The sequence below is a fragment of the Nocardia sp. NPDC050175 genome (assembly GCF_044459885.1).
Lineage (GTDB): Bacteria > Actinomycetota > Actinomycetes > Mycobacteriales > Mycobacteriaceae > Nocardia.
Genome location: NZ_JBITJI010000009.1, coordinates 109,698 through 165,540 on the forward strand (window position 1 = coordinate 109,698; position 55,843 = coordinate 165,540).

The 55,843-nt window shown below is 66.2% G+C and carries 57 protein-coding genes, 2 tRNA genes and 1 pseudogene; 41 read left to right on the plus strand and 19 right to left on the minus strand.

Features of this window, described 5'->3' with window-relative positions; all coding sequences use genetic code 11:
* The first annotated feature begins 1 nt into the window (after position 1).
* Together rplA and ACIBK2_RS29255 are read left to right on the plus strand one after the other, a co-directional pair.
* Complete coding sequence (gene rplA, locus ACIBK2_RS29250; protein WP_357385565.1) at positions 2-715, plus strand: 50S ribosomal protein L1; 714 nt, start codon at positions 2-4, stop codon at positions 713-715.
* A 144-nt stretch (positions 716-859) separates the two neighbouring features.
* Entirely contained in the window at positions 860-1,390 is a 531-nt protein-coding gene (locus tag ACIBK2_RS29255; RefSeq protein WP_396971693.1) for an NADPH-dependent FMN reductase, read from the plus strand.
* A 56-nt stretch (positions 1,391-1,446) separates the two neighbouring features.
* Here the strand turns inward: ACIBK2_RS29255 and ACIBK2_RS29260 are convergent, their stop codons facing one another.
* Entirely contained in the window at positions 1,447-3,069 is a 1,623-nt protein-coding gene (locus ACIBK2_RS29260; protein ID WP_396971695.1) for an MFS transporter, read from the minus strand.
* Positions 3,070-3,517: 448 nt separating this feature from the next.
* On the opposite strand from ACIBK2_RS29260, the gene rplJ reads away from it, so the two are divergent.
* From rplJ to ACIBK2_RS29335, 15 genes are all read left to right on the plus strand, one after another.
* Positions 3,518-4,072, plus strand: a complete 555-nt coding sequence (rplJ, locus tag ACIBK2_RS29265; protein WP_396971696.1) for a 50S ribosomal protein L10 — start codon at positions 3,518-3,520, stop codon at positions 4,070-4,072.
* 65 nt (positions 4,073-4,137) lie between these two features.
* A complete protein-coding gene (gene rplL, locus ACIBK2_RS29270; protein ID WP_396971698.1) occupies positions 4,138-4,518 on the plus strand; it encodes a 50S ribosomal protein L7/L12 in 381 nt (126 codons plus the stop codon).
* Positions 4,519-4,795: 277 nt separating this feature from the next.
* Positions 4,796-5,872, plus strand: a complete 1,077-nt coding sequence (locus ACIBK2_RS29275) for an ABC transporter ATP-binding protein (protein WP_379291766.1) — start codon at positions 4,796-4,798, stop codon at positions 5,870-5,872.
* An 11-nt stretch (positions 5,873-5,883) separates the two neighbouring features.
* Complete coding sequence (locus ACIBK2_RS29280; protein WP_379291768.1) at positions 5,884-6,678, plus strand: MlaE family ABC transporter permease; 795 nt, start codon at positions 5,884-5,886, stop codon at positions 6,676-6,678.
* Positions 6,679-6,783: 105 nt separating this feature from the next.
* Positions 6,784-7,548, plus strand: coding sequence for an ABC transporter permease (locus tag ACIBK2_RS29285; RefSeq protein WP_223884852.1), 765 nt, complete (start codon positions 6,784-6,786; stop codon positions 7,546-7,548).
* A complete protein-coding gene (locus tag ACIBK2_RS29290) occupies positions 7,545-8,897 on the plus strand; it encodes an MCE family protein (RefSeq protein ID WP_396971700.1) in 1,353 nt (450 codons plus the stop codon). Before ACIBK2_RS29285 ends, ACIBK2_RS29290 begins: the two co-directional genes overlap by 4 nt.
* Positions 8,894-9,970: an MCE family protein gene (locus tag ACIBK2_RS29295; RefSeq protein WP_396971701.1), complete on the plus strand. Its 1,077-nt coding sequence runs from the start codon at positions 8,894-8,896 to the stop codon at positions 9,968-9,970. Before ACIBK2_RS29290 ends, ACIBK2_RS29295 begins: the two co-directional genes overlap by 4 nt.
* Positions 9,970-10,980, plus strand: a complete 1,011-nt coding sequence (locus ACIBK2_RS29300; RefSeq protein WP_396971702.1) for an MCE family protein — start codon at positions 9,970-9,972, stop codon at positions 10,978-10,980. Before ACIBK2_RS29295 ends, ACIBK2_RS29300 begins: the two co-directional genes overlap by 1 nt.
* Before the next feature lies 1 nt (position 10,981).
* Positions 10,982-12,235 (plus strand): MCE family protein, encoded by a 1,254-nt coding sequence (locus ACIBK2_RS29305; RefSeq protein WP_396971704.1) that lies wholly within the window; start codon positions 10,982-10,984, stop codon positions 12,233-12,235.
* Positions 12,232-13,470 carry an MCE family protein gene (locus ACIBK2_RS29310; RefSeq protein ID WP_396971706.1) on the plus strand — a complete coding sequence of 413 codons (1,239 nt, stop codon included), beginning with the start codon at positions 12,232-12,234 and terminating at the stop codon, positions 13,468-13,470. The genes ACIBK2_RS29305 and ACIBK2_RS29310 overlap by 4 nt, the downstream gene beginning before the upstream one ends.
* Positions 13,467-14,708 carry an MCE family protein gene (locus tag ACIBK2_RS29315; protein WP_396971708.1) on the plus strand — a complete coding sequence of 414 codons (1,242 nt, stop codon included), beginning with the start codon at positions 13,467-13,469 and terminating at the stop codon, positions 14,706-14,708. Before ACIBK2_RS29310 ends, ACIBK2_RS29315 begins: the two co-directional genes overlap by 4 nt.
* Positions 14,709-14,737: 29 nt before the next feature.
* Positions 14,738-15,445, plus strand: coding sequence for a hypothetical protein (locus tag ACIBK2_RS29320; protein ID WP_396971709.1), 708 nt, complete (start codon positions 14,738-14,740; stop codon positions 15,443-15,445).
* Positions 15,446-15,456: 11 nt separating this feature from the next.
* Positions 15,457-16,188 carry a hypothetical protein gene (locus tag ACIBK2_RS29325; protein WP_396971711.1) on the plus strand — a complete coding sequence of 244 codons (732 nt, stop codon included), beginning with the start codon at positions 15,457-15,459 and terminating at the stop codon, positions 16,186-16,188.
* A gap of 388 nt (positions 16,189-16,576) precedes the next feature.
* Complete coding sequence (locus ACIBK2_RS29330; protein WP_396971713.1) at positions 16,577-20,083, plus strand: DNA-directed RNA polymerase subunit beta; 3,507 nt, start codon at positions 16,577-16,579, stop codon at positions 20,081-20,083.
* Positions 20,084-20,188: 105 nt separating this feature from the next.
* The gene (locus ACIBK2_RS29335; RefSeq protein WP_396971715.1) at positions 20,189-24,142 is read left to right on the plus strand and encodes a DNA-directed RNA polymerase subunit beta'; all 3,954 of its coding nucleotides are present in this window, start codon (positions 20,189-20,191) and stop codon (positions 24,140-24,142) included.
* A gap of 73 nt (positions 24,143-24,215) precedes the next feature.
* On the opposite strand, the gene ACIBK2_RS29340 is transcribed toward ACIBK2_RS29335, so the two are convergent.
* Positions 24,216-24,632 (minus strand): hypothetical protein, encoded by a 417-nt coding sequence (locus ACIBK2_RS29340; protein ID WP_396971717.1) that lies wholly within the window; start codon positions 24,630-24,632, stop codon positions 24,216-24,218.
* Positions 24,633-24,681: 49 nt separating this feature from the next.
* Positions 24,682-25,008, minus strand: coding sequence for an NUDIX domain-containing protein (locus ACIBK2_RS29345; protein WP_396971719.1), 327 nt, complete (start codon positions 25,006-25,008; stop codon positions 24,682-24,684).
* A 226-nt stretch (positions 25,009-25,234) separates the two neighbouring features.
* Here ACIBK2_RS29345 and ACIBK2_RS29350 point away from each other — a divergent pair, with 226 nt between their 5' ends.
* The 6 genes from ACIBK2_RS29350 (at position 25,235) to ACIBK2_RS29375 (ending at position 28,732) form a co-directional block, all read left to right on the plus strand.
* On the plus strand, positions 25,235-26,269 hold the full coding sequence (locus ACIBK2_RS29350) for an alpha/beta fold hydrolase (protein WP_396971721.1): 1,035 nt from the start codon (positions 25,235-25,237) through the stop codon (positions 26,267-26,269).
* A gap of 9 nt (positions 26,270-26,278) precedes the next feature.
* A complete protein-coding gene (locus tag ACIBK2_RS29355) occupies positions 26,279-26,422 on the plus strand; it encodes a hypothetical protein (protein ID WP_396971722.1) in 144 nt (47 codons plus the stop codon).
* An 80-nt stretch (positions 26,423-26,502) separates the two neighbouring features.
* Positions 26,503-27,567 (plus strand): glycerophosphodiester phosphodiesterase family protein, encoded by a 1,065-nt coding sequence (locus ACIBK2_RS29360; protein ID WP_396971724.1) that lies wholly within the window; start codon positions 26,503-26,505, stop codon positions 27,565-27,567.
* A 250-nt stretch (positions 27,568-27,817) separates the two neighbouring features.
* Positions 27,818-27,893, plus strand: a tRNA-Glu gene (locus tag ACIBK2_RS29365).
* Positions 27,894-27,901: 8 nt separating this feature from the next.
* Positions 27,902-27,975 (plus strand) — tRNA-Glu (locus tag ACIBK2_RS29370).
* A gap of 286 nt (positions 27,976-28,261) precedes the next feature.
* Positions 28,262-28,732, plus strand: a complete 471-nt coding sequence (locus ACIBK2_RS29375; RefSeq protein WP_396971726.1) for a PaaI family thioesterase — start codon at positions 28,262-28,264, stop codon at positions 28,730-28,732.
* A gap of 42 nt (positions 28,733-28,774) precedes the next feature.
* Here the strand turns inward: ACIBK2_RS29375 and ACIBK2_RS29380 are convergent, their stop codons facing one another.
* Entirely contained in the window at positions 28,775-29,785 is a 1,011-nt protein-coding gene (locus ACIBK2_RS29380; RefSeq protein WP_396971728.1) for an aldo/keto reductase, read from the minus strand.
* A gap of 100 nt (positions 29,786-29,885) precedes the next feature.
* On the opposite strand from ACIBK2_RS29380, the gene ACIBK2_RS29385 reads away from it, so the two are divergent.
* Positions 29,886-30,770 (plus strand): helix-turn-helix transcriptional regulator, encoded by an 885-nt coding sequence (locus ACIBK2_RS29385; RefSeq protein ID WP_396971730.1) that lies wholly within the window; start codon positions 29,886-29,888, stop codon positions 30,768-30,770.
* Positions 30,771-30,814: 44 nt separating this feature from the next.
* On the opposite strand, the gene ACIBK2_RS29390 is transcribed toward ACIBK2_RS29385, so the two are convergent.
* Positions 30,815-31,420 (minus strand): SDR family oxidoreductase, encoded by a 606-nt coding sequence (locus tag ACIBK2_RS29390; RefSeq protein ID WP_396971731.1) that lies wholly within the window; start codon positions 31,418-31,420, stop codon positions 30,815-30,817.
* Position 31,421: 1 nt separating this feature from the next.
* On the opposite strand from ACIBK2_RS29390, the gene ACIBK2_RS29395 reads away from it, so the two are divergent.
* A complete protein-coding gene (locus ACIBK2_RS29395) occupies positions 31,422-31,697 on the plus strand; it encodes an ArsR/SmtB family transcription factor (protein ID WP_396971733.1) in 276 nt (91 codons plus the stop codon).
* Here the strand turns inward: ACIBK2_RS29395 and ACIBK2_RS29400 are convergent.
* Positions 31,649-32,281 (minus strand): hypothetical protein, encoded by a 633-nt coding sequence (locus ACIBK2_RS29400; RefSeq protein ID WP_396971735.1) that lies wholly within the window; start codon positions 32,279-32,281, stop codon positions 31,649-31,651. The two genes, ACIBK2_RS29395 and ACIBK2_RS29400, sit on opposite strands and share 49 nt — an antisense overlap.
* A 101-nt stretch (positions 32,282-32,382) precedes the next feature.
* Positions 32,383-32,853 (minus strand): MarR family winged helix-turn-helix transcriptional regulator, encoded by a 471-nt coding sequence (locus ACIBK2_RS29405; protein WP_396971737.1) that lies wholly within the window; start codon positions 32,851-32,853, stop codon positions 32,383-32,385.
* A gap of 83 nt (positions 32,854-32,936) precedes the next feature.
* Here ACIBK2_RS29405 and ACIBK2_RS29410 point away from each other — a divergent pair, with 83 nt between their 5' ends.
* On the plus strand, positions 32,937-33,308 hold the full coding sequence (locus ACIBK2_RS29410; protein ID WP_396971739.1) for a VOC family protein: 372 nt from the start codon (positions 32,937-32,939) through the stop codon (positions 33,306-33,308).
* Here ACIBK2_RS29410 and ACIBK2_RS29415 read toward each other — a convergent pair.
* From ACIBK2_RS29415 to ACIBK2_RS29425, 3 genes and pseudogenes are all read right to left on the minus strand, one after another.
* The gene (locus tag ACIBK2_RS29415; protein WP_396971741.1) at positions 33,305-34,300 is read right to left on the minus strand and encodes a pirin family protein; all 996 of its coding nucleotides are present in this window, start codon (positions 34,298-34,300) and stop codon (positions 33,305-33,307) included. The genes ACIBK2_RS29410 and ACIBK2_RS29415 overlap by 4 nt on opposite strands.
* Entirely contained in the window at positions 34,297-34,608 is a 312-nt protein-coding gene (locus ACIBK2_RS29420) for a GNAT family N-acetyltransferase (RefSeq protein WP_396971986.1), read from the minus strand. The genes ACIBK2_RS29415 and ACIBK2_RS29420 overlap by 4 nt, the downstream gene beginning before the upstream one ends.
* 21 nt (positions 34,609-34,629) lie before the next feature.
* Positions 34,630-35,091: pseudogene (locus tag ACIBK2_RS29425) on the minus strand (carboxymuconolactone decarboxylase family protein); the annotation flags it as partial.
* A 172-nt stretch (positions 35,092-35,263) separates the two neighbouring features.
* Between ACIBK2_RS29425 and ACIBK2_RS29430 the strand changes: the two are divergent.
* Positions 35,264-35,434 carry a hypothetical protein gene (locus ACIBK2_RS29430; RefSeq protein WP_357385924.1) on the plus strand — a complete coding sequence of 57 codons (171 nt, stop codon included), beginning with the start codon at positions 35,264-35,266 and terminating at the stop codon, positions 35,432-35,434.
* A gap of 91 nt (positions 35,435-35,525) precedes the next feature.
* On the opposite strand, the gene ACIBK2_RS29435 is transcribed toward ACIBK2_RS29430, so the two are convergent.
* The 3 genes from ACIBK2_RS29435 to ACIBK2_RS29445 are packed head-to-tail and all read right to left on the minus strand — an operon-like array spanning position 35,526 to position 37,305.
* Entirely contained in the window at positions 35,526-35,816 is a 291-nt protein-coding gene (locus ACIBK2_RS29435) for a putative quinol monooxygenase (RefSeq protein ID WP_396971743.1), read from the minus strand.
* A 29-nt stretch (positions 35,817-35,845) separates the two neighbouring features.
* Positions 35,846-36,853 carry an aldo/keto reductase gene (locus tag ACIBK2_RS29440; protein WP_396971745.1) on the minus strand — a complete coding sequence of 336 codons (1,008 nt, stop codon included), beginning with the start codon at positions 36,851-36,853 and terminating at the stop codon, positions 35,846-35,848.
* On the minus strand, positions 36,850-37,305 hold the full coding sequence (locus ACIBK2_RS29445; RefSeq protein ID WP_396971747.1) for a MerR family transcriptional regulator: 456 nt from the start codon (positions 37,303-37,305) through the stop codon (positions 36,850-36,852). The genes ACIBK2_RS29440 and ACIBK2_RS29445 overlap by 4 nt, the downstream gene beginning before the upstream one ends.
* Positions 37,306-37,465: 160 nt before the next feature.
* Here ACIBK2_RS29445 and ACIBK2_RS29450 point away from each other — a divergent pair, with 160 nt between their 5' ends.
* Positions 37,466-38,044 (plus strand): Uma2 family endonuclease, encoded by a 579-nt coding sequence (locus tag ACIBK2_RS29450; RefSeq protein WP_396971749.1) that lies wholly within the window; start codon positions 37,466-37,468, stop codon positions 38,042-38,044.
* A 73-nt stretch (positions 38,045-38,117) separates the two neighbouring features.
* On the opposite strand, the gene ACIBK2_RS29455 is transcribed toward ACIBK2_RS29450, so the two are convergent.
* The gene (locus ACIBK2_RS29455; protein ID WP_379291821.1) at positions 38,118-38,486 is read right to left on the minus strand and encodes a glyoxalase superfamily protein; all 369 of its coding nucleotides are present in this window, start codon (positions 38,484-38,486) and stop codon (positions 38,118-38,120) included.
* Positions 38,487-38,545: 59 nt separating this feature from the next.
* Here ACIBK2_RS29455 and ACIBK2_RS29460 point away from each other — a divergent pair, with 59 nt between their 5' ends.
* Positions 38,546-38,749: a hypothetical protein gene (locus ACIBK2_RS29460; protein WP_150399729.1), complete on the plus strand. Its 204-nt coding sequence runs from the start codon at positions 38,546-38,548 to the stop codon at positions 38,747-38,749.
* An 8-nt stretch (positions 38,750-38,757) separates the two neighbouring features.
* Here ACIBK2_RS29460 and ACIBK2_RS29465 read toward each other — a convergent pair whose 3' ends face one another.
* Positions 38,758-39,249, minus strand: coding sequence for a SixA phosphatase family protein (locus tag ACIBK2_RS29465; RefSeq protein ID WP_396971751.1), 492 nt, complete (start codon positions 39,247-39,249; stop codon positions 38,758-38,760).
* 158 nt (positions 39,250-39,407) lie between these two features.
* Here ACIBK2_RS29465 and ACIBK2_RS29470 point away from each other — a divergent pair, with 158 nt between their 5' ends.
* The gene (locus ACIBK2_RS29470; RefSeq protein ID WP_396971753.1) at positions 39,408-41,078 is read left to right on the plus strand and encodes an FAD-dependent oxidoreductase; all 1,671 of its coding nucleotides are present in this window, start codon (positions 39,408-39,410) and stop codon (positions 41,076-41,078) included.
* Between the two features lie 65 nt (positions 41,079-41,143).
* Here ACIBK2_RS29470 and ACIBK2_RS29475 read toward each other — a convergent pair whose 3' ends face one another.
* Complete coding sequence (locus ACIBK2_RS29475; RefSeq protein ID WP_396971754.1) at positions 41,144-41,920, minus strand: acyl-[acyl-carrier-protein] thioesterase; 777 nt, start codon at positions 41,918-41,920, stop codon at positions 41,144-41,146.
* A gap of 152 nt (positions 41,921-42,072) precedes the next feature.
* Here ACIBK2_RS29475 and ACIBK2_RS29480 point away from each other — a divergent pair, with 152 nt between their 5' ends.
* The 3 genes from ACIBK2_RS29480 to ACIBK2_RS29490 all read left to right on the plus strand — a co-directional run bounded on the left by ACIBK2_RS29480 (position 42,073) and on the right by ACIBK2_RS29490 (position 44,790).
* Positions 42,073-42,264 carry a hypothetical protein gene (locus tag ACIBK2_RS29480; protein ID WP_357385635.1) on the plus strand — a complete coding sequence of 64 codons (192 nt, stop codon included), beginning with the start codon at positions 42,073-42,075 and terminating at the stop codon, positions 42,262-42,264.
* Positions 42,265-42,490: 226 nt separating this feature from the next.
* Positions 42,491-43,582: a hypothetical protein gene (locus ACIBK2_RS29485; protein WP_396971756.1), complete on the plus strand. Its 1,092-nt coding sequence runs from the start codon at positions 42,491-42,493 to the stop codon at positions 43,580-43,582.
* Complete coding sequence (locus ACIBK2_RS29490) at positions 43,582-44,790, plus strand: hypothetical protein (protein WP_396971758.1); 1,209 nt, start codon at positions 43,582-43,584, stop codon at positions 44,788-44,790. The genes ACIBK2_RS29485 and ACIBK2_RS29490 overlap by 1 nt, the downstream gene beginning before the upstream one ends.
* Positions 44,791-44,793: 3 nt before the next feature.
* On the opposite strand, the gene ACIBK2_RS29495 is transcribed toward ACIBK2_RS29490, so the two are convergent.
* Together ACIBK2_RS29495 and ACIBK2_RS29500 are read right to left on the minus strand one after the other, a co-directional pair.
* Positions 44,794-45,921, minus strand: coding sequence for a transglycosylase SLT domain-containing protein (locus ACIBK2_RS29495; RefSeq protein WP_396971759.1), 1,128 nt, complete (start codon positions 45,919-45,921; stop codon positions 44,794-44,796).
* Positions 45,918-46,244: a type VII secretion target gene (locus ACIBK2_RS29500; protein WP_379291833.1), complete on the minus strand. Its 327-nt coding sequence runs from the start codon at positions 46,242-46,244 to the stop codon at positions 45,918-45,920. Before ACIBK2_RS29500 ends, ACIBK2_RS29495 begins: the two co-directional genes overlap by 4 nt.
* Positions 46,245-46,435: 191 nt before the next feature.
* Between ACIBK2_RS29500 and ACIBK2_RS29505 the strand changes: the two genes are divergently transcribed.
* The 8 genes from ACIBK2_RS29505 (at position 46,436) to ACIBK2_RS29540 (ending at position 54,636) form a co-directional block, all read left to right on the plus strand.
* The gene (locus ACIBK2_RS29505) at positions 46,436-47,410 is read left to right on the plus strand and encodes an NADPH:quinone oxidoreductase family protein (protein ID WP_396971761.1); all 975 of its coding nucleotides are present in this window, start codon (positions 46,436-46,438) and stop codon (positions 47,408-47,410) included.
* An 8-nt stretch (positions 47,411-47,418) separates the two neighbouring features.
* On the plus strand, positions 47,419-48,531 hold the full coding sequence (locus ACIBK2_RS29510) for a winged helix DNA-binding domain-containing protein (RefSeq protein ID WP_396971762.1): 1,113 nt from the start codon (positions 47,419-47,421) through the stop codon (positions 48,529-48,531).
* Between the two features lie 130 nt (positions 48,532-48,661).
* Entirely contained in the window at positions 48,662-49,993 is a 1,332-nt protein-coding gene (locus ACIBK2_RS29515; protein ID WP_396971764.1) for an amidohydrolase family protein, read from the plus strand.
* Positions 49,994-50,094: 101 nt separating this feature from the next.
* Complete coding sequence (locus ACIBK2_RS29520; protein WP_396971766.1) at positions 50,095-50,895, plus strand: ABC transporter ATP-binding protein; 801 nt, start codon at positions 50,095-50,097, stop codon at positions 50,893-50,895.
* The gene (locus ACIBK2_RS29525) at positions 50,895-51,746 is read left to right on the plus strand and encodes an ABC transporter permease (protein ID WP_396971767.1); all 852 of its coding nucleotides are present in this window, start codon (positions 50,895-50,897) and stop codon (positions 51,744-51,746) included. Before ACIBK2_RS29520 ends, ACIBK2_RS29525 begins: the two co-directional genes overlap by 1 nt.
* 20 nt (positions 51,747-51,766) lie before the next feature.
* Entirely contained in the window at positions 51,767-52,933 is a 1,167-nt protein-coding gene (locus ACIBK2_RS29530; protein WP_396971769.1) for a nitrate ABC transporter substrate-binding protein, read from the plus strand.
* A 28-nt stretch (positions 52,934-52,961) separates the two neighbouring features.
* Positions 52,962-53,951 carry an isopenicillin N synthase family dioxygenase gene (locus ACIBK2_RS29535; protein ID WP_396971771.1) on the plus strand — a complete coding sequence of 330 codons (990 nt, stop codon included), beginning with the start codon at positions 52,962-52,964 and terminating at the stop codon, positions 53,949-53,951.
* 31 nt (positions 53,952-53,982) lie between these two features.
* The gene (locus tag ACIBK2_RS29540; protein WP_396971773.1) at positions 53,983-54,636 is read left to right on the plus strand and encodes a GntR family transcriptional regulator; all 654 of its coding nucleotides are present in this window, start codon (positions 53,983-53,985) and stop codon (positions 54,634-54,636) included.
* Positions 54,637-54,682: 46 nt separating this feature from the next.
* Here ACIBK2_RS29540 and ACIBK2_RS29545 read toward each other — a convergent pair whose 3' ends face one another.
* Positions 54,683-55,843: a low temperature requirement protein A gene (locus ACIBK2_RS29545; RefSeq protein ID WP_396971775.1), complete on the minus strand. Its 1,161-nt coding sequence runs from the start codon at positions 55,841-55,843 to the stop codon at positions 54,683-54,685.

The window sequence follows — 55,843 nt, forward strand, 5'->3', positions numbered from 1 at the left end:
CATGGCAAAACGAAGCAAGGCGTATCTCGCCGCGGCCGAGAAGGTCGATCGCGACGCGCTGTACTCCCCGCTCGCCGCCGCGCGGCTGGCCAAGGAGACCGCGACCACCAAGACCGACGCGACCGTCGAGGTCGCCGTCCGTCTCGGCGTCGATCCCCGTAAGGCGGACCAGATGGTTCGTGGCACGGTCAACCTGCCGCACGGCACCGGTAAGACCGCCCGCGTCATCGTGTTCGCAGCCGGCGAGAAGGCCGCCGAGGCCGAGGCCGCCGGTGCGGACGCCGTCGGCGCCGAGGACCTGATCGAGCGGATCCAGGGCGGCTGGCTCGAATTCGACGCCGCGATCGCCACCCCGGACCAGATGGCCAAGGTCGGCCGGATCGCGCGTGTTCTCGGACCGCGTGGCCTGATGCCGAACCCGAAGACGGGCACGGTCACCAACGACGTGACCAAGGCCGTCAACGAGATCAAGGGCGGAAAGATCAACTTCCGCGTCGACAAGCAGGCCAACCTGCACTTCGTCATCGGCAAGGCCTCCTTCGCCGATGCCGCGCTGGTGGAGAACTACGGCGCCGCGCTGGAGGAGATCCTGCGTGTGAAGCCGTCGACCGCCAAGGGCCGCTACGTCAAGAAGGTGACGGTTTCGACGAACACCGGACCGGGCATCCCGGTGGACCCGAACCGCACCCGCAACCTCCTCGATGAGGACGCGTAGCGACTGCTTGCAGGTCGCTCGAAAGGGCCAGCGTCTTAAGTAGCACCTGAGTACATCCGCAAGGGCGGGAACGCGAATCGCGTTCCCGCCCTTGCGCGTTTGCGGGATCGGACTAATTCGGGGCTCGGCATCGTTGGCCCTGATGTGACCGTTGTCCTGCTCATCTCCGGGAGCACGCGCAGTGCCTCGACCAATTCCGCGGCCTTGCGCACGGTCCAGGCGCTCGCCGCCGACGGCGTCGAGGCGCGGTGGTTCGATGGCCTCGCCGACCTGCCCGCCTTCAACCCGGACGACGACGGCACCGGACATCCGTCGGTTCTCGCACTGCGCGAACAGCTTTCGCAGGCCGACGCGGTGCTGTTCTGCACCCCGGAGTACGCGGGCACGCTGCCGGGCAGCCTGAAGAACCTGCTCGACTGGACCGTCGGCAATGCCGATCTCTACGAGAAGCCGACCGCCTGGATCAATGTGGCCGCGCTCGGCCGCGGTGACGGCGCGGCCGCGACCTTGGCGCTCGTCCTCGGCTACGTGGGCGCCGACGTGGACCCCGACACCTGCGCCCGGCTGCCGGTCGGCCGGGACGACGTCGGACCGGACGGCTTGGTCGCTACCGCCGAATTCCGCAGCGGCGCAATCGAAGCACTGAACAACCTGGTCGCCAGAGCAGCCGTCTGAGCATGACGCGGGCCGGGACCCGACTCCGATCCCGGCCTGTCATCGAACGCGGACGGTCAGCTGGTCGAATCCTCTCGGGGTTCCCCGGCTTTGCGCCAGCCGAGCAACACCGACTCACCCTCCGGCACGCCCCATGGCAGGAACATCGCCACCACGATCGCGCACACCACCACCGCGGCCGCCGCGACCAGCGAGGCGGCGTGCGAGCCCTCCAGCGCTGCGGTTTTCATGGCGACGATGAGGTTTTCGCGCTGGCTCTCGAAGAACTGGGGAAGCGGGCGCTTGCGGATCTCCAGCACGCTGAGCGGACTGGACTTCACCAGCCCCTTCTCGTTGTCGTTCATCAGGCTGGCGGGCAGCGCGTCGATGCGCGGGGCGATCCTGGTCGTGTAGTACGAGGCCACGATCGAGCCGAGCACCGCGACGCCGAGGGTGCCGCCGATCTCGCGGGTGGTGTCGTTGACCGCCGACCCGGCGCCCGCCTCGTTGAGCGGCAGCGAGCCCATGATCGATTCGGTGGCCGGTCCCTGCACGATGCCGACGCCGAGCGCCATGAACACCATGGCGGGCAGCACGTCGGTGACATACGGACTGTCCACCGTCACCTGACCACCCAGATACAGCCCGAGTCCGGTACTCAACAAGCCGGTCACAATGACCGGAGTCGGCCCGAATCGCTGTGCGAGCAACGTGGCAATCGGTGCGCCGATCGCCACCGAGAACGCGAAAGGCAGTGAGGCGATACCGAATTCGAGCGGCGTGTATTCACGCACCCCTTGGAAATACTGCGTGATGAGGAATAGAAAGCCGAACATCGAGAAGTAGCAGATCGCAATCGACAAGGCGGGCATCGAGAATCGCCGATTGCGGAACAGCGTCATATCGAGAATCGGTGCGGCAGTGCGCAATTCCCAGACGACGAACGCGATAACCAGCGCGAGGCCGAGCCCGCCGGTGCCAAGGGTCGTCGAGGAGAGCCAGCCGAAGCGCGGCGCCTCGATGATGGACCAGACCACCAGCGTGATGCCCGCGATGGACAGTCCGATGCCGGGCAGATCGAGCTTGCCGACCTGCGAGGAGCGCGATTCGGGCACCCAGAGCAGGGTGGCGGCGAGCGCGACCAGCGCGAGCGGCACGTTGATCCAGAAGACCGAGTGCCAGGTGAAGTGTTCCAGCAGCCAGCCGCCGGAGATCGGGCCGATCGCGATGGCGAACCCGGCCATCGCGGTCCACGCCGCAATGGCAAGGGCCCGTTCGCGTTTGTCGTGGAAGATGTTGATGATCAGCGCGAGCGTCGCGGGGAAGACGGCGGCCGCGAACACGCCCATCGCGGCGCGTGCGGCGATCACGCCGCCCATCGAGCCGGACAGCGCGCCCGCCACCGACATGGCGCCGACGCCGACCAGGCCGACCATCATCACCCGGCGGCGGCCGAGGCGGTCGCCGAGATTGCCGAAGGCGAGCAACAGGCCCGCGAAGGTGAGGGTGTACGCGTCGACGACCCATTGCAGGCCGCTGACGCCGGTGCGCAGCTGCACCCCGATCGAGGGCAGTGCCACGTTCACGATGGTGTTGTCCAGGACGACTAGCAGCTCGGCGAGGCAGATCACGGCCAAGGCGAGAAAGCGCTGGTTACGTCGTTCCAGCAGCACCGGTGGATCGACTATGGAGGTTGCCATAGTTCAGCAGTCAAACAGTAACTGTCACCGTTGGTAACACCTTCAAGCCGCGATCTCGGCCACACCGGCGGGGTGAATGTGACGGATGCCACATGAATTCGGGCGCTGAATGGTCCCAATTCGCCTGAGCCGCACCCCGTTTTGGCAGATGGAGGTGGGTCCGGGTACATTGGACAACAGTTATCGACTAGTTCGATTCCTACCCAATCCGTTCTACCGAAGACCGTTGGTCGTCGAGCCCGCATGGGTTCGGTCGAAGGTCCGGCGACATTGCCGGCGGCCCACGCAGGGAGAACCGAGGCCGTGAGTTATGTGTGCGCCCCGGAACGCCTTGCGTCCGGGGCGTTTGTTTTGCCTGGCCCTTTCGAGCGACCTGCAAGCAGTCGCAAGCGGCGGTCCCCCTGATCGGTAGGCGGTTACATACCGACCATCAGAGAGGAGGCGAAGTATGGCAAAACCCGAGAAGGTTACCGCGGTCGAGGAGATCACCGAGCAGTTCAAGAGCTCGACTGCCACCGTTGTCACGGAATACCGTGGTCTGTCGGTCGGCAAGCTCACCGAACTGCGACGTGCGCTCGGCGCCGAGGCCACGTACTCCGTCGCCAAGAACACCCTGGTCAAGCGCGCTGCTGCTGAGGCTGGCGTGGAAGGCCTCGACGACCTGTTCGTCGGACCGACCGCGATCACCTTCATCAGCGGCGAGCCTGTCACCGCGGCGAAGGCCCTCAAGACCTTCGCGAAGGAAAACAAGGCGCTCATCATCAAGGGCGGCTACATGGACGGCGCACCGCTGTCCGTGTCCGAGGTCGAGAAGATCGCCGACCTGGAGTCCCGCGAGGTCCTGCTGGCCAAGCTGGCCGGTGCGATGAAGGGCAACATGGCGAAGGCCGCCGGTCTGTTCAACGCTCCCGCGTCGCAGGTGGCTCGCCTTGCCGCCGCGCTCGTGGAGAAGAAGCAGGCCGAAGCCGGTGGCGAACCCGCCGCTGCCGCTGACGCTGAATAACCCCATGCGGGTGAATCGCGCGCGGCTCGCCCTCATGGACAACAACTACCGAAAGGAACAACATCATGGCCAACGTTGACGAACTGCTGGAGACCTTCGGCAACATGACCCTGCTCGAGCTGTCGGACTTCGTCAAGAAGTTCGAAGAGAAGTTCGAGGTCACCGCCGCTGCTCCGGTCGCCGTCGCCGGTCCGGCCGGCCCGGGTGCGGCCGCCGAGGCCGTCGAAGAGCAGGACGAGTTCGACGTCATCCTCGAGGGTGCGGGCGACAAGAAGATCCAGGTCATCAAGGTGGTCCGCGAGATCGTCTCCGGCCTGGGCCTGAAGGAAGCCAAGGACCTCGTCGAGGGCGCGCCGAAGGCCATCCTGGAGAAGGTTGCCAAGGATGCTGCCGAGGCCGCCAAGGCGAAGCTGGAAGACGCCGGCGCCAAGGTCTCGGTCAAGTAATTCCCCGGCCGTTCAGAGCGCTTGCGAGAGCGAATGCTCGAGGCCGCATCGCCGACGGGCGGTCCCCACTTTGGGGGCCGCCCGTTTGCTATTTGTGGCGACCTGCGCCAACAATCCGGAAATAGCGAATGAAACGGGGTTACTCTTCAGTCAGGTTGGGGTGTGCCCCGTCTCGCTCTTGGGATACAGTGGCCCGACCCACTGTGACGTGACACACCGCGAGACCGAGCACGCGGTTAGCTGGTGGGCAGCTCGCTGAGAAATTGTGGAGGTTGGCGTGGGCGTCGAGGTCAGAACCGAAGGCATTACCAAGTCCTTCGGATCCCAGCGAATTTGGCAGGATGTCTCCCTGACCTTGCCGACCGGCGAGGTCAGCGCTTTGCTCGGCCCGTCGGGTACCGGCAAGTCAGTCTTTCTGAAGTCGCTGATCGGCCTGCTGCGCCCGGAGCGCGGCTCGATCTACATCGGCGACACCGATATCACCACCTGCTCCAACAAGGAGCTCTACGAGATCCGCAAGCTCTTCGGCGTGCTGTTCCAGGACGGCGCGCTGTTCGGATCGATGAACCTCTTCGACAATGTCGCGTTCCCGCTTCGTGAGCACACGAAGAAGTCGGAATCCGACATTCGCAAGATCGTCATGGAGAAGCTGGAGCTGACCGGTCTGCTCGGGGCCGAAGGCAAGCTGCCCGGTGAGATCTCCGGCGGTATGCGCAAGCGGGCCGGGCTGGCCCGTGCCCTCGTGCTCGACCCGCAGATCATCCTCGTCGACGAGCCGGACTCCGGCCTCGACCCGGTGCGCACCGCCTACATCAGCCAGCTGCTGATCGACATCAACGCGCAGATCGACGCCACCATCCTGATCGTCACGCACAACATCAACCTGGCCCGCACCGTGCCGGACAACATCGGCATGATGTTCCGCCGCCAGCTGGTCATGTTCGGCCCGCGCGAGGTGCTGCTGACCTCCGACGAGCCGGTGGTCAAGCAGTTCCTCAACGGACGCATGCAGGGCCCGATCGGCATGTCCGAGGAGAAGGACGAGGCCCAGATGGCGCGCGAGCAGGCGATGTTCGACGGTGGCCATCACCACGGTGGCGCCGAAGAGATCGAGGGCATCATCCCGCAGATGCAGGCGACCCCCGGCATGCCGGTTCGTCAGGCCGTGCGCCGCCGCAAGGAACGCGTCCGCGAGATCATGCACACGCTGCCGCACGCGGCCCAGACCGCGATTCGTGAATCACTTGATCAGAACGATGAGACGCAGGTGCTCGCGTACAACAACAGCGACCAGGGTGGTTACCAGGGCGGCGCGTACGAGACCACTACTTCACACAACACAACTAACGGGTAACATCTGCGATCGTGAATTCCTCCCTGGCGCGATTGCGGACTCCACTGGAGTCGGGGTTCGGCCAGGCCGGCAACATCTTTGCGCTGTTCGTGGACGTGCTGCGCAAGACGTTTCGCCGGCCGTTCGAGTGGCGGGAGTTCATCGAGCAGTCGTGGTTCATCGCGAGTGTCTCGATCCTGCCAAGCGCACTGGTCGCCATCCCCTTCGGCGCGGTCGTCGCGCTGCAGACCGGCTCGTTGATCAAACAACTCGGTGCCGAATCCTTCACCGGCGCAACAAGTGTGCTCGCCACCGTGCAGCAGGCGGCGCCGATCGTCACGGCGCTGATCATCGCGGGCGCGGCCGGTTCTGCGGTCGCCGCCGACCTCGGCTCGCGCACCATCCGTGAGGAGATCGACGCGCTGGAAGTGCTCGGCGTCGATCCGGTGCACAAGCTGGTGGTGCCGCGCGTGCTCGGCATGACGGTGGTCGCGCTGCTGCTCAACGGCCTGGTCTCGGTGGTCGGCATCGCGGGCGGTTACTTCTTCAACGTGTTGCTGCAGGGCGGCACGCCCGGCGCGTACCTCGCGTCGTTCTCCGCCCTGGCGCAGCTGCCGGACCTGTGGATCGGTGAGTTCAAAGCGCTCGTGTTCGGTCTGATAGCCGGTGTGATCGCTTCGTATAAAGGGTTGCACCCCAAAGGTGGCCCGAAGGGAGTTGGTGAAGCGGTGAACCAGTCCGTGGTGATCACGTTCTTGGTGCTGTTCTTCGTGAACCTCATCCTCACCCTGGTGTACCTGCAGGTCGTCCCGGCCAAGGGCGCCTGACCGGTGGCCACTCAATACCGCAACCCCACTCTCGCCAAATCGCTTCGCCGGGCGGGAAGTATCGCGCGCTCACCGCTGAAGGTGATCGATCGGGCCGGCGAGCAGATGTCGTTCTACACGCGCGCCATCGCCTGGATCCCGCGCACCGCAGTGCATTACCGCAAGGAGGTCATGCGGCTGCTCGCCGAGGTGACCTTCGGCAGCGGCGCGCTCGCGGTGATCGGCGGCACCATCGGCGTCATCGTGTTCATGTCCGGGTCGGTCGGCGTGGTCGTCGGCCTGCAGGGCTTCAAGGCGCTGGACGCGCTCGGCAGCTCCGTGCTCACCGGCTTCCTCACCGCCTACATCAACACCCGCGAAATCGCGCCGCTGGTGGCGGCTTTGGCGCTGTCGGCGACGGTGGGCTGTGGTTTCACCGCACAGCTCGGCGCCATGCGGATCTCCGAGGAGATCGACGCGCTCGAGGTGATGGCGGTGCCCGGCGTGCCGTTCCTGGTGACCACCCGGGTCATCGCCGGATTCCTCGCGGTGATCCCGCTGTACATCGTCGGCCTGCTCGGCACGTTCCTGGCGTCGCGGATGATCAGCATCTGGTTCAACGGGCAATCCAGCGGGTCCTACGACCACTACTTCAGCCTGTTCCTACCACCTGAAGACGTGCTCTATTCGTTCGTCAAGGTGCTGGTGTTCGCGTTCGTGATCATCATGGTGCACTGCTACTACGGCTTCCACGCCACCGGCGGACCGGCCGGTGTCGGCGTCGCCGTCGGTCGCGCGGTGCGTGCCGCGATCGTGCTGGTGAACGTGCTCGATTTCTTCCTCAGCCTTGCCATTTGGGGGACCACCACGACGGTGCGGGTGGCCGGATGACACGCGGGGTGCAGGCCTGGCGGTCGACCGAGAAGCTGCGCATCCGAGTGCTTGGCATCGCGTTCTTCGTGGTGGTCGCGCTGTTTCTCGCGACGACCATCGCGATCTACAACAAGCAGTTCGTGAAGACGGTCGACGTCGACCTGGTCACCGACAGCGTCGGCAACGCGCTTACCAAGAACGCGGACGTGAAGGTGCGCGGCATCACCGTCGGCGACGTGCGGTCGAGCAACTCCGAGAACGGCAAGGTGACACTGCATCTCGCCATCCATCCGGACAAGGCCGATCAGATCCCGTCCAACGCGACGGCCCGGCTGCTGCCCAAGACGTTGTTCGGCGAGCGGTACGTGGACCTGGTGATCCCCGCCGACCGCAGCGCGACCCACCTGACCAACGGCGTGACGCTGCGGCAGGACCAGAGCGGCAACGCGATCGAACTCAGCAAGCTGCTCGACGACCTGATGCCGCTGCTGCAGGCGATTCCGCCGCAGGACCTCGCGTCCACCCTCGGCGCGCTGTCCCAGGCGCTGTCCGGTCAGGGTCTCGCGCTCGGCGAGAGCGTGGACAAGCTGGACAACATCTTCCGTCAGGTCAACGGCGTAATGCCGGACCTGCAGCAGGACCTGCGCAGCTTCGCCGAGGTGGCCGCCACCTACGCCGATGCCGCGCCGCAGTTGGTGAACGCGCTGGACAACCTGCGAACCACCAACGCGACCATCGTGCAACGGCGCTTCGACATAGATTCGCTGTACGCCGTGCTGACGCCGGCCTCCTCGGACACCGCCGATTTCCTGGTTGCCAACCGGGACAACATCATCGACCTGTCCGCCGACTCGCGCCCGCTGCTCGAGCAGCTGGCCACCTACTCGCCCACCTTCCCGTGTGTGATGGCGAACTTCGCTCTGCAGCGGCCGCGTATCGACGAGATCCTCGGCAAGGGCACCAAGAACCCGGGCACCCGGGTGACCATCGAGTTGACCAACCCGCGCGGCAAGTACCTGCCGAACCAGGACGAGCCGCGGTGGCTGGATGACCGTGGGCCGTGGTGTATTCCGGAGAAGCCGCTCGGTGTCGACCCCGGTCAGTACACCGGCGGCGCGAACAACGACGGCTCCTACGCGGTGCCCAGCCGCAATCCCGGCGATCTGGAGACCGGCAAGATGTCGCCGCCGCAGTTCGGCGTCTATCCGGCCAGCAATGTCGCGACGATCGCGGGCTCGCCGCTGGAGCAGCAGTCGCTCGGCGCGATCTACGGTGCCGCCCAGGGTGTTTCGCCCGATCAGGTGCCGGGCTGGGTGACCAGGGCCGGTGCGCCCGCGTTCCGTGGCAGCGAGGTGAGCGTTCGATGAAGCAGACATTGCGCGGCCTCGGCGGCCCGCTCACCAAGCTGATCGTCTTCGTCGTGGTGACGATCTTCGCGACCACCGTGCTCGGCCTGTCCATCGCCAACTACAGCGGCGACGGCACCAAGTTCAAGGCTCGCTTCACCGACGTCACCTCGCTCAATTCGGGGGACGAGGTGCGCGTCGCCGGTGTCCGGATCGGCAAGGTCACCAATATCGCGATCGTCGACAAGCGCCTCGCCGAGGTGAGTTTCGAACTCACCGACCGCAATTGGCTGCCCGCCTCGACCACCGCGAGCATTCGCTACCGCAACCTGGTCGGCCAGCGCTACATCGCGCTCGAGCAGGGCACCGGTGAGCAGGGCCGAAAGCTCAACGCGGGCGGCACCATCCCGTTGGAGCGCACCAACCCCGCGCTCAACCTGACCACCCTGTTCAACGGCTTCCGTCCGCTGTTCCGCACGCTGACCGCCGACGACGTGAACAAGCTCTCCTTCGAGATCATCCAGGTGTTCCAGGGCGAGCAGGGCACCATCCACGACCTGGTAGCCACCACCGCGAGCCTGACCAACAAGATCGCGGACAAGGATGCGGTGATCGGTGAGCTGGTCCGCAACCTGACCGCGGTGCTCGACACGGTCAACCAGCGCGACGACCAGTTCGATCAGCTCATCGTCAATACCGAGGCGCTGGTCAGCGGGCTGTCCGCGGAGCGAGACACCATCGGCCGCTCGGTGACCTCGCTGGGCAACCTGGCCTCGGCCACCGCCGACCTGTTGGTCCCGGTGCGTCCGACGCTGCAGGGCTCGATCGCCGGGCTGAGTCAGCTCACCGGCACCATCAACGAGCGTAAGGACGATATGAACGATGTCCTGCGCAACCTGCCGATCAAGATGGAAAAGCTCGGCCGGGTAGGCAGTTACGGCTCGTGGTTCCAGTTCTATCTGTGCGGTATCGACATCGTTGTCGGGCCGGGTACGGCGGACGCACCGAACCTGAACCTGCCCGCCGGACTGCCGACGATCAACCAGCCGCTGTATACCAATGCCGCGCCGCGCTGCTCCGGGAAGGCCCGCTGATGGACGACCGGATTCTGCTCGGACGCCGCAGCCCCGTCTTCATGGGCGTGCTCGGCCTGGCCATGGTGCTGCTGGTGACGGTGTCGGCGTTCTTCCTGGACCGGTTGCCGATCATCGGGGCGGGCACCAAGTACACCGCCGAATTCTCCGAGGCCGCTGGCCTGAAGAAGGGCAACGAGGTCCGCATCGCGGGCGTGAAGGTCGGTTCGGTCTCCGGCGTGCGCCTCGACGGACCCAAGGTGCTCGTCGACTTCCGCACCCAGGACGCCTGGATCGGCAGCGAGACCACCGCCTCGATCCAGATCAAGACCGTGCTCGGCCAGAAGTACCTGGCGCTGGACCCGAAGGGCTCCCGCGCGGCCGACCCGTCGACCCGGATTCCGTTGTCGCGCACCGTCGCACCGTATGACGTGGTGGACGCCTTCACCGACGCGGCCAAGAACATCGACCAGATCGACACCGCGCAGCTGGCCACCAGCATGCGGGTGCTCTCGGACGCGTTCTCGACCACGCCGCCGGAGCTGCGCGGCTCCATCGACGGCGTCGCCCGCCTGTCGGAGACGCTGGCCAAGCGGGACGAGGAGCTGAAGAAGCTGTTCGCCGCGACCAGGCAGACCACCCAGGTGCTCGCCGACCGCGACGCGGAGTTCGAGCGGCTGCTCGCCAACGGCGGACAGTTGCTCGCCGAGCTCAACATCCGGCAGCAGTCGATCGCGCAGCTGCTGTCCGGGGCCAAGACGGTGTCCGCGGAGCTCACCGCGCTGGTGCACGACAACGAGGCGCAGATCGGACCCGCGTTGAAGAACCTGCGCGGCTCGATCGATCTGCTGAATGCCAACCAGCAGAACATCTCCAAGACCTTGGAGCTGATGGCGCCGTTCTACGGGATCTACGCCAGCGTGCTCGGCACCGGTCGCTGGTTCGACGCGGTGATCGTCAACCTGATCCCGCCCGCGCTGCCGGATGTCCCCGGTGCTCGTCCGCCGATCCGCAACATGGGAGGTAACTGACATGGCGGGCCGGCTGCAGGGACTGCGGAATTCCGGGCGCGGCACCAAGATCGCCATCGCGCTCGTCGCGGTGGTGGCGCTGGTCGCCGCCGGGGTGCTGTGGTGGACCGTCGATCGATTGACCACCACCAAGATCACCGCCTACTTCGATCGTTCGGTCGGCATCTACGAGGGCTCGGACGTGCGGGTGCTCGGTGTTCCGGTCGGCACGGTGGATTCGGTGGAGCCGCAGGGCGATCAGGTCAAGATCGTGATGAGCGTCGATCGCTCCTTCGATGTGCCCGCGGACGCACGCGCCGCGCAGATCACGCCCTCGATCGTGTCCGACCGCTACATCCAGCTGACCCCGGTCTACACCGGCGGCCCGAAAATGCCGCGCACCGCGACCATTCCGCGGGACCGCACGGTGACCCCGGTCGAGGTGGACCAGCTGTACAAGAGCATCACCGAGCTCTCGGATGCGTTGGGCCCCAACGGCGCCAACAAAGACGGCGCGGTGAACGACCTGGTGCGCACGGGGGCCGCGAATCTGGACGGCAACGGCGAGGCGCTGGCCAACAGCCTCACCCAGCTGTCCAAGGCCGCCAAGTACCTGTCCGACGCGCGCGGCGACATCTTCGACACCGTCAAGAACCTGCAGAGCTTCGTCGCCATGCTGGCCAAGAACGACGCGCAGGTGCGCCAGTTCAATACCCAGCTCGCCGACCTGTCCAGCTTCCTGGCCAGCGAGCGCAGCGACCTCGGCGCCGCGCTGAATCTGCTGTCGGTCGCGCTCGGCGACGTCGCCCGGTTCATCGACAACAATCGCGACCTGATCGCGAGCAATGCCGAGGGGCTGGTCACGCTCACCAAGACGCTGTCCGATCAGCGTGACGACCTGGCCGCAGCGCTGCCCGTGCTGCCGTTGGCGCTCAGCAACCTGATCAACATCCACAACGCCGAATCCGGCACCCTCGACATGCGCGCCAACTTCACCGACCTGCAGGACCCGCTCGGTGTCATGTGCAAGCTGATCGACGTGTCCAAGCTGCGGCCGGGTGATCCGCAGTTCGAGGCGCTCGGCAGGCAGATGCGCCCGATCCTGGATCACTGCAAGGAGATCTCCGACCAGATCACCGCCGGGGTGAAGACGCCGACGCTGATCCTGCCGTTCGGCATCCTCAGCGGGGAGAACGAGCAGCGCGCTCCGGTGCCGGGCACTGTGCCGGGCATTCCGTCGGACCGGATTCCGCCGTCGCAGGGAGGTGAGCGGTGAGTAGCCGATTCCGTTCTGTCACACGCGGTCTCGGCGTCGCCGTGGCCGTCGGGCTGGCCGCGGCCCTGGTCACCTCGTGCGCGTCCGACGGCATCTACAGCGTCCCGCTGCCCGGTGGCGCCGATGTCGGTGACCACCCGATGCGCATCGATATCCAGTTCGACGACGTGCTCGACCTGGTGCCGCAGTCCGCGGTGAAGGTCGAGGGCCTGCCGGTGGGCCGGGTCGAGGAGATCAAGATCGGCAAGGACCAGTGGACCGCGACCGTGCGGGCCGTGGTGAACTCCTCGGTCGATCTGCCGACGAACGCGCGCGCCGAGGTGCGCCAGTCGAATCTGCTCGGCGAGAAGTTCATCGAGCTGTCCAAGCCCGCCACCGATCCGGACCCGAAGAAGCTGACCGACGGTTCGACGATCCCGGTCGACCACACCAGGCACGCCACCGAGATCGAGCAGGTGCTCGGCGCAATGTCGTTGCTGCTCAACGGTGGTGGCGTCGCACAGCTGCAGCCGATCGTCACCGAGCTGAACAAGACCATCGGCGGCCGCGAGGATCGGGTGCGTTCGCTGCTCGATCAGGCCAACATCCTGATCAAGGGACTCGACGATCAGGTCGACGACATCACCAGGGCGCTCGACGGTCTCGACCTGCTGAGCAGCCGGGTGAGCAGGCAGACCGACCAGATCGGTAAGATCCTCGACGAGCTGCCGCAGGGTGTGAAGATCCTGGAGGAGCAGCGCCCGCAGCTGGTGGGGCTGCTCAGCCAGCTGGATCGGGTCGGGCAGGCCGGTTTCGACGTGCTCGATCATTCGAAAGACGACCTCATCCGCGATCTGACCTCGCTGCGCCCGACGCTGCAGGAACTCGGCAAGTCGGCACCGGATCTGATCACCTCGTTGCCGTTGATCCCGACCTATCCGTTCCCCGACTCCACCCTGGAGTCCACCTTCGGCGGCTCGGTGAATACCTGGCTGTCGGTGGATCAGCAGATCGGCGTCACGCTGAGCAATCTCGGTGTCGGCAAACCGGATCCGGTGTACGTCCCGCCGCTCGGCCCCGGCGTGCCGGTGAATCCGACCAACCCGTACTACAACGGCAACGGTCCGCGACCGGGTTGGCCGACGGTGTCGATCCTGCCGCTGCCGCCGAACATGGCGCAGCCGCCCGCGCCGGGCGTGCCGCCGAATCCGGTGGGCGCGATTCTGGAGCAACTCGGAGTGGGTGGTACCCGATGAGTAAGTTGGTCCGCTGGCAGCTGATCATGTTCGTGGTCATCGCGGTCGTCGGCGTTGTCTTCGTCGGTGCCAAGTACATTCGGCTCGATCACATGGTCGGCTTCGGTCAATACGACGTGAAGGTGCAGGCGGCGCAGACCGGCGGCATCTACAAGGGCGCCGAGGTGACCTACCGCGGCGTGCCGGTCGGCCGGGTCGGCGAGCTGGAACTCACCGGCGACGGCGTACTGCTGCACCTGGTAGTCGATTCGAGCTCGCCGAAGATCCCCGCGACCGCGAAAGCCGTGGTGGCCAACCGTTCCGCGATCGGCGAGCAATTCGTCGACCTGCAGCCGACCACCGATACCGGGCCCTATCTGCACGACGGTTCGCTGATCACCTCGGCGACCACGCCGGTGCCGGTGGAGCAGCTGGTCGCCAGCGTCGACACCTTCACCCGCTCGGTCGACCTGGCCGCGTTGAACACCACCGTGCGCGAGCTCGGCAAGGCGTTCGACGGCAAGGGCGACGACCTGCAGGTCTTCGTCGATTCGCTGAACAAGTTCACCACCACGTTCAACGAGACGCTGCCGCAGACCATTCAGCTGATCCGGGACAGCAAGGTCGTGCTCGGCACCCAGGCCGAGCAGTCCGGCGCCATCCGCGAGTTCAGCGACGGCCTGGACAAGCTCACCGCCCAGCTGCGCTCCAGCGACCCGGACATTCGTCGGCTGATCGGCACCGGCAACGACGCGGGCCAGCAGATCGACGCGCTGCTGAAGGAGAGCGGCGGCGCGCTCACCCAGGACCTCGGCAACCTGCGCCAGCTGCTGCTGGCCATCTCGCCCAAGTTCTACGCGATCCGTCCGCTGCTGCAGTTCCTGCCGCAGCTGTCGATCGGTGGCTCGTCCACCGCCCCCGGCGACGGCACCACGCACTTCGGTCTCGTGCTGGAAGCCAACAACCCGCCTGCCTGTACCGTCGGCTACGAGGGAACGCAGCGGATCCTCGAGCAGATGAAGGCGCAGAACCCCGACTTCGACGACAACCGCGACGAGTTCCCGTTCAACAAGGACGCGAAGTGCCGTGTGCCGCAAGGTAATCCGTCCGCGGTGCGCGGCGGTGAACGGGCCGACCTCGCCGATCCGAATGTCGTGCAGCCTTGGGATTCGACCCCCAAGACCGACCCGGAGCGGCTGAACCTGAATCCGATCGCCGTGCAGATGGCAACCCTGATGGGAGTTACGCCGAAGCGGTGACCAGGAATGACGACGTTAGGGTGACTGGCGTGACCGCAGATTTGACCAAGCAGCTCGACTCGACCGAGCCGCCGGAATCATCCGACCCCGCCGACGGCGTGGAGTCCAAGGTGGTTGCCGACGCTCCGGCCGCGGCCTCCGACTCGGGTCGCGGAGTCGTCCACGCGGTCGCACTGATCGCGTCCGCAGCCGCACTGGTCGTTGCCCTCGTCGCCGCCGTCTGGTTCGGCACGGGCTGGGTGCGCTCGGCCGTCAGCGACGCCCCGCGCGGCGATGCCCGCGACACCGCGCTCGACGCCGCCCGCCAGGCCGCGCTCAACATGACCTCGATGAACCTCGACGACGTGCCCGGCTCGCTGGCCCTGGCCCGCTCCTCGATGACCGGCACGCTGCTCGAATCGGCCGACAAGAACAAGGACCAGGCCGAGACGCTGGCCAAGCAGACCGGCGTCGGCATGAAGTCCAAGGTGCTCGGCTCCGCGATCACCACGCTGAACAGTGAGAAGGACAAGGCGTCCGCCCTGGTCGTGCTGCAGGTGACCGAGCTGGCCAAGGACAAGCCGCCCGCCGATTACCGCTACACCTGGAACATCGACGTGACCAAGACCGGCGACGTCTGGAAGGCCGAGCAGATCTCCTCGCTCAGCCAGCCGGTGCTGCTCAGCGGCGGCCAGGCCCAGCCCCCGCAGGCGCCGCCCGCCGACCAGCCGCCCGCCGCGCCCAAGCCGGGATCGTAGGAGAACCAGTCATGCCGTCTCGTAAGCCGATCAACCGGGTCACCTCCAAGCGCCGTCCCGCCGGTGAACAGCAGGCCCGGCCCGCCGCGCCGCGCGCTACGCCGGCCCGCAAGCCGCGGGCGACGGGCAGCACCCGGCCCGCGGCGACGCGTCCGGCTCGGGAAGACAAGCGTCCCGAGCAGACAAAGATGGTGGGCGGCCGGAAGCGGGCGTTCCGCGGTTCCGGCAGCTCGAAGGGCAGCTCGAAGTCGGGACGCTCGTTCTGGTCGCTGGTCGCCGCCATGCTGGTCGCCGCGCTGCTGCTCGGCGGATTCGCGGCGGTCGCCGCGTCGCACCCCGGCGTCGACGCATCGAACAAGGCGTTCGTCGACAACAAGGCCACCGAGGAGGTGCGGGCGGCCGCCGATCACGCGCTGAAGACCGTCTACGCCTACGACGTGAAGAACATCGACGGCTACCGCAACACCGCGAGTCAGGTGCTCACCGGCAAGATGCTTGCCGATCTGGACAAGTACGCCGACACCACCATCTCCGCGGTAAAACAGGCCCAGACCAGCGCCGATGCCAAGGCCGATCCGATCGCTGTGACCTTGCTCACCGATGATCGGGCCGAGCTGCTTGTCAACCTGGTCGTCAGTGCCACCAAGAACGGCGCCGCGCAGCAGAGCGTCGCGGGTCCGATCGTGCTGCACATGCAGAAGGTGGGCGATCGCTGGCTGGCCAGCGACATCGTCGATCAGTGATCTTCTAGTGGCCCAGGGGATCTCACCCCGCCCTGGTCGGGCCCGCCTACTTGACGAGTTTCGCCGGAGCCGTCACGCTATTCACAACAGCGGCAGCTGTCACAGTGGCTCCATTACGCCCCGTCGTCCCCGACGCAGCCAGCGATTCGGACACGGCGCGCCAGCCACGTGAATGTGCGCACGGGTGGTAGGTTGACACCCCCGTGACGGTTGGTGTACGGTTGGACGTTGCGCTGGCTGCCTCCTGTCCATACCTCGATTTGCACACGTAAGTTCCACCTTCCGGTGTTACTTCTGTTGTTGCCTGTTCGGGTTTCGTTCGGGTTGTAACCAGCGGAATTCGTAGCAGACAAGCGACGGTCGCGGACCACCACGCGGCGCGCGTGAGGTGCTGGAAGGACGCATCTTGGCAGTCTCCACCCAGACCAAGGCAGTTGCCGGAATCCCCGGAGCCCCATTGCGGGTGTCTTTCGCGAAGATCCGTGAACCCTTGGAGGTGCCCGGACTTCTCGATCTACAGACGGACTCATTTGCATGGTTGATCGGTTCGCCGTCATGGCGTGAAAAGGTCGCCCTTCGCGGCGATGTCGGGCTAGTCGGGGGACTCGAGGAGGTGCTCGAGGAGCTTTCGCCGATCGAGGACTTCTCCGGCTCGATGTCCCTGTCTTTCTCTGACCCTCGGTTCGAAGAGGTCAAGGCCTCCATCGACGAGTGCAAAGACAAGGACATGACCTACGCGGCGCCGTTGTTCGTCACCGCGGAGTTCATCAATAACAACACCGGTGAGATCAAGAGCCAGACGGTCTTCATGGGAGATTTCCCGATGATGACCGACAAGGGCACGTTCATCATCAACGGCACCGAGCGCGTCGTCGTCTCGCAGCTGGTTCGTTCGCCGGGTGTCTACTTCGACCACTCCGTCGACAAGACCACCGAGAAGGACCTGCACAGCGTGCGCGTCATTCCGTCGCGTGGTGCGTGGCTGGAGTTCGACATCGATAAGCGCGACACCGTTGGTGTCCGCATCGACCGCAAGCGTCGCCAGCCGGTCACCGTGCTGCTGAAGGCGCTCGGTTGGACGAACGAGGAGATCGTCGAGCGTTTCGGCTTCTCCGAGATCATGATGTCGACGCTGGAGAAGGACAACACCGCCGGTCAGGACGAGGCGCTGCTGGACATCTACCGCAAGCTGCGTCCGGGCGAGCCGCCGACCAAGGAGTCCGCGCAGACCCTGCTGGAGAACCTGTTCTTCAAGGAGAAGCGCTACGACCTGGCGCGCGTCGGTCGCTACAAGATCAACAAGAAGCTGGGTATCCACCTCGGCGAGCAGGTCACCGGATCGGTGCTCACCAAGGAAGACATCGTCAGCACGATCGAGTACCTGGTCCGCCTGCACGCGGGTGACCGCGTGATGACCGCCCCCGGCGGCGAAGAGGTGCCGGTCGACGTCGACGACATCGACCACTTCGGTAACCGTCGCCTGCGTACCGTCGGCGAGCTCATCCAGAACCAGATCCGGGTCGGCCTGTCGCGCATGGAGCGCGTGGTCCGCGAGCGGATGACGACTCAGGACGTCGAGGCGATCACGCCGCAGACCCTGATCAACATCCGTCCCGTGGTCGCGGCGATCAAGGAGTTCTTCGGAACTTCGCAGCTGTCGCAGTTCATGGACCAGAACAACCCGCTGTCGGGTCTCACCCACAAGCGCCGCCTGTCGGCACTTGGCCCGGGTGGTCTGTCCCGTGAGCGGGCCGGTCTGGAAGTCCGCGACGTGCACACCTCGCACTACGGCCGCATGTGCCCGATCGAGACCCCGGAAGGCCCGAACATCGGCCTGATCGGTTCGCTGTCGGTGTACGCGCGGGTCAACCCGTTCGGCTTCATCGAGACGCCGTACCGCAAGGTGGTCGACGGTCGGGTGACCGACGAGGTCAAGTACCTCACCGCCGACGAGGAGGACAGGCACGTTCGTGCCCAGGCCAACTCGCCGGTCGACGTCGACGGTCGCTTCCTCGAGGACCGGGTGCTCTGCCGCCGCGGTAACGAGGAGAACGAGCTCGTCGCCGCCGACGAGGTCGACTACATGGATGTCTCGCCGCGCCAGATGGTGTCGGTCGCGACGGCCATGATCCCGTTCCTCGAGCACGACGACGCCAACCGCGCCCTGATGGGTGCGAACATGCAGCGTCAGGCCGTCCCGCTGATCCGTTCCGAGGCCCCCGTCGTGGGCACCGGCATGGAGCTGCGCGCGGCTGTCGACGCCGGCGATGTCGTGGTGAACGAGAAGGCGGGTGTGGTCGAGGAGGTCTCCGCCGACTACGTCACCGTGATGGCCGACGACGGGACTCGCAAGAGCTACCGGATGCGCAAGTTCGCCCGCTCCAACCAGGGCACCTGCGCGAACCAGCGGCCGATCGTGGACGAGAGCCAGCGGGTCGAGGTCGGCCAGGTGCTGGCCGATGGCCCGTGCACCGAAAACGGTGAGATGGCGCTCGGCAAGAACCTGCTCGTCGCGATCATGCCGTGGGAAGGCCACAACTACGAGGACGCGATCATCCTGTCGCAGCGCCTCGTGGAAGAGGACGTTCTCACCTCGATCCACATCGAAGAGCACGAGATCGACGCCCGCGACACCAAGCTCGGTGCCGAGGAGATCACCCGGGACATCCCGAACGTCTCCGACGAGGTCCTCGCCGACCTCGACGAGCGCGGCATCGTGCGCATCGGTGCCGAGGTTCGTGACGGCGACATCCTGGTCGGCAAGGTCACCCCGAAGGGCGAGACCGAGCTGACTCCGGAAGAGCGCTTGCTGCGCGCGATCTTCGGTGAGAAGGCGCGCGAAGTGCGCGACACCTCGCTGAAGGTGCCGCACGGTGAGTCCGGCAAGGTCATCGGCATACGCGTGTTCTCGCGCGAAGACGACGACGACCTGCCTCCCGGTGTCAACGAGCTGGTGCGCGTGTACGTGGCGCAGAAGCGCAAGATCCAGGACGGCGACAAGCTCGCCGGTCGCCACGGCAACAAGGGTGTTATCGGCAAGATCCTGCCGACCGAGGACATGCCGTTCATGCCGGACGGCACTCCGGTCGACATCATCCTGAACACCCACGGTGTGCCGCGTCGTATGAACATCGGCCAGATCTTGGAGACCCACCTCGGGTGGATCGGCAAGGCGGGCTGGGATGTCGGCGTAGCCGCGGACGGGACCCGTCCCGAGTGGGCCAAGGCGCTGCCGGAGGAGATGCTGGCGGCACCGTCCGACTCGAACATCGCCACCCCGGTGTTCGACGGCGCCCGCGAGGAGGAGCTGACCGGTCTGCTCGCCTCGACCCTGCCGAACCGCGACGGTGATCGCATGGTCGACGACAACGGCAAGGCCACTTTGCTCGACGGCCGCTCCGGCGAGCCGTTCCCGTACCCGGTGGCAGTCGGCTATATGTACATCCTGAAGCTGCACCACTTGGTCGACGACAAGATCCACGCCCGTTCGACCGGTCCGTACTCGATGATCACCCAGCAGCCGCTCGGTGGTAAGGCACAGTTCGGTGGTCAGCGCTTCGGCGAAATGGAGTGCTGGGCCATGCAGGCCTACGGCGCCGCTTACACGCTGCAGGAGCTGCTCACCATCAAGTCCGATGACGTCGTCGGCCGCGTGAAGGTCTACGAGGCGATCGTCAAGGGCGAGAACATTCCGGAGCCGGGCATTCCGGAGTCGTTCAAGGTGCTCCTCAAGGAACTCCAGTCACTGTGCCTCAACGTCGAGGTGCTGTCTTCGGACGGCGCGGCGATCGAGATGCGCGACGGCGACGACGAGGATCTGGAGCGCGCCGCGGCGAACCTGGGCATCAACCTGTCCAGGAACGAAGCGGCCACCGTCGACGATCTGGCGAACTAGGCGGTCGGCCGAATGTCGTTCATTTCGAACGACATTCGGCCCCGCGTTCCACCAACTAGTGAACTTTTTGCTCGAATTCGACCCGAATAGGGGAAAGGAAGTTACGTGCTAGACGTCAACTTCTTCGATGAACTCCGGATCGGCCTTGCCTCCGCCGACGACATCCGCCAGTGGTCTTTCGGCGAGGTGAAGAAGCCGGAGACCATCAACTACCGCACGCTCAAGCCGGAAAAGGACGGACTCTTCTGCGAGAAGATCTTCGGTCCTACCCGGGACTGGGAGTGCTACTGCGGTAAGTACAAGCGTGTCCGCTTCAAGGGCATCATCTGTGAGCGCTGTGGTGTCGAGGTGACTCGCGCCAAGGTGCGTCGTGAGCGGATGGGCCACATCGAGCTGGCCGCCCCGGTCACCCACATCTGGTACTTCAAGGGCGTGCCTTCGCGCCTCGGGTACCTGCTCGACCTGGCGCCGAAGGATCTGGAAAAGATCATCTACTTCGCCGCCTACGTCATCGTCGGTGTCGACGACGAGCTGCGCCACAACGAGCTCAGCACGCTCGAAGCCGAGATGGAGGTCGAGAAGAAGGCGGTCGCCGACCAGCGCGACGCCGACCTCGAGGCTCGGGCCCAGAAGCTCGAGGCCGACCTGGCCGAGCTCGAGGCCGAGGGTGCCAAGTCCGACGTGCGCCGCAAGGTCAAGGACGGCGGCGAGCGGGAGATGCGCCAGCTCCGCGACCGGTCCCAGCGTGAGCTGGACCGGCTCGACGAGATCTGGACCACCTTCACCAAGCTGGCCACCAAGCAGCTCATCGTGGACGAGATCCTCTACCGCGAGCTGATCGACCGCTACGGCGAGTACTTCACCGGCGCCATGGGTGCGGAGTCCATCCAGAAGCTGATGGAGAACTTCGACATCGACGCCGAGGCCGAGAACCTGCGGGAGACCATCCGCAGCGGTAAGGGCCAGAAGAAGCTGCGCGCGCTCAAGCGGCTCAAGGTCGTCGCGGCCTTCCAGACCAACGGCAACTCGCCGATGGGCATGGTGCTCGACGCCGTTCCGGTGATCCCGCCGGAGCTGCGCCCGATGGTTCAGCTCGACGGTGGCCGGTTCGCTACCTCCGACCTGAACGACCTGTACCGCCGCGTGATCAACCGCAACAACCGCCTCAAGCGACTGATCGACCTCGGCGCGCCCGAGATCATCGTCAACAACGAGAAGCGGATGCTGCAGGAGTCCGTCGACGCACTGTTCGACAACGGCCGTCGTGGCCGTCCGGTCACCGGACCGGGTAACCGCCCGCTGAAGTCGCTGAGCGATCTGCTCAAGGGCAAGCAGGGTCGTTTCCGTCAGAACCTGCTCGGCAAGCGCGTCGACTACTCGGGCCGTTCGGTCATCGTGGTCGGCCCGCAGCTCAAGCTGCACCAGTGTGGTCTGCCCAAACTGATGGCGCTGGAGCTGTTCAAGCCGTTCGTGATGAAGCGTCTGGTCGACCTGAACCACGCGCAGAACATCAAGTCCGCCAAGCGGATGGTCGAGCGTCAGCGTCCCCAGGTGTGGGATGTCCTCGAAGAGGTCATCGCCGAGCACCCGGTGCTGCTGAACCGCGCGCCCACCCTGCACCGTCTGGGCATCCAGGCGTTCGAGCCGCAGCTCGTCGAGGGTAAGGCGATCCAGCTGCACCCGCTCGTCTGTGAAGCGTTCAACGCCGACTTCGACGGTGACCAGATGGCCGTGCACCTTCCGCTGTCCGCGGAGGCGCAGGCCGAGGCCCGCATCCTGATGCTGTCCTCGAACAACATCCTGTCGCCGGCCTCCGGTCGACCGCTCGCCATGCCGCGACTCGACATGGTGACCGGCCTGTACTACCTGACCCGCCTGCAAGAGGGTGCGAAGGGCGAGTACAAGGCCGCGGGCAAGGACAAGGCCGAGTTTGCCGTCTACTCCTCGCCCGCCGAGGCACAGATGGCGGTGGACCGCGGTGAGCTCACCGTGCGTTCGCTGATCAAGGTACGGCTCATCCACCAGCGCCCGCCGAAGGAGATCGAGGCGAAGCTGTTCCCGGAGGGCTGGAACCGCGGCGACGCGTGGCTGGCCGAGACCACCCTTGGTCGTGTGCTGTTCAACGAGCTGCTCCCGGCGGACTACGCGTTCATCAACGAGCAGATGCCGAAGAAGCGTCAGGCGACGATCATCAACGATCTGGCCGAGCGCTACCCGATGATCGTGGTCGCGCAGACCGTCGACAAGCTGAAGGACGCGGGCTTCTACTGGGCCACCCGTTCCGGCGTGACGGTCTCCATGTCCGACGTGCTCGTGCCGCCGGAGAAGACCGAGATCATGGAGCGCTACGAGGCGCTTGCCGATCAGATCGAGAAGAAGTACCAGCGTGGTGCGCTCGATCACCAGGAGCGCAACAACGCCCTGGTCAAGATCTGGCAGGAAGCGACCGAAGAGGTCGGTACGGCGCTGCGGGCGCACTACCCGCCGGACAACCCGATCATCACGATCGTCGAGTCGGGCGCCACGGGTAACTTCACCCAGACTCGTACCCTCGCCGGTATGAAGGGTCTGGTGACGAACCCGAAGGGTGAGTTCATCCCGCGCCCGATCAAGTCCTCGTTCCGTGAGGGCCTGACCGTGCTCGAGTACTTCATCAACACCCACGGTGCTCGTAAGGGTCTGGCCGATACCGCGCTGCGTACCGCCGACTCGGGTTACCTGACCCGTCGTCTGGTTGACGTCTCGCAGGACGTGATCGTGCGCGAGCACGATTGCGCCACCGAGCGCGGCATCATCGTGCACATCGCCGACAAGCAGGCGGATGGCTCGCTCATCCGCGACGCGCACGTGGAAACCTCCGCGTACGCTCGCACGCTCGCTTCGGACGCGGTGGACGCCAAGGGCAACCTCGTCATCGGTAAGGGCGCCGACCTCGGCGACCCGGCCATCGACGCGCTGCTCGGGGCGGGCATCACCGAGGTTCGGGTCCGCTCCGTGCTGACCTGCACCACCGGTACCGGTGTCTGTGCCACCTGCTACGGCCGTTCGATGGCCACCGGCAAGCTGGTCGACATCGGTGAGGCTGTCGGTATTGTCGCCGCGCAGTCCATCGGTGAGCCCGGTACCCAGCTGACCATGCGTACCTTCCACCAGGGTGGTGTCGCGGGCGATGACATCACCGGCGGTCTGCCGCGTGTGCAGGAGCTGTTCGAGGCCCGCGTGCCGAAGGGCAAGGCTCCGATCGCCGAGGTCAGTGGCCGGGTGCGGATGGAAGACGACGACCGCTTCTACAAGATCACCATCATCCCGGATGACGGTGGTGAAGAGGTTGTCTACGACAAGCTCTCGAAGCGTCAGCGTCTGCGTGTCTTCAAGCACGACGACGGCACCGAGCGTCTGCTCTCCGACGGTGACCATGTCGAGGTCGGCCAGCAGCTGCTGGAAGGCGCGGCGGATCCGCACGAGGTGCTGCGCATCATGGGTCCCCGTCAGGTGCAGATCCACCTGGTCCACGAGGTCCAGGAGGTCTACCGCTCGCAGGGTGTGTCGATCCACGACAAGCACATCGAGGTCATCGTGCGGCAGATGCTGCGTCGCGTGACGATCATCGACTCGGGTGCCACGGAGTTCCTGCCCGGTTCGCTCACCGAGCGGTCCGAGTTCGAGGCCTCCAACCGTCGCGTCGTCGCCGAGGGCAATGAGCCCGCGGCGGGTCGCCCGGTGCTGATGGGTATCACGAAGGCGTCGCTCGCGACGGATTCGTGGCTGTCGGCGGCGTCCTTCCAGGAGACCACTCGAGTTCTGACGGACGCGGCGATCAACTGCCGCTCCGACAAGCTCATCGGTCTCAAGGAGAACGTGATCATCGGCAAGCTGATCCCGGCCGGTACCGGTATCAACCGCTACCGCAACATCACGGTGCAGCCGACCGAAGAAGCCCGTGCCGCCGCGTACGCGGTGCCGTCCTACGACGACACCTACTACAGCCCGGACAGCTTCGGCCAAACCACCGGCGCCGCAGTCCCGCTCGACGACTACGGTTTCAGCGACTACCGCTAACCCGGTACCGCGCAACACCATCCGGCCCCCGCTCCCTTTCGGAGCGGGGGCCGTTTGCGTTATCCGCCGCCCGTCAATCCCACCAGGCCGTCAACACACCTTCGGTATACGGCCAGCTCCCGAGCGCATCCCCCATCTCATCCGCGTTCTCCTGCACGATCACTTCGTTTGCCAGCCAACGCTCTTCGTCCGCCACCCGAGCGAGCTCTCGCGCCTTGTCCAGGCTCTCGGTCAGCACAAACAACGTGTCCACGTTCCAGGTGTTGTCAGGCAGATCGCGCAATTTGATCAACGACATGGGTGCAAGCCAATCAGGATGCTCGGCCAAAGCCACCCCGAGCCGATCCATACACACCGCCACCCACAGCTCCCGATGCCGCTCCAAACTCGCGACAACAACCCCACCATCGAAGTCGTTGAACCGCCGCCGCCGCACCAACTCCAGCTGAATCTCCTGCACAGTCGCACCAGAAAGCATCGGACCAGTCATCGCCACTCCCTCCCATAACCCATCGAATCGGGAACGAACGCCCCGCTGATCAGCCAAGGTACGGGTGCGCCTGTTGTTCGGCGTGATGTCGCAGGCGGAGTCGGACCGTGTCGTGGATCGGATCGGTGTAAATGCCGAGCAGCCCAGTGATTTCGATGTCGAGCCCGGTTTCTTCCTTGGTCTCCCGAACCACGCACTGCTCCAGCGTCTCGCCGATCTCCATCGTCCCGCCAGGCAACGACCAGTTCCCCGAATCAGACCGGCGCTGCATCAGAATCGCCCCATCCTCGTCGACGATGAGCGCGGACCCGCCAGGCACCAGGCTATTCGCCCTCGGCGCGTCGGGATCTCGGTAGTAGTCCCGCCGGTTGCTCATGCCTGCCCCTGACTGACGAAGTTGGGATCCTCCAGGTCGGCAGCATACGAAGCTTCGGCGGCGTGGCATCGGGTTCGGGGTGGAAAGAGTGATGGGAAATTTATTTTTGGGGGAATATTTTCTGTAAGAATATTTTCAATTGAAGGGGTTTGGTTGGTGGGTGGTGCGGGAGCACGGCTGCGGCCTGCCGAATCCTGGTCCGCCCGTTGCGAAAGCGAGTCGCTTCATGACCGAGTACCACCAGATCTTCGATCTCGGTGACTTCACCACGCAGCATGGTGCCACGCTGCGCGGAGCCTTCCTGGCGTACACCACCTACGGTGTGCTCAATGCCGAGAAGAGCAACGCCATCGTCTATCCGACGTGGTACTCGGGGCGACATTGGGACAACGAGTGGTTGATCGGCGCTGGGATGGCACTCGATCCGGCCGAGTATTTCATCATCGTGCCGAACATGCTCGGCAACGGCCTGTCCAGCTCGCCGAGCAACACCCTCCAGCCCTACGATCGTGCGCGCTTCCCCGACATCACCGTCTACGACCAGGTGGCAGCCCAATATCGGTTGGTGACAGAGAAATTCGGCATCGAGCGCCTCGCGTTGGTGACGGGCTGGTCCATGGGTGCTGGGCAGACGTATCAGTGGGCGGTGAGTCATCCCGAGATGGTCGAGCGGATCGCCCCGTTCTGCGGTTCCGCGCGAACGAGCTTGCACAACAAGGTTTTTCTGGAGGGCGTCAAGGCGGCACTGACCGCCGACTCGGCGTTCGCGGGTGGCTGGTACGGCGAGAACTGGCCGACCACCGGATTGCGCGCGCTGGCAAGGGTTTACGCGGGCTGGGGCTTCTCTCAAGCCTTCTACTGGCAGAAGGAATACGAAAAGCTCGGCTATACCTCCCTGGAGGACTTCCTCATCGGCTTCTGGGAAGGCTTCTTCCTCGACGGCCGCGACCCGAACAACCTGCTCACCATGCTGTGGACCTGGCAGCACGCCGACGTCGGCCGCACGCCCGGTTTCGACGGTGACACCGAGGCCGCCCTCGCCTCGATCAAGGCGACCACCCTGGTTCTGCCCGCCGAGAAAGACCTGTACTTCCCGCCGGAGGACGAGGCCTGGGCCGTCTCGCACATCCCCAACGCCGAACTCCGCGTGATCCCCGGCATCTGGGGCCACTTCGCCGGTTTCGGCAAGAATCCCGAAGACACCCAATTCATCGACGCCGCGCTAAGCGACCTACTCGGCAAACCCGGCGGCCTGGCCTGACCTCGGGCCGTGAACTACACACTCGCGGTGGCGCTCGGCGCGCTGCTGCTCATCGGCATCGTCGTGCTTGCGGCCTGGGACGACCTGCGCGACCGAGGCGAAGACCGAACCGGACAACCCGAAGCGGAGCACATCGACATAAACCGTCCTTGAGTTCACCCGAGGATCGTGGTGGTTCCTGGGATTCATTCAGGCGTCACCGCGACGTCGGCGGTGGCCGTCACAATGGAGGCATGCGTCGAACGGGTGCGGTGGGCGTCGCGGCGATCCTGCTGGGCGGTGTCCTGAACGTGGGTGCGGCGTCGGCGGGTGGGCCGCCGGCGCAGTTCGATCTGCAGGCGCATCGTGGCGGGGCCGCGCTGGTGGTGGAGAACACGCTGGCCTCGTTCACGAATGCGCTGGAACTCGGCGTGCGCACACTGGAATTGGACGTACAGATCACCGAGGACGGGTTTCCGGTGGTCACCCATGACCGTGATCCGAGTCCGGACAAGTGCATCGACACCGCTCCGGCCTTTCCGGGCGATCCGAAGTTTCCTTATGTGCCGGGTACCAGGTTCATTCGAGACCTGACATTGGCTCAGGTCCGCACCATCGACTGCGGCTCGAAGCGATTGGCCGCTTTTCCGGATCAGCGGACGGAGCCGGGGGCTCGAATGCCCTTGCTGTCCGAGGTTTTCGACCTCGTGCACGCTTATCACGCCGACGAGGTCATGCTGAACGTCGAGTCCAAAGTCGAAGCGGGAGCGCCGGAACAAACCGCGCCCCGCGAGCAATTCGTGCAAGTGATCGCGGCGGAAGTGCGGCGCGCGCACCTCGAAAATCAGGTCACCATCCAAAGTTTCGACTGGGGCTCTCTCATGCGCATGCGCGAGGTCGCACCGGAGTTGCCGCTCGTCGCATTGACCAACGGACAGCAATTCCTGCAGGAAGGCCAGCCCGGTGCGTCGCCCTGGTTGGGCGGCATCGACATCGATGACTTCCAGGGCTCACTCCAGGAGAAATTCGTCAGCGCCGCAGCGTCTTTCGGTGCCGACGCGGTATCGCCGGTGCACGGCGACCCGCAGGACGGCAGCGTCGAAGACCCTGGCTATCAACCTTTCACCACGGCAGGTCTGGTCCAAGCCGCTCACCAGCGCGGCATACGAGTGGTGCCGTGGACGGTCGACGACCGCGCCACCATGAACGCGATGATCGACCTCGGCGTGGACGGCCTCATCACCAACCGCCCAGACCTGCTGCGCACCATCCTCGCCGAACGCGGCTACCAGCTGCCGAAGGCCTATCACCGGCCCTGACCGCGTGCCGAAAATAATCGGTTTCGATGATCGCGCGGCGGTGTTACCGTCGATTCATCGAGAACGACGAAAGGTAACGGACATGATCAGCCACCTCGAATCATCGCTGACACAGCGTGAATTCGCGACGGCTGAGGAATCCAGTTACCGATCCGAGGGTGTACGCCCCGTGTCGTGAGTGCGGCGATATCGCCGCACCACACGGGCCGCATCCGGGAATCGCACGGAGCGGCCCTTTTCGTCCCACCCAGGCGCAGTTGCTCTGTTGGCATGGGCACCCTGACTTTCATTCAGGTATCACGTCGGTTCGATTCCGATCTGCGTCACGCACCACGGCCTCGTGCTCTGCTGGTTAGGGCACCGTGATTCTCATTCACGGCACCGCGGGTTCGATTCCCGCCGAGGTCATTCAGGAAAGGCAACTAGCCGGGTGGCTTGGATCGCTTGCTAAGCGAATCGAGGTCCAACAACCTTGGGGATCGTGCCCTCGCCTTTCCGCCGATAAACCAGGGAAAGTTATGCGGACCGGCGTCCGTCACCGTTTCGAAAACGGCTGGTCTCACGGGAGTGAGATGGGGATCGACACCTCAACTTTCCGCCACCGAGCACCTCGGCAGCACCGCTCCGCATGGACAACACGCACCCCACACGGTATGAAATTAGAACACGTTTCAGTTATGTAGTGGGAGATGCGATGGACAGCACGGCCATGGGCGAGTTGGTGATGGCGGGGTTCCAGAAGCTGGGGTTCATCCAGTACACCGGGATCGAAGGGGTGGAGTTCGATGCCGGGCGAAACGTAGTGCGGATGGCGCCACGGGCCGAGCACCTGAATCACAACGGCGACCTGCACGCGGCGGTGTTGTTCGGCCTCGCCGAGACCGCGGCGATGGGCGCGTCCGTGTCGGGCATCGTGGACCTGATGGGGGAGACCTTCATCGTCGCCAGGGACGGGCGGATCGAATATCGGGCGCGCGCCAAAGGCGATGCGGGGCCGTATCTTGCGACGTCCGAGGTATCCGGCGACATCCTGCAGCAGGTGCGCTCGGATATCGCGGCGCGCACGCCGATCGAACTGGAAGTGCCGGTGAACATCACCGACAACACCGGAAAGTCTGTGGCGGCAGCGGCATTCACCGCTGTTATCAGGCCACGCAGGCAGTAATCGCGGCGTGGGTGCGCTCGGTGCACGAGCGCACCCACCCACTCAGCGCTCGCTGTCGAGCATCGCCATCTGCGCGGTGGCGTACCGCTCGCCGGCGATCTGATCGGCGGGCACCGCCGCCTCGATGGTGGCCAATTCGTCCTCGCTCAGCGAGACCTCCAGTGCGCCTGCGGCTTCGGCCCAACGCTCGCGCCGACGCGCGCCGACGATCGGCACGATGTCCGCGCCACGGGTCAACACCCAGGCGATGGCGAGCTGGGCGACCGAAACATCCTTGCCCGCAGCGATTTCCGCGAGCGCGTCCACCAGCTTAAGGTTCTGGCTGAGGTTCTCGCCTTGGAAACGCGGGCTGTGTGCCCGGAAATCGTTGGCGGCGAAGGTGGTTCCGGCCTGCACCGAGCTGCTGAGCAGGCCGCGAGACAGCACACCGTAGGCGGTGATACCGATGCCGAGCTCGCGGCACAGCGGCAGGATTTCGGCCTCGATCCCGCGCGAGATCAGCGAGTACTCGATCTGCAGATCGGCGATCGGATGCACCGCCGCGGCCCGGCGGATGGTGTCGGGACCAACCTCGGACAGCCCGATGTGCCGGACATACCCCGCCTCGATGAGCTCGCCGATCGCGCCGACGGTGTCCTCGATCGGGACATTCGGGTCGAGCCTGGCCGGCCGGTAGATGTCGACGTACTCGACGCCGAGCCGCTGCATGCTGTAGACGAGGAAGTTGCGCAGGGCCTCGGGCCGGTTGTCCACCCCGCCCCAGGCGCCGCCGGGTCCGCGCAGCGCGCCGAACTTCACGCTGAGCAGTACGTCCTCGCGGGGCCGCTCGGCGATCGCTTTGCCGATCAGTAGCTCGTTGTGTCCGGCGCCGTAGAAATCGCCGGTGTCGATGAGGTTCGCGCCGGAATCGAGCGCGGCGTGGATGGTGGCGGCGGATTCGGCGTCGTCCGCGGCACCGTACATGCCGGACATGCCCATCGCGCCAAGCCCGATGCGGCTGACGGTCGGCCCGGTCTTGCCGAGCCGAACTGTGGGGATCTTCGATGTCGTCATGAGACAAGCCTGAACCTCGGGCGGGGATTGCGGCAGAGATCGCTTATCGGGGGATCGGCGATCCCTGGCTGAGTGGCCCGTTCCGGGGGAAAGTAGAGGTATGGACAGAACCGAGCTCGCCGACTTCCTGCGCCGCCGTCGCGAGACGCTGACGCCCGCGGAGGTAGGTTTGCCGCCGGGTGTCCGGCGGCGCACTCCCGGCCTGCGCCGGGACGAGGTCGCGCTGTTGGCGGGCATCTCCACGGACTACTACACCCGGCTGGAGCAGTCGCGCGGACCGCGGCCGTCCACCCAGGTGCTCGCGTCGCTGGCCCGCGCATTGCGCTTCAGCAGCGACGAGCGCGACCACCTCTACCACCTGTGCGACCACGCGGCGCCGGTACGCGAACTCGGTGACAGACACGTCGCTCCCGGACTGATGCACGTGTTGGCCAAGCTGGACGACACCGCCGCCACCGTGATCACCGACCTCGGCGAGGTACTGGTGCAGAACCGCATGCACACCTTGCTGCTCGGCGACCTCGCCACCCGTCGCGGCTGGGAACGCTTCTACGCTTACCGCTGGTTCACCGATATCGAGTCACGCGCGTCTTTCCCCGAGGAGGACTGGGATCGCCTGGGCCGCAAGCACGTCGCGGATCTGCGTGCGACGGCCGCGCGCCGGGCGGGCGACACCGACGTCGCCGAATTCATCGGCAAGTTGCGTTCGGTGAGTGCGGATTTCGACCAATTATGGGACGAACACGAAGTGGCGGTCCGTCTTTCGGATACCAAACGAATCCAGCACCCGCAGGTCGGCCTGATCGACACGATCTGCGAAACATTGCTCACGCCGAGCGCCGCCCAACGCCTGCTGGTCTACCTACCGCGCCCCGGTACGGATGCCGCCGAGAAGCTGGATCTGTTGCGCGTCATCGGAACTCAAACCCTGGAATCCGCCGACGATATCGAGAATCGCGCGCACCGCCCCTCCTCCGCTGGCTGAGTGACACACCGCGGTGATCGACTCGCCCGCCACGCACGTTCGGATCAGGCGGTTTTGATCGCGCCGCCGTCGATGGCGTAGTCGGCCCCGTGGATGGCGGAGGCGAGCGGTGAGGCGAGATAGGCGACGAGGGCGGCTACCTGGTGTGGTTCGGCGAATGTGCCTGTCGTCGAGCCCATTTCGCGGGGAACGTCGCGCAGCAACTGTTCCTGGCTGATGCCGCGGGCGGCGGCGAGTTTGGCGCCGAAGCCGTCCGGCCCCGCCCACTGTTCGGTGCGGACCGGTCCCGGCGAGATCGTATTGACCCGCACCCCTTGCGGCCCGAACTCCTCGGCGAGTCCCTTGCTGAAGGTATTCACCGCCCCCTTGGTCGCCGCGTAGGTCAGCGGCGCGGTGTGCGGAATGCGCCCGCTCATCGAGGAGAAGTTGATGATGCCGCCGCGCCGGTCGAGCAGGCTCGGCAAGGCCGCCCGGGTGGTGCGCACCATGCTGAAGAAGTTCAGATCGAACATCTGCGCCCACTGCTCATCGGTCGACTCCAGGAAGGTCGCCGCGAGCTCGTTGTCCCCGCCACCACCCAGGTTGTTCACGAGCAGGTCGAGGCCACCCAGCGCGCTCGCCGCGCTCGGCAACCCGGTGCGGTTGCTCATCGTGCGCGAGCTCGACTCCGCCAACCAGCCGCGCACCTGCGGCAGCCTGCCGGTGTCGGTCACCAAGGCCACTGCGACCCATCACTGGCGGGTGCTGCGCGAGTCGGGGATCACCCGGGAGCGGCGCGAGGGCCGCACGAAACTGGTCGAACTACGCCGCGCCGAACTCGACGCGCGTTTCCCCGGGCTCCTCGAGGTGGTGCTTGCGGCCACGCCGCCCGTGCCGGATCAGGGCGCGCCGGAGACGTATTCGAGCGCCGCGTCGATCGCGGGCTGACCACCGGCCATCGCGAGTCCGGCCGCCGCGCCGATCGCGGCACCGAGCACCGTGGTGATCGGCACCGTGATGAAGTCGATGACGAAGAGCCCGAGCGGGAAGCCGAGCACGAAGCCGATCCCGGCACCGATTCCCGCGCCCGCCAACACAATCGGCATGGCCTTCTCGACCTCGGCGAAGAAGCGTTCCTGGCTGGCCACATCGCGCAGTGGCGCCTGCGACATGTTGTCCGGGGCGAGGGTGAGCCGATGGCCCGCCTCCTCGATGACCGGATTCAGTGCCACCCGCTTGTCACCGACTCGCAGCGCCATCGGCAGGGCGGCGACGATATTTCCGTCGGGAGCGGTCAGGGTGACGACCCGCCCGTCGTGGATCAGGTCGAAGTGACCGTCCTGGATCGTCGTCACCGCGGCGCGCCGATCCTCGGATGCCGCTACCTGATAGGCGATTTCGGCGAAGGACCCACGCACGTCGAGCGCGGTGTCGGGGGTGGTGGTGGCGGGATCCGCGTGCGTGGCACTGGTACTGATGACGGTGGCCGCCAAGGCCAGCAGTGCCGTCGCGGAGATTCTGGAAACTCTCATCGTGCTCTTTCGGTAGCGCTGCCCCTGCGCAGTGTGTTCGTCGGCGACATTATCAGGCGCAGCCGAGTACGGCTCGGCGTTCGGGCGCAAGACAACTCGGCTCAGAGTTCGAGTTCGTTACTCAATCGACGCAGATACCCGGCGAACTGCTGTCGATCCAGTTCGTCCCAGTCGGCGGTGAGTTCGGTGAAGACCTGCCGTTGCCAGGCGCGGGCGTCCGCGAGCAGGCGCTCGCCGCTAGCCGTCAGCGCCAATGATGTTCGGCGCCGGTCGTGTTCGGATTCGGTGCGGGAGAGGTAGTCCGCCGCCGTGGCGTCGCGGACCATCCGGCTCGCTCCCGAATGGTCCAGCCCGAGTTGATGTGACACCGAGGTGATGGTGGCCTCGGCACCCTGCTCGGCGGTGGCGGCCACCGCCTCGACCACCTGGACGTGCTGGGCGTGCCGCAGCTCGTCGGGCAGGTCCGCCGACGTCCGGTTGAGCCAGCGCCGGGACCAGAAGCGGACCAGTCGAAACAGTGCGGGCCCGCCGTCGGCGGCGGTTCCTGGCCTGGCGGTCGCCCGTCTGCTCATTCAGTCAGCCTAGCCCGACCCTGGCAGTAATATGCGATCCGCATGTATATTTGTATGCATATCGCATGCTTCTGGAGGTAGTCGTGACCATTGTCTTGAATCACACGATCGTGCCCGCGGTGGACCGGCACGCCGCCGCAACGTTTTTCGCCGAATTGCTCGGCCTGTCGGTGGGTGCGCCGAGCGGTCCCTTCGCGCCGGTACAGATCAACGCCGACCTCACCTTCGACTTCGACGACCGCGGGCCGGTCCAACCGGGCCACTACGGATTTCTCGTCGACGACGAGACCCTCGACGCGGTGCTGGCGCGACTGGCACAGTGGCCTGGCGTCGATTACGGTTCGGGCCCACAGCATGGGTGGGACCGAGCCGTCAATCATCTCGGCGGCGGCCGCGGTGTCTACGTGCATGCCCCCGACGGTCACAGCTACGAGCTGTTCACCGCTGTCCCTTAGCCATTGGGAGTTCTGGCCGGGCCGATCCGGCGTTTGCGGGGCTTGAGGTGCAGGCCTGGCAGTGGCGGGGCCGGGATGCGCTGCTCGGGCGGGTGGCCCGCGATATCGGCGAACCGGCCGAGATCGTGGTTCTCCCAATCGTTTCGGGCCGTCACGATCTCTTCGTGGCTGCGGCCCACGAAGTTCCACCACATCACCAGTTCCTCGCCGAACGGCTCGCCGCCGATCAGCGCGAAATGCGCTCCGGCCGTGCTCGTCAGCACGACCTCGTCGCGATCGGTGCCGAGGTACAGCAGCGGTCCGGCGGCCAGCGGTGTGCCGTCGACGGTCACCTCGCCCTCGATCACCATCAGCGCGTGCTCGAACCGGCGCTCCAGCGGAAGGGTGACTTCGCCCGGTGCCAGCCGCACATCCGCGCCGACGATCGGCGTGTAGGCGGTGGCGGGGGAGGTGACGCCGGCCAGCGAACCGATCAGCACGACGGCCCGGATGCCCGGAGCTTCGTAGACCGGCAACTCGCGGTGCTGCTCGAAGTGCGGGTCGATCCCGGTTTTGTTGCCGGGCAAGGCGATCCACAGCTGCAGGCCGTGTCCGGCGTGCGCACCCGCGACTTTGTATTCGGAATGCGCGATGCCGCGTCCCGAGGTCATCAGGTTCAGCTGTCCCGGCTCGATCTGCACGTCCGAGCCGACCGAGTCGCGATGGCGGATCCGGCCGTCGAACGGCCAGGTCACCGTCTGCAGGCCGATATGCGGATGCGGATCGATATCCGGCGACGCCCCGGTATCGGTCACCGTCGGTGAGCCGAAGTGATCGAGGAAGCACCACGCCCCGACGGTCGGCAGATCCCGTTGCGGCAGCACCCGTTCCACGAAAACCCCACGCACGCCGCCGAGCGGCACCTCACGCGAGGGGTACAGCTCGGCCACCGGGCCGGGACCGGCCGCGGGCTCGCACAGCGCCTCCGCCGGATGCGGATCGAGGTCACTCACCGCGTGATGCCCTTGCCGATGACATGCGCGTCGTACTGCGGGTGCTTCTCCAGGTAAGCCTTGATGAACGGGCACAGCGGCCGGATCACCCGTCCCCGCGCGATCACATCCTCGACGGCGTGCTTGGCCAGCGTGCTGCCGAGCCCCTTGCCGGAGAACGCGCCGTCGATCTCGGTGTGGATGAACACCGTCTCGTCGTCGCGCTCCTCGTACTCGGCGAACCCGGCGAGGTCGCCGCCGTAGAACACCTCGTAGCGGTTCTTCTCGTCGTTGCGGACAACCTTGGCTTCCGAGGCGGCTGTGGTCATGGTCGACTTCTCCTTCGATGCGCGGACCGGATGTCTGCTGAGGATCGACACGCGGTTGAACGCGCCGATCGTGGTGGCGGCCCAGACGACGACGGACAGCTGATCGTCCGTCAAAACTTTGCGAGCGAAAGCGTACTCACGCTCCATCGTGTGCTCGCCCGGCAGCGTGGCGGTGATTTCGGCCAGTGCGAGCGCGGCCTGTTCCATCGGTGTGTACAGCTCGGTGCGCCGCCACGCGGGCAGCACGGCGAGCTGCTGGTCGGTGTTCCCGGCGGCGAGCGCCGCGCGCTGATGCGTGTCCAGACAGAAGGCGCAGCCGTTGATCTGGGAAACCCGCACGTTGATCAGCTCGATGAGCTTGCGGTCCAGGCCGACTGCGGCGCCTGCGGCACGTACTTCGCTCGCGACCGCGGTCAGGGCGCGGAATGCGGTGGGCGTCTGCTTGTCGATCCAGACGCGGTCATGCGGTACATCGGGCTTCACTCCATTGGATATTAGTAGCCCGCGGGACCGGGCACCCGGCAGGGGCGCGTTCAAACGGACCAAGGTCCGGCGCATTTACACCGGCATACAGAACTCGTAGAGATCGTTCGCCGCCTCTCGCGTGGGCCGGTGCACCGGACGAACATGGAGAGTTCATCGAAGGAGAAACGTCATGAGGTTCCGCAACCGCACCGCCCCCACCTTGGTCGCCGCCTGCCGCCGCAGCGCGCACCGAATCTGGGCCAGGCAGGATCTCACGCCGCAGGAGCGAGCGAATCTCATGGTCGGGTGGACCCCGCCCGCGATCATCAGCGCGTCGCTCGGCGGCCGATCCTTCCACTGAGGCAGCGCCCCTCCGGCAGAGACAGCGCCCTCAGTAGAGACAGCGCGGCCCCGGCGATCCGAATTCGGGTCGCCGGGGCCGCCTGTTATCGCTAGATCTCGGCGAAGCGCCGCAGCTGGAACGGCTCGACCAGGATCTGATCCAGGGCGGCCGCGCACTGCTTCAGATGCGGTGTCTCGAAGTGTGCCGCCAGGGCTTCGGCGTCGACCCACTCCTCCAGCAGCACGACCCGGCTCGCATCGGTGGGATGCAGATACAACTCGTAGCCGAGGCAGCCGTCTTCGGCCAGGGTCGGCTCGATCATGTTCTGCAACACCTCGCGCAATTCGGCCTCGTGGCCCGGCTTGGCGGTGAAGCGGACATTGAGCGTCAGCGTGGACACGGCGAACTCCTGATCTGTTGTGGTGCTTGCTATTCCCGGCCCGCGGAGACGAAAGACAGGTCGGCGGCGCGGTTTCCGGCCACCCGATCCGCGATCGGCTCCAGCGTTGCCAGTTCGTCGTCGGTCAGCTCGATGGTCGCGGCCGCGACATTCTCGGCGAGCCGAGTCCTGCTGCGGGTACCGGGAATCGGTGCCACCGACAGGTCGCGCACCCGGGCCTGTGCGTGCAGCCAGGCCAGCGCGACCTGCGCCAGGGTACCGCCGCGCGCCTCGGCGATGGTCCGCAGCGGAGCGAGCAGCTCGGCATTGCGGGCCGCGTTCTCCTCGGCGAAGCGCGGAAACACCCGCCGCACATCGCCTTCCGTGAGTTCGGTGACCGCGCCGGTCAGGAAGCCGCGGCCGAGCGGCGAATACGGTACGAAGGTCACGCCGAGCTCGGTGGCGGCGGGCACCACCGTCTGCTCGACATCGCGGGAGAAGATCGACCATTCGGACTGCACGGCCGCGATCGGATGCACCGCGTACGCCGCGCGCAGCTCAGGACCGGTGACCTCGGACAGGCCGATCGCGCGAATCTTGCCCTGTTGCAACAGCTCTGCCAGCACGCCGACGGTGTCCTCGATCGGCGCCTCCGGACTCCGCCGGTGCATGTAGTACAGGTCGATGGTGTCGATGCCGAGCCTGCGCAGGCTGCCCTCCACCGCGTTGCGGATGTAGTCCGGCGAGTTGTCGATGCCGCGATAGGCCGGGTCGTCGGCTTTACGGACGATGCCGAACTTGGTGGCCAGCACCACCCGGTCGCGGTTGGCGCGCACGAACTCGCTGAGGAACTCCTCGTTGTGACCCGCGCCGTAAACGTCGGCGGTGTCGAACAGCGTGACACCCAGTTCCAGCGCCCGATCCAGCGTCGCTCGCGATTCGGTGAAGTCGGAGGACCCGTAGAACTCGCTGATCCCCATGCAGCCCAGGCCCTGCACGCTCACCTCGATGCCGCTGGCGCCCAGCGTGGTCGTCGGCAGCGTTTCCGCGGTCGTCATACCTTGACTCCTTCAGTGTCCTGCACGGTGATCGTGGCCGGCCGGGCGAACTGTGCCTTGCCCTCGTAGATATCGATCTTGTAATCCAATACGGCCACGGTCTGCTGAAGTTCATCGATCTTGGCGAGCACCTCGGCACGGGTATTGCGGAACATCTCCAGCCGCTCGGGGAACGTCGATTCCCCTTCGCGCACCAGCTCGGCATAACGGACCATGTCCGCCACCGACATCCCCGTCGTCCGCAACCGGCCGATCAACGCGAGCCACTCCAGGTCCCGATTGCTGAACCGCCGCTTCCCGGCATGATCGCGCCCGATGTAATCCATCAGCCCGATCCGCTCATACCACCGCAACGTGTCCCGGCTCAGCCCCGACCGCTCGGCCACCTCCCCGATCGAAAACCGAGGAAGTTCCCAGTCGCTACCTCGCTCATGCACTGCGGCTTCACCCACGACACTCGCCCTTCTCGTAGAACCCCGTCGACGCTAGTCACCTGGAGTGCACTCCAAGCAACTCCAATGTACGTAAAACCGTGGTTGGGTTCCGCTCGACTGTGAACTTTGCGTGGGACACTGGGAGCCGACCAGGGGTGGGACGAGCTGAGGAGCGAGGGTGACGGCGATTCCGGAACCATGGCGGCTGCTGACGATTGCCGACTACATGGCGCTCGGAGAAGACGACGAGCGTTGCCGTAGGGAGCTGCAAGAGGGGGTACTCACTGTTTCGCCGTCGCCCACGCCGGAACACAACATTGTCAGCGGCGATCTGTATGCCCTGGTGAAACTTCAGCTTCCACGTGACTTGGTCGCTGTGCCAGATGTCGACCTCAACTTGCAGTTGGTTCCTGAGGATGGGCCCGCCACAGTCCGCCGGCCGGATCTGGTTGTGGTCGAACGGAGCGAACTCAAACGAGTCAATTCCGAAGGTGGGATCCTTCGAGCGCACGCCACCCGTCTTGTCGTCGAAATCGTCTCGCCGGGCTCCCGGCGAACGGATTACGTCATGAAGCGCAGCGAGTACGCCGACGCCGGAATTCCGCACTATTGGATCATCGACCTGCACCCGCCGCTCAGCTTGGCGGCGTTTCGGCTGACCGAAGAACTCGGCTACGTCGACGACGGCGAGGTGACCGATGTGTACACAACCACCTCACCGTGCCCGCTGACCATCCAGTTGGACCAGTTGGACTGATCCAGGTGGCGTAGGCCGACGCCGTAGGCGCTGCGGCACGATCGCGGTCTCGCGTCGGCCCAAACCTTCGCCCTCAGTTGTACTTCGGCAATTCCTGAATCGCCCACTGATTCCCATCCGGGTCGGCGAAATACGTGAACTTGCCCCAGTCCAGCGTCTCCACCGGCTTCGCGTCGACTCCGGCAGCCACCAGCTCCTTGTACGCATCCTCCGCGCTGGAAACCACGATCTGCATCCCGCGCACGCTCCCCGGCGCCGCGTCGGTGATCCCCTCGCCGATGCAAATCGAGCACCCGGACCCGGGCGGCGTGAGCTGGACGAACCGCAGGTTCTCGTTGACCCGGTGGTCGTGATCCGCGTTGAATCCGATCTTGGTGTAGAAGTCTTTCGCGCGATCCACGTCGGTCACGGGGATCGCGATGAGCTCGATTTTCCAATCCATCGCCCGAGCATCTCACCGGTCACCGACAAAGTCCGGGCTTCCGGCCTACCCTGGAAAACATGCCTGGTAAGGACGTCAACCGGATCAGGGCCCGTTCGGCCCTGGCAACGGTCAAGGAAAGCCCGGTGATCACCGCCATCGCGGTGGCACCGGTGGTACTCGCGCTCGCCGTCGTGTGGTGGCTGCTCGGCGGGTTCGCCGCGTTCGTGCTGCTGGTCGTGCTCGGCGCGGTCGTGGTGGTCGGCGGCAAGTTGCTGCGCTGAGCGCCGGTTCAGCGGGGGATGTGGAAACGCACCAGCTCACCGGTTCCCGGATCGACCTGCGTCCACGGCCGGTCGAATTCGAGCACGGCCAGCGCCGAGGTGGGGAACTTGCGACTGAGCTCGATGGCGGGCGTCGAACTGCGATTGCTCGCCAACTCCCATGCCGTCCACGGCATTCCGGGCGCGTGCCCGATCACCAGCAGCGTCGACACGTCGTCGTCGCTGAGCTGCACCAGCTCGATGAGGCTCTGCGGGGAGGCCTCGTAGATGCCCGCCTCGTAGACCACCGGCGCGTCGATCCCGGTGGCCGCCAGCGTTTCTCTCGTGCGAGTCGCGGTGGAACATCGCACCGCGTCGATCGTCGGTTGGGTCTTGCGCAACCAGTCGCCCGCCAGCCCGGCCTCGCGTTGTCCGCGCGGCGCGAGCGGGCGTTCGTGGTCGCCGACACCGTCGGGATACGCCGACTTGCCGTGTCGCATGAGGATCAGAGTCCGCACCATGGAGATACCGTAAGGCCTCCGGTCGCATGGCCTCGAACACACTCGAGGCAAACTGAAAGCGGCGTCACATCGCGGTGGTTCCGCGTCGTGTCGTTTCTGTCCACCTCTGCCCACCGGGTGGCCTACAGCCCACGTACATCTTCGAGGATCTGCACAATATGGCCTACGTAATCACGCAGCGTTGTTGCAACGACGCCAGCTGCGTTTCCGAGTGCCCTGTCGATTGCATCCGTCCGACCCCGGACCAACCGGAGTTCGCGACGACCGAGATGCTCTACATCGACCCCGACACCTGTATCGACTGCGGTGCGTGCGTCGATGCGTGCCCGGTGGAGGCGATCTTCTCCGAGGACGACCTGACCGCATCGCTGGCCAGATACCGCGACATCAATGCCGCCTATTTCGAACGGCATCCGCTCGAATCGAACTTCGATCCGATCGTCACGCCGCCGCGGCCGCCGAAGGAACTCGGCACGCTGCGGGTCGCGATCGTCGGCGCGGGCCCAGCGGCTTGCTATGCCGCCGACGAGCTGCTGCGCCGGGCGGACGTGGAGATCGAGATGTTCGACCGGGTGCCGACCCCGTGGGGTCTGGTCCGGGCGGGCGTGGCCCCCGATCACCCGGGCACCAAGACGGTGTCGAGTCTGTTCGAGTCCGCGTTCCGGCGCGAGACCCTGCAGTACTACCTGAATGTCGAGATAGGCACGCACATCTCGCACGAGGAGCTGCTGAAGCACCACCACGCCGTCATCTACGCGGTCGGCGCGTCCACCGACCGCCGCCTCGACGTGCCGGGCGAGGACCTGCCGGGCAGCCACTCGGCCACCGAGTTCGTCGCCTGGTACAACGGCCATCCCGACTTCGCGGACCGGCAGTTCGACCTGTCCGGCGAGCGGGCGGTGATCGTCGGCAACGGCAACGTCGCACTCGACGTCGCGCGCGTGCTCACCGTCGACCCGGACGAGCTGGCCAAGACCGACATCGCCGACCACGCGCTGGACGCCCTGCGGCGCAGCACTATTCGCGAGGTGGTCGTGCTCGGCCGGCGCGGCCCGCTGCAGGCGGCGTACACCTCGTCGGAGTTCCTCGCGCTGGCTCACCTGAAGGGCATCGACGTGGTCGTCGACGAGTCCGACCTGGCGCTCGATCACGCCAGCCAGGCCCTGCTGGACGATCCGGACATCGAGCCGTCATTGAAGCTCAAGTACACCCTCGCCGAGGAGTACGCGGGCGCCCCGCGCGATCCGAGCCACAAGCGGATCGTCTTCCGCTACCTGGCCTCGCCCACCGCGCTCACCGGCACCGAGCACGTCGAGGCGATCGAGTTCGCGCACAACGAATTGTTCGAGGAGAACGGCCAATTGGTGGCCCGCTCGACCGACCGCACCGAGCGGATCGAGGCCTCGCTGGTGCTGCGCTCCATCGGCTACCGCGGCGCGGCCGTCGCCGACGTGCCGTTCGACGAGCGGCGCGGCGTCATGCCGAACGAGCACGGCCGGGTGCTCGACACCGACGGCACCCCGCTGTCCGGCGTATACGCCAGCGGCTGGATCAAGCGCGGCCCGCGCGGTGTCATCGGCTCGAACCGGACCGACGCCGAGGAGACGGTGGAGAACCTGATCGCCGACTTCACCAGCGGCAAACTCGGTGCGCCCGAGGCGGATCGAGCGGCGCTGAAGGCGTTGCTCGGTGCACGGCAGGCCGATCTGGTGGATCGGGACGGCTGGCGGGCGATCGATCAGGCCGAGAAGGCCGCGGGCAAGTCCGCCGGACGGCCGCGGGTCAAGTTCACCACGCGCGAGGATCTGCTGAAGGCCGCGCGCGGCTGAGGCCATGGTGCCGCCGACCGGAGCCGCTGGGTTCCGGTCGGCCACTAGCTTATTCGGGTGGCAGCCTATTCGGGCGGCAGCGGCATGATGCGGACGACGGTCGTGGTGGTGCCGCCGACCACGAACCACAGCCGAAGCACCGGACGCCCGGTGCGATCACCCGGCTCGAAGCGGCTGCGCACGGTCACGTGCTGGCGGGCCAGCACCGGCGCCACGTATTCGATGACCGCGCGATGCGGACCGGCGAGCAGCTTGGGGTACTCGACCATGAACTGCTCCACCGCCTGCCAGTAACAGGCGTTGTTGACGTGGTTGTACTGGTCGATGTCGGTCGCGCGCACCGGAAATGGCATGTCGGTGTCCGACTCCGAGGGCGAGGTGTCGGTCAGATACGGGCGCCAGCGCAGCCGGTGCTCCTGCGTGGTCTGCGCCAGATAGGCCAGGCCCTCGTCGCTGATCCGCGCGGGCATCCCGGTCGACTCGCTGATATTGATCCAGAAGCCCTCGGTCTCGATCAGCCCGCCGTTCGCGCTGGTGACCCGCACCCGCATGTTCGTCCAGCGGGTCGACATCGCCGAGCACCAGCGCAGCAGCTGCACCTCGTCCGGCCACACGATCGGCCGGATCACATCGATCACCGTGCGGCGCACAATCCAATTCGGATCGCTGCGGCTCAAGAACGTCTTATGCAGATTTTCCCACTGAATGTCCTGCAGATAACGGGCGACCGCGTCGAATCGCAGCCGACCGTAAGGGTCCACATCACCCGCCCGGATGGGCCACGCCGAAGCAAAGCCCATGCCCTCCTGGGGAAGCGGGGCGAGTGGCTGATCGAGTGACACTGGTGCTCCTCGCGCTGCACGGTGTGCCGCGTTCTTCGTGTGGTGCTGTTGTGAGACGACTTTACGGGGCGTACGTCACACCATCGCGCCGAGTGCGTAGGTAGCCGCCGGTAAGCCCGCGAACAATGTCGCTACCAGGCATCATGGACGCCATGAGCGATACGGAGCTGCCCGAGAAACTCGGCAAACCCGCTGAACGAGCGCTGGCCGCGGCCGGCATCCGCACCCTCGACGACCTCACCTCCTGGACCGAGCGCGACCTGGCCGCACTACACGGCGTAGGCCCGACCGCCGTCACCAAACTCCGCACCGCCCTCGCCGCCCGCAACCAAACCTTCGCCTGACGGGTACTACACCGGATATCCGTCGTCCGGCGACACCGGGACGTGTCCCGTCCGCACCGGTACGATCCGCAACAGGCACGACAGGGGGTGTAGCTGCTCTGCCGTCACGACCCACGCACGGCCGCCGGGTGACTTATTGTCCGCTCGCCGTATAGATTCCGACGGCACGTGTGCGACCTACCATTTGGTGCGGACGACCATTGAAGATCGAGGAGAACAGATCGCCGTGACTGAGCAAGGGCCCGCAGGACCGCCCGACGCCCGCGCCACGCAGATCGTCGGAGCGGACCCGGCACGCTATCCGGAGGCCGCCAGCGTCGACGCCTTCGAGCAGCGATTGCAGGCGCTCGTCGAGATCCAGCGGGAGAATTCGCTGCGCAGGCGGCGCAAGCGTGCCTTGATCGTGACCTCGGCGGTGGCCGTTCTGCTCGTCTGCATGCTCGCGGGCACGGCCTTGTTCGGCGGCGGCGACGACGATCGGCCGGCCGCACCGACGGTGAATCCGCTTGCCGCGCTGAATCTTACGAAGCTCAGGTCGATCGATCTGTGTGCCGCGGTCAAAGATCCATTGGTGTCGTCGCTGGGGGAGTGGACGAAGGCGCCGAGCTCTACGCAATGGGGCAGCTGCGCGGGTGAGTCGGGCGGATATCAGCTCGACTTCGATATCAAGCGCATCGAGGGCTACCGAGACAACGGTAAGAGTGCCGAGGGAGTCCCGATACTGGAGGACGGGACCAGCGGAAACGACAGCTGTGGACGAGCCTTGCTCCCCGCGCGAACGGATCCGCAATTCGGCATCGCGGTACGGGTGCGGGGCCCGCAGTCCGACAAGTTGTGCGGCGTCGCGGACGAGGCGGCCACTGAACTCGCGCATCGGATATCCGATGCGCCGCCGCAGCTTCCGAACTTTCGCAACTCACTCGCCCGGCAAGATCCCTGTGCCCTGGTCGATTCGATCGTGGTGAAACTGAATATCGGCGATCGAGTTCGCGGCGCTCCGGATCTGCTGCACACCTGCAGATGGACCTCGACCGGCACGGTCACCCTCGCGCTCGAGCGCACGAAGGCCCTGGTGCCGATCGAAAAGCCGATACCGTTCGATCTCGGCGACGGCAATGTCGTCTTCTTGGACGAGGCGGAATTGGGCTCGCCGACCTGTGTCCGGCGCTGGCAGTACCGGAGCATCGACGGCGGCGACGCCGAGGTGGTGACGGTGCAGGTCGACAATCCCACCCTCGCGGAACATCCCGAATTCAGATGTCTGGCAGCGCAACTGGTGCTGCAGAACGTCCTGGACAACCTCCCACAGGTGAGTTGATGAACTGGAATCCACGAGTCGCCACGGCACTCCTCGTTGTCCTCGCCACCGTTGGCGCGGGCGGTTGCGCATCGTCGGTGCCGGGGACCGGAGTTTCCGGCGAGCCCGATGTGCGGGCGTTGGACACCGGCAAGTTTCCGACCGCGCCGCCCAAGATCGCGGCGCACCTGGACGATCTCGGGTACGCGCGACTCGAGGCCGCGCGATTGGCCGACGCGGTGCTCAGTCCCCATGAGGTGGACTCGAAATATGCCATCGGTGCCTCGGCTCGCGTGCACACCGACGCCCAGTCGGTGGGGCAATATCTCGCGGAGCCCGCCATCGCGGTGTTGCTGAGTCACGGTTTCGTGCTGGGGTTCTCGACCGGCTCGGCTGAGGATGTGCCGTCGCCCACCGACGCCGCCGACAGCCGCCAGCGCGACGGCCTGACCGTGACGGTGTCACGCTTCCCGGACGCGACGGCCGCGAAGGCGGCGGCAGCCGAACTCGACGCCGTCGACCTCGGCCTCAACCCGGAGAATGCCGCCGTAAGTCTGCCCAAATACCCTGACTCGCGCGCACATTGGCGTCCGGCTTTTCCGACGCTTGGCAGCACGACCCCACATGGAAATTATGTGATCAGTGTGCTGGCGGAGACGCGGACCGCGGATATCACTCGGCTGGTCGACGCGACCCAGAAGTATCTCGACGCGGAAGTGGCCGAACTCGACAAGTTCACCGCGACACCGATCGGAAAGTTCAGCACGTTGCGCCAGGACCCGGATGGTGTGCTGGTCCGGGTCATTCATGACAAGGGTGTCGTCCCCCCGCCGGATGGGCAGGGCGAGGTGGTCCTGACCTTGCGTGGCTACCTGAACTATGTGCAGGATCAATCGGGTCGCTTTCCCGTGCTGCAGCGAGCGGGCGTCGATCGGGTCGCGGTGGCGCCCAGTGCTTTCGGGTTCAGAGCTGCGGATGACGCTGCCGCCGCACGCTTCGTCACCGACTCCGCCGAGCTCGGCAACGCGGCGGACCGTCGTGTGGTGGATCCGCCGACGGATGTGCCCGGCGCGGCGTGCGTGCAGGACTATGTCGCGCCGAAGGACGCACAGTTCCGATGCTTTGTTTCCTACCGGAGGTACGCGGCCCTGGTGCTCGGCAGCCGATTGTGGGAAACACAGCAGCGCGCGGCCGCGCAGTACGCATTGCTGGCCAATGACCAGCGGTAGACCTCAGTAGCCCCGGTACGCCCCACCAGAATTGACCGCAACCACGCCCGGAACATTGTTGACCGATCCGTAGGTATCGATCGAATAGCGAACGCCCGCAATGATGTTGTCCACCGGGTTCCAAATGTCGTCGTGGCCGGGTGCCTTGTAGGCGTTGAAGGTGCCGTCGATCGTCTGCATCAGGCCCTTCGACGGATGTCCCGCCTCCCAGTTACTGTCCCACCGGTTTTCCGCGTACGGGTTGCCCGCCGATTCGTGCTCGATGATCATGGCGATAGCACGCTCGTCGATATCCTTGGGGTCGTAACCCATTTCGATGAGCTTTTGTTTGGCCTCCGCGATCCATTTCGCCATATCGCCGCTCGGCATCGGGCCGGTCGGGGCGCTCGAGGTCGGACTTCCCGAACCGTTATAGCTCCCGCTATACGATCCGGAGTTGTTGTGATTCCCCATCGCGTAATTGGGTTTGCTCGACGTGGACGACGGCGAGTTGTTGCTCACCGGAGCGGGCGAGCTGACGCTGGCCGGTGCGGTGGTCGCCGGCGGCGCCACGTTCGCGCTCGGCTCACCGAGCCCACTGAACGCCTGCTCCAACTTGCCGACCGCCGTGTCCACCTGCGTCTTCGCTTGGCCTGCCACGGTTTCCGCCGTCTTCAGCGCATTGGTCAGTTCCCAGGTGCGCGACGCCGCCAGCAGTGATTCCTGGAAAACGAGCCCTTCCACGTTCGCCTTGTCCGAATGCTCACGCAGGGCCGCGATCCGGGTGGTGGCGTTGACGGTGCCGTTGGGCTGCACGTCGAACGGCGGTGCCTGGTTGATCGCGTCGTCGCGCAGTTGGATCACCTTGTTCTTCGCCTCGACCAGGTTCTGCGTCTGGGAGGTGAAGGCGGTCTTCAGTTCCAGCAGCGCGGCGCTGACCGCCGAGGCCCTGGTCTTCTCGGTGTCCATCCGCGCGTTCGCGGCGGCACCCGCCGTTCCGGACCACTTGTTGCCGTCTTCGAGCGACTTCGTCTGGGTGGAGCCCTTGCCGACGGCGGTGTCGAGGCCTTGCGACATCGTCCCGGCCTGTTCGCCTGCGGCGGTGAGCTGTTCGGGCTTCCAGTTCTCGACGTCCGGGATGCTGAGGGTCATGACGACAGTCCGATCGCGCGGAGTTTGGCGGCGAAATCGTCCTCGGCCAGTTCGTATTTCCCCGCGGCATTGTGCAGGTTGTCGGCGATCGTGGTGAGCCGGCCACCGATCCGCTGCAGGCAGCGGTTGACCACATCGTTCGCTTGATTTGCTGCGGCACCGAATTCGGTGCCGGGTAGCGCGGTCGCCGCGGCCGATAACGCGCCCCCCGCGTTCAGCCCGGTCACCTCCCCGGCCTCGGTGCCGAGTGTTTGCGCGAACGATCGCAGTGCGCCCGGATCTACCTGCACACTTGTCGACGGTGGTTGATTGCGCTCGACCATGAGTCCCCCTTCACGCCCGACCATAGGTCGCGGTCAGCATAGCAAAATGGGATCGGCTGGACAGGGCCCTCGGACTGCCAACGAGGATGCGCACCGCGGACAGGGTGCGCACGCCGAATCGATGCGCGTTACGTTGATCACGGCGGCACCGGCGCGAAGAAAGGCCGGTGCCACGACAGAGAGGTCGGCAGATGCGCGCAGCCCAGGTCAGCAAGCTGGAGGGACCGGAGTCGGTCGAGATCGTCGACATCCCGGAGCCCAAGTCGTACCCCGGGGGCGTGGTGATCGACGTGCACGCGGCCGGTGTCGCCTTCCCGGATGTGCTGATGACCCGCGGGCTCTATCAGATGAAGCCGGAACTGCCATTCGTCGTCGGCGGCGAGGTCGCCGGCATCGTGCGGGAGGCGCCGGAAGACGCGCACGTCAAGGCGGGCGATCGGGTCGTCGCGCTGACGCTGCTCGGCAATGCCATGGCAGAGGTGGCAGTCGCGCCGACCCAGATGGTGTTCAAGCTGCCGGACAACGTTTCCCTCGAGGCCGGCGCAGGCATCCTGTTCAACGACCTGACCGTGCAGTTCTGCCTGCGTAAGCGCGGCAGGCTCGCCGAGGGCGAGACGGTGCTCGTGCACGGCGCCGCGGGCGGCATCGGCACCTCGACGCTGCGGATGGCGGTCGCGCTCGGCGCGGGCCGGGTGATCGCGGTGGTCAGCACCGAGGCCAAGGCCGAGGTGGCCCGCGCCAACGGCGCCACCGACGTGGTGCTCGCCGAGGGCTGGCTCGCGGCGGTCAAGGAACTGACCGGCGGTCGCGGCGTGGACATCGTGCTCGACCCGGTGGGTGGCGACCGGTTCACCGACAGCGTCCGTTCGCTCGCTTCGGCGGGCCGGCTGCTGGTGGTCGGCTTCACCGCGGGCGAGATCCCCACCGTGAAGGTGAACCGGCTGCTGCTGAAGAACGTCGAGGTGATCGGCGCGGCCTGGGGCGAATGGGTGATGACGCACCCCGGTTACCTGACCGAGCAGTGGGCCGAGGTGGCACCGCTGCTGGCCGCGGGCAAGATCGAGGCACCGAAGCCGGTGCTGTACCCGCTGGAGCGCGCGGCCGAGGCGATCGCCTCGCTGGACAACCGCACGGCGACCGGCAAGGTCGTCGTCACGCTCCGCTGACGCCAATCATGAAGGTCAGCAACCGAATACTGAACCGTACGCTGCTAGCGCGCCAGCACCTGCTGGCGCGCTCGCCGCTGACGGTGCACGAGATGTGTGACCATCTCGTCGGCCTGCAAGCGCAGGACTCCCCGCCGCCGTTTGTCGCATTGTGGAGTCGCATAACGGATTTCGACCCGGCGGTGGTGTCGGACGCACTGGAGGACCGCTCACTGGTCCGAATCACCTTGATGCGCGGCACCATTCACCTGGTGACCCCGCCCGACGCGCTGCGGATCGCGCCGCACATCCAGCCGGAACTCGAAAAGATCCCCTTCCGAAAGGGTTTCAACTACGGCGCGATGGTCGGCCTCGACCCCGGCGAGGTGCGCGCGCACGGCGAGCAGGTCCTCGGCGACGAGCCGATGTCCGCCGCCGAGCTGCGGCGGTACGCGGCCGAGCGCTACCCGGACCGCAATCCGGGCATGGTCGTGCAGACCTGGCTCCTTCAGCTGCCGGTGCTGCAAACCCCACCGCGTGGCAAATGGAAGGACAGCAGCAGACCGATCTGGTCCAGGATCGAGCCGTGGCTCGGCGCACCGCTCGACCCGGCCTATCCGTTGGCGGAGTTGCTCCTTCGCTACCTGCGCGCCTTCGGCCCGGCCACCACCATGGACATGCAGACCTGGTCGAAGCTGCTCGGCATGAAGCAGGCGATCGAACAGCTCGGCGAACGCGTGCGCACCTACACCGACGAGCGCGGCCGCACCCTCTACGACGCCGCCGACGGCGAGCTGGCCGACCCGGATCTCCCCGCGCCGGTGCGCCTGCTCGGTTGGTACGACAATGCCCTGCTCTCCCACCAGGATCGGACCAGGATCGTGCCCGAGGGCGGCGCGCCACCCCTGCGTGCTTTCGCCGCAGCGGTCGCCCCGGTATTGGTCGACGGGTATCTCGCCGGTCTGTACAAGATCTTCCCGGAGGCCGGCACGGCCCGCCTGCGCATCAGCCCGACCCGCAAGTGGACGAAGGCCGAGCAGGCGGCGGTGACGGCCGAATCCCATGCCCTGCTCGGCTTCCTGGAGGCGGACAAGGAACCGCAGGTCGAAATCCTGGAGGTCGGCGCCGACCTGCGTCCATGAGGGACAGGTTTAACCGCATCGAAATACGGGCTCAGTAGGCTGCCCGACACGTCGCTCATGGCTGCAACGGGCGACGCGAACCGCCGGATCGAGCGGGCGAACCAGCCGCATTTCCCAGGAGGAATGCCGCGTGTTCCAGAATCGACCCCATTCCACCGTGATCGGCGATGTCACCGTCTACACCAGAGGCGCGTGGCGCACGGGCTACGACGTAGTTGTCCAAGACGGCACTGTCACCGCGTTCGGTCCGGCCGCGCGCGCCGAGTATCCGGGGCTGCCATTCGTAGACGGTAGCGGCGGCTATCTGATCCCCGGCTTCGTCAACACCCATACCCACCTGCAACAGGCGGTGCTGCGCGGTATCGGCGAGGGTCTGCCGCTGCTGGAATGGTTGCGCTGCGTAGGGGAGCGCACCGTCGCCGCGCCCCCGGCACAGACCTATCTGTCCGCCCTCGCGGGCGGCCTGGAACTGCTGCGCAGCGGCGTGACCACCGTGGTCGAGCACATGTGGCCGAATCGCTCGGAAGCGGTGCACGACGCCATGATTCGCGCATTGGCCGAGCTCGGCATCCGCGTCGTGCTCGGTCGAGGGATCGCGGACCGGGCGGATCCGACCCGGCGCTGGGGTCTCGATCCGCGCCTGATGCAGCCGCTGCCGGAAGCGTTCGCGCACATCGACGACCTCGACGCACGGCTGGCCGGTTCGCGGATCAGCACCGCCCTGGCGGTGCCGAATCCGCGCTGCCTCACCCCGGACGGCATGGCCGCCGCGCGCGAGTACGCCGAACGCACCGGCAAAACCGTGTCGATACATGTATTGGAGACCTCGACCGACGAGGACATGTGCCGATTGCATGCAGGCCGCGGTGCGGTCGATTACCTCGACGCGGCCGGATTTCTCTGGGATCGCACGCTGGCAGTGCACTGCTGTCAGCTCGACGGGCACGGCCGCCAGGTCTTCGCCGACCGCCGCGTCTCCGTCTCCTATAACCCGCTGAGCAATATGCGCTTGGGCAGCGGCGTCGCGCCGGTGCTGGAAATGCTGGCGGCGGGCATCGATGTCGGTCTCGGGGTGGACGGCGCTGCCAGCAATGACACCCAGGACATGCTGCTGACCCTGCGGATGGGCTCCTATCTGCAGCGGGCCACGCGAAAACGCGCCGACCTCTTGGGCTTCGACGAGATGCTGCGGATGGCGACCAGGGGTGCCGATCGGGTTCTCGGCCGCCCGGTTGCCGAGCCGGGTGTCGCGGTCGGCGATCGTGGCGACCTCACGCTCATCCGTTTCGATCGTGATTTCGCCTGCCTGCCGGTACTCGACCCGGGTGCGACGCTGCTGACCACGGGCTCGCCCCGGGTGGTGGACACGGTGTGGGTGGATGGTGAGGCCGTGATTCGCGACGGCCGCAGTACCCGGGTCGATGCCGAGCTGCTCGCCCGGCGCCTGAGCAGCATGCGCTGAAGTTAACCGGCACGCAATCAGCCAAGCATTGCATGTAATCAGTCTCATGAAGACTGATGTTGTGCACGAGTTGCACGCAATGCTGAAAGAAGGTGCGAACAATGCCGCGCTACGCAGAGACACTGCAGGACGTGGTGCAGGAGGCCGACGCGAGGACGTTGCTCGCGGGCCTGGCGGTCTCGTTCGCCAACGTGCACAAGCGATTCGGCGGCGCCGAGGGCACCTTGGCGCTGGCCGACATCAGCCTCGACCTGCGCGAAGGTGAGTTCGTCGCGGTCGTCGGACCCTCCGGCTGCGGCAAATCCACCCTGCTTCGGCTCGCCGCCGGACTGGATCGGCCCAGCTCGGGAGCCGTTGCGGTGCAGTCCGATTCGATCGGATTCATCTTCCAGGAGGCCACCCTGCTGCCGTGGCGCACAGTGCTGCGCAATGTGGAACTGTCCGCCGAACTGCACGGCATCGACCGAAAAACCCGGCGGCAGCGCGCACTTCGCGCACTGGCGGCGGTGGGTCTGGCGGATGTCGCGAACAGCCTGCCCCGCCAGCTGTCCGGCGGCATGCGGATGCGGGTATCGCTGGCCAGATCGCTCTCGCTGCGGCCACGGCTGCTGCTGCTCGACGAACCGTTCGGCGCGCTCGACGAGCTGACCCGGCTCAACATGCAGGAGGAGTTGCTCCGGCTGTACCGGGACAACGCCTTCACCGCGCTGTTCATCACGCACTCGGTGTCCGAAGCGGTGTTCCTCGCCTCCCGTGTCGTGGTCATGTCCGCGCGACCGGGCCGGGTGCACGAGGTGATCGACGTCGACCTGCCCTATCCACGCGGCCGGGAACTGCGCTTCGATCCGGCGTTCACCGAATTGGTTTCGCGCGCTTCCCGTTCGCTGAAAGAGGCCTGCTGATGGTCAGTCTCGCGGTACCGACCGCCACCTCCGTCGAGTCGTCGCATCGGGTCGTTCGCCGGATCCGCCCACGCGTGGTGTTCGCCAAATTACTCGCGCCCGCAGTGTCTTTCGGGCTGGCGATCGCCGTGTGGTACCTGGTCTCGATGGTGCTGCTCGGCGCGAGCCGGCGTTTCCTGTTGCCGCCGCCGCACGCGGTGTTCACCGAATCGCTGGCGAATCCGGCGAAGCTCGAGCTGATGTCGCGGGCGCTCGCGGTCACCGCGAAGGTGGCGGTGAGCGGGCTCGCGGTGTCGGCGGTGCTCGGTGTGGCGGTGGCCGTCCTGATGAGCCAGGCCAAACCGATCGAGCGGGTGGTGTACCCGTATGCCGTTGTATTGCAAGCGATTCCGGTGCTCGCGGTGGTTCCGCTGATCGGACTGTGGTTCGGTTACGGCACCGCCGCGCGGACCATCGTCTGCGTGCTCATCGCCATCCATCCGATCATCGCGATGACGCTGTTCGGTATCCAGTCCGTCGACCGTAACCTGCAAGAGTTGTTCACCCTGGGCTGCGCGAGTCGCCTGCGCAGGCTGTGGGCCTTGCAGCTACCCGCCGCGCTGCCGTCGATCATGACCGGCCTGCGCACCGCTGCGGGGCTGTCGGTGACCGGCGCGATCATCGGCGACATGTTCTTCGCGCAGGGGCGGCCGGGCATCGGCACCCTGCTCGACAACTACCGCGCGCGACTGCAATCCGAGGATCTGATCGCCGCGCTGCTGCTGGCCGCGCTGTTCGGCGTGCTCGTCTTCGCGATCTTCACCGCCGCCCAGAAACTCACCGTCGGCCGCTGGCACGAGTCCGCCCGCTAGTCCCTGATTGGGAGAACATCATGCGAACACCCTTACGCCGCCTCGGTCTCGCGGCCGTCGCGACCCTGGTCGTCGCGTCCGGCGCGGCCTGCTCCAGTAGCGAATCCGACACCGCCGCAGTGGATCTGCCCGCCGCGCCCGCCGAACAGCAGCTGTCCGGCCGCTGTCCTGGCGCCGTTGTGGTGCAGCTGCAATGGGAGCCGGAGACCGATTCCGGTCCGATCTTCGGTCTGCTCGGTCCGGGCTACCGGGTCGATTCCGACCACAACAAGGTCACCGGTCCGCTGGTGACCGACGGCAAGGACACCGGCGTCAAGCTGGAGATCAGGGCGGGCGGGCCCGCGATCGGCTTCCAGACCGTGCCGTCGCAGATGTATGTCGACCAGAGCATCACCCTCGGATTGGCGCACTCCGAGCACGCGATCGCCGCCGCGGGCCAGCAGCCGATCGTCGCCGTGACCACGTTGCTGCGCAACAGTCCCCAGCTGCTCATGTGGGATCCGAAGACGCACCCGGACTGGCACGGCATCGCCGATATCGGGAAATCCGGTGCGCCGATTGTTGTTTCGCAGGGCCAGCTGTATCCGGACTGGCTGGTGTCGCGCGGTCTGGTCGACGCGAAGCAGATCGATACCTCCTACGACAACGCGCCGTCCCGCTTCGTCACCGGACCGTCCTTCGCGCAGCAGGGCTTCCTGAACTCCGAGCCGTACGTCTACGAGCACGAGGTCCGCGCCTGGGGTAAGCCGGTCGCCTACCAATTGCTGCGTGACGTCGGCTACGAGGGTTACGCGCGCACCGTCAACGTCCGCGCCGACAAACTGACCGAACTGCGCCCGTGCCTGCAGCGACTCGTGCCGATGATCCAAAGGGCGACAGCGCAATTCCGCGCCGATCCCGGTCATGTCGATGATGTGGTCGTCGATGTCGTCTCGAAGAGCGCCAACTTCAGCCCGTACAGCGCCGCATTGGCCGCCTACGGAGCCGAGTCGCTCATCGACGGCGGCCTGATCGGCAACGACACCGACGGCGTGCTCGGCAGTTTCGACGAGGCCAGGGTGCAGCGCGTCATCGACGAGTTCGCGCCCATCCTGCGCCGTGGCGGCGCCGCCGTGCCCGCGAACCTCACCGCGCGCGACCTCGTCACCAAAGAGTTCCTGGACCCGGCGATCAGCGTCGCCGGGTGAGATACCCACGCAGACAAGGACGGACACGATGACCGCACGCTACGACCTGTCCGAGGTTTCCCGCGAGCAGCAGATGGGTGGCCTCGGCCGGGAGACCGACCGGGAGATCCGGGTGATCGACCTGACGGATTTCGCCGACCGGCGCGGGCAGATCACCGACGAACTGTGGTCGGCCGCAACGGAGATCGGCTTCTTCCAGCTGTCCGGTCACGGCATCCCGCAGGACCAGATCGACACCGTATTCGAGCTCACGGCAAGGTTTTTCGCGCTTCCCGAGGCGGTGAAGGCCAAATATCCACTGGTCAAAGCGAACAACGCGGGCTGGGAGAGCCTGAGCCAGGTGCGCCCGTCCATCGGCGTCCCGGACCAGAAGGAGTCCTACCAGATCACCCGCCCGCACATGGCCGAGCAGTGGCCGAGCGAACAGGAACTTGCCGGATTCCGTGACACCATCCTGGATTTCGAGCATCAGGCGTGGTCGGTCGCGATGCTCGTGCTGTCTTGTTTCGCCGATCGGCTCGCCCTGGATCGCGACCACTTCACCAAGGCACACGACCCGAGCTCCCCGCAGTACCAGAGCACGCTGCGGCTGCTGCACTACTTCGCCGTGCCCGCGGAACTGCGCGGCGTCCCCGGCCGCTGGCGGGCCGGCGCGCACACCGACTTCGACTGTCTGACATTGCTTTTCCAGCGCGACGGGCAGGGCGGGCTGCAGGTGTGCCCCGGCAAGGAGATGGCCGAACAGGAATGGACCTCGATCACGCCGTCGTCCAGCCTGATCACCTGCAATATCGGTGACATGCTCACCCGCTGGAGCGACGACCTGCTGCCGTCGAACTTCCATCGCGTCCGCAGTCCGGGCGCGGGCGAGGATCAGGGCGACCGCTACAGCATCGCCTACTTCGCGCAGGCCGACCGCGACGCCGTCATCCAGGGACCGCGGGGCACCTACCCGCCGGTGACCGCGGCCGACTTCCTGGACCAGCGGGTGCGGGCCAACTATCGCCCGCAGGGGTAACTTCACCTCCGACCACGGAAAGGACCACGCGATGACCGACGACGACGCGACGAGCTCCGCGCTGCTCGGCGCCTCGGTGCACCGGCAGGTCAGGCAGCTGGTCCTCACCGGCGAGCTCGAGCCGGGCCGCCCGCTCAGTGTGCCCGCGCTGGCGGCGCGGCTCGGCGTCAGCCGCAGCCCAGTGCGCGAGGCCGTCCAGCAGCTCATCTACGAGGGGTTGGCGGTCAATGTCCCGCACGCGGGGGCCAGGGTGGCCGCGATCGATGACGACCAGGTGCGCGACGTGCTTGCGGTCCGCGCCGTACTCGACGGCTTGGCCGCCGCGACCGCGGCGACGCGGCTGTCCGGAGCCGACCTCGACAAGCTGGCAACCATTCTGGCCACCCAGGAGGAGAACCTGCGGGCCGGACCGGACACCGCCCGCGACACCCAGCTCGACGTCGAATTCCACGCCTTCATCCGGGAGCGCGCAGGCAACCGCCCACTCGCCGACGAGCTGTCCCGGCTCGAAGCTCAGACCCACCTCTACCGTGGTGATCTGTGGCGCTCCGACCTCAACCGCCGAGTCGCCCTCCGCGAACACCGCCGGATCGTCGAGGCCCTCGAATCCGGTCATGCCGATGCCGCGCGTGCCGCCGCCGAGGCGCACGTGCACGGACTGGTCACCCGCCTGCACCGGCAGTGAGCGAATTGCGGCGGATCCGTAAGACACGACACGACAGTCTGTTTCGCTACTGCGCCGCTGCCCTGCGGTGAAACCGCAACTCGGGCACCGGACGTCCCGACCCTATGAGCAGATGCTCGTACACATTGATCGCGACGAGCACGCCCGCGGTCAGCCCGACCACGACAATCGCGGGCAGCAACGAGGACACCGCCGCGACCGCGATGAGCGCCGCGGCGGTCACTACCCGCCCCAGCGCGGGCGCCCCCACCGTCCGCCAGCGAGTGAAGACGAACGTCGCGACGAACAGCGCCGCACCACCCGGCGCCAGCACCGCCGCCACCCCGTGCGCGATGTGCCCAGGATCCGCCGCCGCGTGCCCGAGCCCGACCGCGACCGCCACCAACGCCGCCACTAGCGCGAAATGCCCATAGCTCAACACATCTCGCATGATCAACCCCGGCGACGACCGCGTCGCCAGCGCGTGCTCGATCACCTTCGACGTGAATTGGAAATATAGCCACCACAATCCGGCGCCGACCACGAAACCGAGCACCAGCGCGGTCACCACCGACAGTGTCAACCCGGTCGACGCGGCCTGCGCACCCGCATCCACCACCGACTCGCCGAGCGCGATGATCACGACCAGTCCGAACCGCTCCGAAAGATGTGAGACGCCAAGGGTTCTGCCACGCAACGCACGGCTGTAGAACAGCGGAGCGCCGAGCTGTACAACGAGCGCACCCGTCCAAGCCCACAGCCGAAGATGTTCGGGCAGTGGCGCGCTCGCGAAGATCGCGACTCCGGTAACCAGGCCGATGCTGAACGGATTGATCGACGTCTCGAACGTACGCGCCCGCATCGTCGCGATCAGCAGCACGATCCGCAGCACCAGGTGCGCCGACGCGAATACCATTGCCGCGCCGCGCGGTTGATCGAGCGCCGCGGGCGCGGCCACCGCCATCAGGAAGATGCACAGGCCGCTGGTGAACAGCACCAGCCGCTGCGCGTGCGTCTCCTCGACATTGTTGACCAGCACGGTCACCCCGACCCAGCCCCACCACAGCGGCGCGAGCAGCACCAGCGCGTGCCCGAGCGAGCCGATCGACGGGTGCTGGGCGAGCACGTGCGCGGTCTGCGTCACCGCGAAGACGAGCACCAGGTCGAAGAACAGCTCCGCCCAGGTGGCCCGGGCATGCGGGCTGGATTCGGTTGTCGTCTCGCTCAT

Bases quoted from the DNA above. Each gene is read 5' to 3' on its own strand.
- ACIBK2_RS29375 (WP_396971726.1), top strand. From the start codon at position 28,262: ATGGACAGCACGGCCATGGGCGAGTTGGTGATGGCGGGGTTCCAGAAG.
- ACIBK2_RS29540 (WP_396971773.1), top strand. From the start codon at position 53,983: ATGACCGACGACGACGCGACGAGCTCCGCGCTGCTCGGCGCCTCGGTG.
- ACIBK2_RS29480 (WP_357385635.1), top strand. From the start codon at position 42,073: ATGAGCGATACGGAGCTGCCCGAGAAACTCGGCAAACCCGCTGAACGA.
- rplL (WP_396971698.1), top strand. From the start codon at position 4,138: ATGGCCAACGTTGACGAACTGCTGGAGACCTTCGGCAACATGACCCTG.
- ACIBK2_RS29535 (WP_396971771.1), top strand. From the start codon at position 52,962: ATGACCGCACGCTACGACCTGTCCGAGGTTTCCCGCGAGCAGCAGATG.
- ACIBK2_RS29430 (WP_357385924.1), top strand. From the start codon at position 35,264: ATGAGGTTCCGCAACCGCACCGCCCCCACCTTGGTCGCCGCCTGCCGC.
- ACIBK2_RS29500 (WP_379291833.1), bottom strand. From the start codon at position 46,244: ATGGTCGAGCGCAATCAACCACCGTCGACAAGTGTGCAGGTAGATCCG.
- ACIBK2_RS29460 (WP_150399729.1), top strand. From the start codon at position 38,546: ATGCCTGGTAAGGACGTCAACCGGATCAGGGCCCGTTCGGCCCTGGCA.
- ACIBK2_RS29290 (WP_396971700.1), top strand. From the start codon at position 7,545: ATGACACGCGGGGTGCAGGCCTGGCGGTCGACCGAGAAGCTGCGCATC.
- ACIBK2_RS29405 (WP_396971737.1), bottom strand. From the start codon at position 32,853: ATGAGCAGACGGGCGACCGCCAGGCCAGGAACCGCCGCCGACGGCGGG.
- ACIBK2_RS29385 (WP_396971730.1), top strand. From the start codon at position 29,886: ATGGACAGAACCGAGCTCGCCGACTTCCTGCGCCGCCGTCGCGAGACG.
- ACIBK2_RS29345 (WP_396971719.1), bottom strand. From the start codon at position 25,008: ATGAGCAACCGGCGGGACTACTACCGAGATCCCGACGCGCCGAGGGCG.
- ACIBK2_RS29505 (WP_396971761.1), top strand. From the start codon at position 46,436: ATGCGCGCAGCCCAGGTCAGCAAGCTGGAGGGACCGGAGTCGGTCGAG.
- ACIBK2_RS29470 (WP_396971753.1), top strand. From the start codon at position 39,408: ATGGCCTACGTAATCACGCAGCGTTGTTGCAACGACGCCAGCTGCGTT.
- ACIBK2_RS29525 (WP_396971767.1), top strand. From the start codon at position 50,895: ATGGTCAGTCTCGCGGTACCGACCGCCACCTCCGTCGAGTCGTCGCAT.
- ACIBK2_RS29465 (WP_396971751.1), bottom strand. From the start codon at position 39,249: ATGGTGCGGACTCTGATCCTCATGCGACACGGCAAGTCGGCGTATCCC.
- ACIBK2_RS29340 (WP_396971717.1), bottom strand. From the start codon at position 24,632: ATGACTGGTCCGATGCTTTCTGGTGCGACTGTGCAGGAGATTCAGCTG.
- ACIBK2_RS29440 (WP_396971745.1), bottom strand. From the start codon at position 36,853: ATGACGACCGCGGAAACGCTGCCGACGACCACGCTGGGCGCCAGCGGC.
- ACIBK2_RS29260 (WP_396971695.1), bottom strand. From the start codon at position 3,069: ATGGCAACCTCCATAGTCGATCCACCGGTGCTGCTGGAACGACGTAAC.
- ACIBK2_RS29400 (WP_396971735.1), bottom strand. From the start codon at position 32,281: ATGAGAGTTTCCAGAATCTCCGCGACGGCACTGCTGGCCTTGGCGGCC.
- ACIBK2_RS29285 (WP_223884852.1), top strand. From the start codon at position 6,784: ATGTCGTTCTACACGCGCGCCATCGCCTGGATCCCGCGCACCGCAGTG.
- ACIBK2_RS29490 (WP_396971758.1), top strand. From the start codon at position 43,582: ATGAACTGGAATCCACGAGTCGCCACGGCACTCCTCGTTGTCCTCGCC.
- ACIBK2_RS29530 (WP_396971769.1), top strand. From the start codon at position 51,767: ATGCGAACACCCTTACGCCGCCTCGGTCTCGCGGCCGTCGCGACCCTG.
- ACIBK2_RS29380 (WP_396971728.1), bottom strand. From the start codon at position 29,785: ATGACGACATCGAAGATCCCCACAGTTCGGCTCGGCAAGACCGGGCCG.
- ACIBK2_RS29350 (WP_396971721.1), top strand. From the start codon at position 25,235: ATGACCGAGTACCACCAGATCTTCGATCTCGGTGACTTCACCACGCAG.
- ACIBK2_RS29305 (WP_396971704.1), top strand. From the start codon at position 10,982: ATGGCGGGCCGGCTGCAGGGACTGCGGAATTCCGGGCGCGGCACCAAG.
- rplA (WP_357385565.1), top strand. From the start codon at position 2: ATGGCAAAACGAAGCAAGGCGTATCTCGCCGCGGCCGAGAAGGTCGAT.
- ACIBK2_RS29545 (WP_396971775.1), bottom strand. From the start codon at position 55,843: ATGAGCGAGACGACAACCGAATCCAGCCCGCATGCCCGGGCCACCTGG.
- ACIBK2_RS29300 (WP_396971702.1), top strand. From the start codon at position 9,970: ATGGACGACCGGATTCTGCTCGGACGCCGCAGCCCCGTCTTCATGGGC.
- ACIBK2_RS29360 (WP_396971724.1), top strand. From the start codon at position 26,503: ATGCGTCGAACGGGTGCGGTGGGCGTCGCGGCGATCCTGCTGGGCGGT.
- ACIBK2_RS29315 (WP_396971708.1), top strand. From the start codon at position 13,467: ATGAGTAAGTTGGTCCGCTGGCAGCTGATCATGTTCGTGGTCATCGCG.
- ACIBK2_RS29420 (WP_396971986.1), bottom strand. From the start codon at position 34,608: ATGACCACAGCCGCCTCGGAAGCCAAGGTTGTCCGCAACGACGAGAAG.
- ACIBK2_RS29325 (WP_396971711.1), top strand. From the start codon at position 15,457: ATGCCGTCTCGTAAGCCGATCAACCGGGTCACCTCCAAGCGCCGTCCC.
- ACIBK2_RS29495 (WP_396971759.1), bottom strand. From the start codon at position 45,921: ATGACCCTCAGCATCCCGGACGTCGAGAACTGGAAGCCCGAACAGCTC.
- rplJ (WP_396971696.1), top strand. From the start codon at position 3,518: ATGGCAAAACCCGAGAAGGTTACCGCGGTCGAGGAGATCACCGAGCAG.
- ACIBK2_RS29520 (WP_396971766.1), top strand. From the start codon at position 50,095: ATGCCGCGCTACGCAGAGACACTGCAGGACGTGGTGCAGGAGGCCGAC.
- ACIBK2_RS29510 (WP_396971762.1), top strand. From the start codon at position 47,419: ATGAAGGTCAGCAACCGAATACTGAACCGTACGCTGCTAGCGCGCCAG.
- ACIBK2_RS29455 (WP_379291821.1), bottom strand. From the start codon at position 38,486: ATGGATTGGAAAATCGAGCTCATCGCGATCCCCGTGACCGACGTGGAT.
- ACIBK2_RS29295 (WP_396971701.1), top strand. From the start codon at position 8,894: ATGAAGCAGACATTGCGCGGCCTCGGCGGCCCGCTCACCAAGCTGATC.
- ACIBK2_RS29390 (WP_396971731.1), bottom strand. From the start codon at position 31,420: ATGAGCAACCGCACCGGGTTGCCGAGCGCGGCGAGCGCGCTGGGTGGC.